The sequence below is a fragment of the Flexivirga sp. G2 genome, assembly GCF_055397625.1.
Genome location: NZ_AP039675.1, coordinates 2487883 through 2545384 on the forward strand (window position 1 = coordinate 2487883; position 57502 = coordinate 2545384).

A 57502-nucleotide genomic window follows, 5' to 3' on the forward strand; every position below is an offset into this window, starting at 1 on the left:
GGGTGTCGGGGGCAACCCACTGGACCGCGCACTGTGGACTGCGCAGCCGGCGAGCCCGATCATCCCGTCGCTCGCGGGGTACCGGACACTGAGCGTGCTGCCGTTCGATCACGAGCGGACGATGTCCTCGGTGGTGGTCCGCGACGACGCGGGCCTGCTGACCCAGGTGACCAAGGGAGCCCCGGAGCGCGTGCTCGACCGCTGTGTGCGAGTGCCGCCGGAAGCGTCGGAGCAACTCGCCCGGGAGTTCGAGGCCGGCAACCGGGTGGTCGCGGTCGCCACTCGTGACGCCGATCCCTCCGGCGAGGTCCGCGCCCGCGATGAGCACGACCTGCGACTTGCCGGATTCCTGGTCTTCCTCGACCCACCGAAGCCCGGCTCGGACGCCGCCCTGCGCCGCCTGGCCGAGCTCGGCGTCGCGGTGAAGGTTGTGACCGGCGACAACGCGGCAGTGGCTCTGCGCGTGTGCGAGGAACTCGGCCTGCCGGGGCGCGGTGCGCTCACCGGCCGTCAGGTGGCCTCGATGGACGACGCCGCCCTGACGGCGGCGATCGAGCGCACCACGGTGTTCGCGCGCGTCAGCCCCGAGCAGAAGGCGCGCATCGTCCGGCTGCACCGGCACAGCGGGCATGGCGTGGGCTTCCTCGGCGACGGGGTCAACGACGCGCTCGCCCTGCACAGCGCCGACGTCGGCATATCGGTCGACTCCGCCACGGACGTCGCCAAGGACGCCGCCGACGTGATCCTGCTGGAGAAGGATCTGGACGTGCTGGCCGACGGAGTCACCGCCGGACGGCGGATCTTCGCCAACACGATCAAGTACGTCCTGATGGGCACCTCGAGCAATTTCGGCAACATGTTCTCCGCGGCCGGCGCCTCGACGTTCCTGCCGTTCCTGCCGATGCTGCCCTCCCAGATCCTGCTGAACAACCTGTTGTATGACGCGAGCCAGCTCGCCATACCCACCGATCACGTGGATGACGAGCAAGTGCGACGGCCTGCCCACTGGGACCTGCGGCTGATCCGCCGATCCATGCTGGTCTTCGGACCGATCAGCTCGCTGTTCGACTTCCTCACCTTCGGTGTCATGCTGTGGGTCTTCCACGCGCACGCCACCGAGTTCCGATCGGGCTGGTTCGTGGAGTCACTCGCGACACAGACCCTCGTCATCTTCGCGATCCGCACCCGGCGAGTGCCGTTCCTGCGCAGCCGGCCCAGTGTGCCGCTCGCGACGGCAGCCCTCACGGTCGTCGCGGTAGGAGCGATTCTCCCGCTCAGCCCGCTCGCGGCACCGCTCGGACTGTCGCCTTTGCCACCGCTGTTCTATGCGGCACTTGCAGTGATGGTCGTGGTCTACCTCGTACTGATCGAGCTGGGCAAGCGCTTCTTCTACCGGAGCACCGCCGTGCCGGCGAGCGTGTCTCGCCGATTCACTGCTCGTCGCCGGATCCGCCGGCGTTCCGCTCGATTCGTCAGCGAACATGCGCCACATCGCCCGGAACGTTCGACCCATCGCGTTGGCAACTCGGCTGGCACATGATGAAGTTCGGCCATCAGCGCACCCCGCCACTGCATCTCACGCATGCCGATGCAGATCGCCCAGCTGAGCGCGTCACGCACCGATGGTCCTCTGCCTACGTTGCCGATGGGGTGGAACGGGCGGGTGGAACTTTACCGGCGCAGGGACCAAAGGCCCTGTGTCCCAGGGCGTTACGAGCTGCACGCTCGGTCACATGGGGCAAGCGATCCGTGCAGAGACCGTCGCGGTCCATGCCCGCAACCTCGAGGTGTCGCTGCACAGCCGGCCGGTGCTGCACGACGTCACCTTCGACGTGCCGGTCGGCGCCGTCGTCGGTCTCATGGGTCCATCCGGTTGTGGCAAGACGACCTTGATGCGCTCGATCGTCGGGGTGCAGCGGACTCGAGCAGGCGAACTCACCGTCCTGGGAGACATGCCCGGCACAGCGCGCCTGCGTCACCGGATCGGCTACGTCACCCAGACCCTGAGCATCTACCAGGACCTGACGATCGCGCAGAACGCGACGTATTTCGCTGCGCTTCAAGGCTATTCGCGTGAGAACGCGGATCAAGCCGTAGCCGCCGTGGGACTTGCCGACCTCGCCGGCCGCCGGGTCGACCGGTTGTCCGGCGGACAGGCCAGCCGCGCGTCGCTCGCCTGCGCGCTCGTCGGGTCTCCGACACTGCTGGTGCTGGACGAGCCGACGGTCGGGCTCGATCCCGTCACGCGGGAGGGGCTGTGGTCGCACCTGCAGGGTCTTGCGGCCGCGGGCACGACGCTGCTGGTGTCCAGCCACGTGATGGACGAGGCGGCACGCTGCGACGGTCTCCTGCTGATGCGTGACGGGCGGTTGCTGGCACAGCTGACGCCCGCGGAGTTGTTGCGCAGGAGCGGCGCCTCGTCATACGACGACGCCTTTCTGCGATTGATCCGCGAGGGACAGTCGACGTGAACGCGCGGATCCTGGGCGCCACGACCCGGCGCATCCTGCAGCAACTGCGCGCCGACCCGCGCACGGTGTCGCTGATCCTGGTCGTCCCGTCACTGCTGCTCACGCTGCTCTATTTCGTGTATGACGGTAGTCTCCTGTTCGACCGGATCGCCCTGACAATGCTGGGAATTCTGCCCATGCTGGTGATGTTCCTCATCACCTCGGTCGCGATGCTGCGGGAGCGGACCTCCGGCACGCTCGAGCGGCTGTTGACCACCCCGATGCACCGCGCCGACCTGCTGGCCGGTTACGGCATCTCATTCGCCCTCGCCGCCACCGTCCAGTCACTCGTGCTCGTGGGCGTCAGTGTCTGGGGTCTCGGCGTCAGCACGGCCGGCCCGATCCTGTGGGTGCTGCTCGTGGCCGCGATCTCGGCCACCGTGGGTGTCGCCACCGGACTGCTTGCCAGCGCGTTCGCGCGCACCGAGTTCCAGGCCGTCCAGTTCATGCCGCTGGTCATCGGCCCGCAGATCTACCTGTGCGGCCTGCTCGTCCCGCACAGCGCGATGCCCCGGCCCCTGCAACTGCTCGCCGACTGCCTACCGATGACGTATGCCGTCCGCACCCTCGGCGCCATCCGCGACCAGCCGTCACCCACCGGAGACGTCCTGCGCAATGTCGCGGTGCTCACGGCATTCGCACTCGGCGCCCTACTGCTCGGTGCACTGTCGATGCCACGCCGCACGCGCTGAGCACACCCGATCGGTTCCGTCCGCGACATCAGTCACACAGGGGCGAAGGTCCCTGGGCAGCAGCACCGGCGCGGTGAACCCTCGGAACATGACTCTTGCTGCGGAAGAAGTCCGCGCCCTCGACTCGTGGTTCCGAGCGGCGAACTACCTCGCCGTCGGACAGATCTACCTGATGGACAACCCGCTCCTCGAGCGGGATCTCGAGCCGGGCGACATCAAGCCACGACTGCTCGGCCACTGGGGCACCACGCCCGGGCTGAACCTGATCTACACCCACCTCAACCGGTTGATCCGGCAGCGCGACGTGAACGCGATCTTCCTGGCCGGCCCGGGGCACGGCGGACCGGCGGCGGTCGCGTCGGCATACCTCGACGGCACCTACAGCGAGGTCTACCCGCGGATCGGCAGGGACCGCGACGGACTGCGGGCGCTCTTCCGGCAGTTCTCGTTCCCCGGCGGCATCCCCAGTCACGTGGCGCCCGAGACACCCGGCTCGATCCACGAGGGCGGTGAGCTGGGCTACGTCCTGTCGCACGCCTACGGCGCGGCGATGGACAACCCGGACCTGCTCGTCGCCGCTGTCGTGGGCGACGGCGAATTCGAGACCGGGCCGCTCGCCACGTCGTGGCACGCCAACAAGTTCGTCGACCCGGTCCACGACGGCGCCGTGCTGCCGATCCTCCACCTCAACGGCTACAAGATCGCCAATCCCACTGTCGCAGCGCGCATCTCACGCTCCGAGCTCACCAAGCTGTTGGAAGGCTACGGACACGAGGTCCTCTCCGTCGAGGGCGACGAGCCGGACGACGTGCACCAGCAACTGGCCGCCGCGATGGACACCGCCCACGACCGGATCACCGCCATCCAACGGGCTGCGCGCGAGGAGCGTGTGGTCGGTCGGCACCCCTGGCCGATGATCGTCCTGATCACGCCGAAGGGCTGGACCGGACCACGCGAGGTTGACGGCGTGCCCGTCGAAGGCACCTGGAGAGCACATCAGGTGCCACTCCCGGGCACCCGGGAGAACGCCGCACATCGCCGGCAGTTGCAGGAGTGGATGCAGTCCTACCGGCCGCACGAGCTGTTCGACGAGGACGGGCGGGTGCGCGACGAGATCGCTGCACTCGCGCCGGCCGGCACCCGCCGGATGAGCGCGAACCCGCACGCGAACGGTGGCACCCTGCGGAAACCGTTGCGTATCAACGACTTCCGATCGTATGCCGTTGAAGTTTCTTCACCGGGAGGAGCAACGCATGAGGCGACACGGGTGTTCGGGACGATGCTGGCGGACGTCATACAGGACAACCCGTCGACGTTTCGGCTCTTCGGCCCCGACGAGACCGCGTCCAATCGGCTGGACGCCGTCTACCGGGTGACCGACAAAGTGTTCGCCGGCGACATCCGGCCCACGGACGAGCATCTTGCGCACACGGGCCGGGTGGTCGAGATGCTGTCCGAGCACACCTGCCAGGGCTGGCTCGAGGGCTACCTCCTCACCGGACGGCACGGGCTGTTCTCCTGCTACGAAGCGTTCGTCCACATCGTCGACTCGATGGTCAACCAGCATGCCAAGTGGCTGCACACGACGCGGGAGATCGACTGGCGGCCACCGGTGCCGTCGCTGAACTACCTGCTCACCTCGCACGTCTGGAGGCAGGACCACAACGGGTTCTCCCACCAGGACCCGGGCTTCATCGACCATGTGGTGAACAAGCGGTCCGACATCGTGCGCGTCTACCTTCCGCCGGACACCAACACGTTGCTGTCCACCATGGAGCACTGCCTGGCGAGCCGGCACTACATCAATGTGGTGGTGGCCGGGAAGCAACCGCAGTTCGACTGGCTCACAGGGGACGAAGCCGCCGAACACTGCGCCCGCGGTCTGGGGATCTGGGACTGGGCGTCCAACGACGACGGTGACCCGCAGGTGGTCCTCGCGTCCGCCGGGGACGTGCCCACGATGGAGACCCTGGCGGCTGTGTCGATCCTGCGAAAACACCTGCCAGACCTGCGGATCCGGATGATCAATGTCGTCGACCTGATGCGCCTGGAGGACGACACGCAGCACCCGCACGGACTCAGCGGCCGAGACTTCGACGCGCTCTTCACCACCGACCGGCCGGTGATCTTCGCCTATCACGGCTACCCATGGCTCATTCACCGGTTGACCTACCGTCGCACCAACCATCAGAACCTGCACGTGCGCGGATACCGCGAGGAAGGCACCACGACCACGCCATTCGACCTGGTGATGATGAACGACCTGGACCGGTTCCGCCTGGTGATGGACGTCATCGACAGGGTGCCGTCCCTCGGCAGCCGGGCCGCCATGCTGCGACAGCGGATGGCCGACACACGGCGCCGGGCCAAGGACTGGACCCGTGACCACGGCGAGGACCTGCCCGAAGTGCAGGACTGGTCCTGGACCGGAATCGGCAAATAGCCCGGGCAGAGAGGAAACATCATGTCCGAACAACAGCGTGTCGTCGTCGGAGTCGACGGGTCGGCGGATTCAACGGCCGCCCTGGAATGGGCCGAGCACTTCGCGGGGCAGACCGGTGCTCCCCTGCTGCTCGTCACCACCTGGGAACAACCGGTCGAGTATGGCGTTCCGGCACCCTGGCCCGCGGGCTACCGGCCCGACAAGACGGCGCGTGCCGTCGTGGAGAAGGCACGGGCGCACCTCGGGAACACGCCGGTGCCGGTTGAGATCACCGTCCGCGAGGGCAGGGCCGGAAGGGTGCTGGTCGATATTGCGGATCACTCGGCAGCGCTCGTCGTCGGCAGCCAGGGTCATGGTGCACTGGCCGAAGCCGTACTGGGTTCGGTGAGCGCCTATTGCGTGCGTCACGCGCACTGCCCGGTGGTGGTGGTGCGATGAATACGCGTCATGCGCCCGACGGGCCGAAGTGTGCGTGCGGCGTGCCACCACGCACAACGGGACCGAATGCGGTCTCCGGCACTAAGTCACGGGTTGACGCTGCGCACGCGGAGTCGACTGGAGGAACCCATCAGTTACCTCCATCCGGGAGCCACTCATGAGCCGACAGGTCATCGGCGGCGGCACGGCGGGCACGATGTTCGTCAATCAACTGCGCCGGACGCTCGCCTCCGCCGACTGGTCCATCACCCTCATCGACAGAGAACTGCTGTTCATCTGACATCGGGTGCCTTGCGCACCAACGGCTCGTAGCACAGCACCGCCGGCACGAGCATCACGAGCGCCAGCGCGGAGAGCACCGCGATGTCCGGCAACGAAGCGGTGGGCTGCCCGTCGGCATACATGAAGATCGCCATCGTGACCACCGCGGGAGGCACCAGCGCCGACCAGCCGACGACGGCTACGCGGGCGCGCGCCGCCCAGCGGTCGCGTCGCCAGGTGCCGATGCCCGCGACGAACATGGTGGGTATGACGATGCCGAGATCCTCCAGCGCGATCGTCCAGAAGATGGTCGGACTCGCCAGGTATGCCGCACTCGCCGGGTGATCGCTCATCACGTCCGACAGCGCCGGCACGTACCGCCCCACCATCAACAGCACGGCCGCGACGACCAGGACGCCACCGGTGACCCGGGCGCGCCGGACCGACAGAGCCGGGAGGGCCGACGGTTCGGTCATCGTCCAGGCCGCGACGGCGACCGCACCCGCCCCGGCGAAGAGCCCGATCAGCAGCGGGAAGAACCGCTCGACGTTGCCCGGTATGCCGGCGTAGTCCGGTCCGATGATGACCTCGGCGGCCATGTACACCGTGTATGCCGCAGGGCCGAGCGCGAGCGGCGCCGCCATCCGATGGCCGCGCAGCGCCGCGATCCCGAGGGCGATGCAACCGGGTGCGACGACGAACAGGGAGACCGCATCGGCACCTTTCAGCTGGCTGACCATCAGATCGGTCACGCGATATTTGATCACCCCAGTGACCAGTGGACCGAGCACCGACGTCGCCGCCAGTCCGGCGCCCAGGGCGAGCAGCCCCCCGCCCAGCCACCGCAACCTGCGTCCGTCTCGACGGCCACCACGACCGGTGCAGGTGCCGAAGGCCCTACGAAGGGCGTCCCGACGAACCGTCACAGGACGAAGGTGCGCAACAGGTCCACCGCGGTGAATCGCCGGCCGGTGATCGACTCCGGGTGGATCGTGAGCAGATGCGGTTTGGCGCCCGGCTCCCACGGGAACACCGGCAGGCGCAGCAGATCCAGCACCTTGTGCAGTTCGGCGATCTCGGCCGCGACTCCTGCCACCAGCACGCTCCACGCCGTCTTCGTGTCCGCGTCGAGTCCGTCGACCTCGAACGAGACGTGCTGGTCGACGGCCGCATCCAGCTTGGTGCCGGAGCCGGTACGGAAGAGGATGTTCCCGTCGAAGACGGTGTGGTTGACCGGATAGATCTCCGGCCGGCCGGCGACGATCACGCCCAAGCGACCGATGGGTGAGCTGCCGAGCAACTCCATGCATTGCGCGGTCGTGAGGATCTGTGTGCGGGGGTGAGTTGATGCCTGCATGGCCCTACTCTGGCTCCCCGATCTCGCTGACGGCAGGGCCCTTGGTCCCTGCCGGGGCAGTCCTCGCCGGCACGGTGAGCGCGGTGCGCCGGACGACGGTGACGGTCAGCCCGACCGTCACGATGGCGCTGATCGCCAACAGCAACATCCCGATGCTGTAGGACCGCGTCTGACTGTAGATGTAGGCCATCACCAGGGGTGGCACGAAACCACCCAGGCCGCCGGCGGCACCAACCAGGCCGGTGACGCCGCCGACGCGGGCAGGATCGGTCACTTGCGCGATCAGCGCAAAGGTCGCACCGGACGCGGCGCCCAGCGCGGCGGCCATGATCAGGAAGACCGGCGTGCCGTAACCGCGCAGCGGTGGTTCTGCCGAAGCGATCGCAGCACCGGCCGCGACCAGGGTGAAACACGTTGCCAACACGGAGATCGAGCCCATCCGGTCCGCGAGAGCGCCACCGACCGGGCGCATGATCACAGCGATGACGACGAAGCCGGCCATCTTGCTGGCGGCGTCCGCAGCCGACAGTGCGTAGGAGTTCTTCAGGTAGAGCGGCAGGAAGACCGAGAACGCGACATACCCGCCGAACCCGACGGCGTAGAGCGCACCGGCCTGCCAGGTGATCGGCAGTTTCGCGGTCGCCACGAGGCGCGGGCCGAGCGGTGCGGCGGGTATGACGCGCCCGGGCGCGTCGCGCAGCACGAGCCAGGCGACCGCCGCGTAGGCAGCCAGCACGAGAGCGACGATGACGAACGGCGCCGACTGACCATGCGTCTTGAAGAGGTTGACCGTGGTCAGAGCGCTGATCGCGGTGCCGCCCATCCCCGCGCCGAAGATGCCGATCGCCATACCTCGCTTCTCCGGGGGGGAACCAGGCGTTGACGAACGGCACACCCACTGCGAATGCGGTACCGCCGATACCGAGGAAGACTCCCGTGACGAGCAGGGCACCGAACGAGCGCTGCGCCCACAGGCCGATCACCAGCACCGGAACGATCGTGGCCGCCGAGACCAGCGGGAACATGATCCGTCCTCCCCACTTGTCGGTCAGCGCACCGACCGGGATCCGTCCGATCGAGCCGACGACCACCGGCACGGCCACGAGCAGGGTGGCCTGACTCGCCGTCAACGGCTGATGTTCGCTGAACGGCAACCAGCCGAGCGCCTTCTGGTACCCGGCCGGCGGCAGTTTCGCCCGGTCCGGGCTGAACAGCGGGCCCAGCGGGCTGATCAATGCCCAGGCCCAGAAGTTGACCGCGAATCCCACTGTCACCATTGCCAATTGAACCCATGGTTGCGGATTCGGCTCCGGTCGTGGCGAACCTACCGGTCTTGCTGAGGGCGAAGAATCGATCATGTCGTACTACTCCTTCGGTGTGCCAGGCGTCCACGTCACTCGACGTCGCGACGCAGGTATGCGGTGATGCCCCCGGCGAGGGCGAGCGCGGCCATCACAGTGAGTGCGGCGAGGCTCGTGCGGGGCAGGTTGTCCGCCGGGAAGGCGGCCAGGTGATCGAACGGGGACCAGGTTCGTAGCCACGCAGGCAGCGACAACAGGTCACCGAACTGAGCGACGGCCGCTGCGAGTACGAGGACGGCCCAGCTGATCGGCGTCCAGCGGTGCCCGACGCCGAACAGCAGGATGCTGACGGCCACGGTCGCCCACATGGCCGGGAAGGTCGCGGCGCCCGACCGGAGCAATGGGCCGATGCTCGCGTGAGCCCCGGAGCCGGTGAGACGGTCGGTCAGCCCGATGACTGCGGTGAACACGACCATCGATCCGGCCGGCAGCGCAAACGCCCAGCACACATACGGCGTGAGCATCCTGGATCGGCTGACCGGGCTCGCGAGCACGGAGTCCAGCCGGCGGGCACGCTCTTCGGTGGCGAGATGGCTGATGACCGTGATGCCAGCGGCGGTCGCGATCAAGGCACCGACCGAGATCTCGGTCGCGAGGTACAGATCGATCAGCGAGCCGTGACCGGCACCGAGGGAGCGCAACATCCGCTCCACGGCAGCGCCTGAGGAGCCGGAGAGGCTACCGGTCAAGCTACCCACCACGATGCCGAGTAATGCGAAGCAGGCCATCCATCCGGCGACGGTACTGCGCAGCAGTCGCCATACGAGGCCGGCATTTCCGGTGATGCGGCCGTGCGCGGCCCCGCGGCGTTGCGGTAGCAGGCCGGCTCCGAGGTCTCGCCGGTCGAGCAAGGTGTATGACGCCAGCGTCAACACTGCGAAGAGCAGCAGACCCGGCACGATGACCCAGTAGTGGTTCGCGCCGAACGGCTCCGACCGGCTCGCCCAGCCAAGGGGACTGAGCCAGCTCACCGGCGCCGCGGTGGTGTCACCGATCATCCGGACGAGGTAGAGGACGGCCAGCGCGATGAGTCCGAATTGACCGGCCCCACGGCCACTGCCGGCGACCTGAGCGCCGACGGCAGCCAGTCCGGCGCCGGTCAGTCCGATGACCACCCAGCACAGGCCGAAGTCGAGCGCTCCCCCGACGGGCGCGCCGACCACGACCAGCGCAGCAGCCCCGGCAACCGAACAGGCGACGGCGCTTCCCGCGGCGAGCAAGAGTGCAGCGGTCAAAGGTGCATGACGGCCGACCGTCTGCGCCGCGATGAGCTCGGCCAGCCCCGACTCCTCCTCCGCTCGCGTATGACGCCGGACGATCATCTGGGCCAGGATCGCCACACCGAGACCCCCGGTCAGCAGCACCTTCGAGACCCCGATCGCGTCGATCGAGGTGGGCTGGGGCAGTGGGCCGTACATCGCGACGAACGCGGCATTGCGCATGGTGCCCAGGAGACCGGCCGGTATGTGCGATCCGGCCGGGTAGAGCCCGCGGGTCGCCCGGTCCGATCCCGCGGCCAGAATCGCCAGCAATCCCAGGGTGCAGGCGATCATCACCCGGTCGCGACGCACCGCCGCCGCCAGCAGCGGCGTCGTGCCGGCGGTCCTTCTCGGGCGGACCCCTCGCCGCGTCTCGACCCAGAGCACTGACGGCCAACTTCGTGTCGTGCTCACGCGGCGTCGTCCTCGAACTCCTGGAGGAACAGGTCCTCCAACGACGGCGGGGTGCACACGACCGCCGTGATGCCGTGCGTGCTCAGCGTGGCGATGAGCGCTCCGACCTGATCCGGCGCCGCGGTGAAAGTCAGCCTGCTCCGCACCGGCCCCGGCCCTGGCAGGTCACCCACCGAGACGTTGTGCATCTCGGGCAGGGCAGCCAGCTCACGGCGGGTGACACCGCTCTGGAGGTCCAAGCGGACGCCGGTCTGTGCGATCCGGCGCAGTTGCCGCAGCGTCCCGCTCGTGATGGCCCTACCGCCGCGCAGCATCGTCACCGAGTCGGCGATCTCCTCCACGTCGCTCAGAATGTGACTCGACAGCAGCGCTGTCTGGCCCTCCCGCTTGCGTTCCAGCAGGATCTCGTGGAACACCCGGGTCATCAGCGGATCCAGACCACGCGTGGGCTCGTCGAGCAGGAGCAGCCCGACGTCGGCGGCGAGCGCCGCGACGAGGGCGACCTTCTGCCGGTTACCGGTCGAGTAGGTGTGCCCCTTGCGGCTCGGGTCCAGTTGGAACCGCTCGATCAGCTCGTTCTGACGCCCTCGCGCGACTCCACCGCGCAGTCTGGCGAGTACGTCGATCGCTTCCCCTCCGGTGAGGTTCGGCCACAGTGCGACGTCGCTGGGGACGTAGGCCAACTTCCGGTGCAGCGGAGCGGCCTGCGACCACGGGTCGAGACCGAGCACCCTGACCCGCCCCGATGTCGGGCGGAACAGGCCGAGCAGGATCCGGATGGTGGTGGACTTGCCGGCACCGTTCGGGCCGAGGAAGCCATGCACCTCGCCATCGGCCACCTGCAGGTCGAGGCCGTCGAGCGCGACGGTGGCGCCGAACCTCTTGTGCAGGTCGGTGATGCTGATGGCACTCATCGCGGCTCGGTCCTTGGTCGGGACCCGCGGCTTGCGGTCATGACGGCACCTGCTCGCGCAGGTGGGTGTCCGACCGACGTATGGCGTCCTGGACCGGGACCGTCACCATGACGATCCCGTCGCGCAACTCGCGCGCGGCGCCCGGAAGTTCGTCGGTGACGACCTCCAGCATGTGGTGATTGACCGCCTCGACATAGGCGACGAGCGTCGTCAGCTGCATCCTGGCTGCGTTGCCCAACAGCGCTGCCAGCAGTCTGGTGCCCACGCCGTGACCCTGCTCTTCGTCGTCGACGGCCAGCCCAAACTCCCCCGTGTCGGCCGACTCCCGATGTGTGGATCCGACGCCGACGACCTTGCCTGCGGGACTGACTGCGACGACGGCGAACAAGGTCCGCCCGGGGTCTAGCAGGGCGTCGACGTAGTCGTCGGCAATGCGTGGCGACATACAGAAGAAGCGTTCGTACCTTGACTGGTCGCTCCATCGGTGGAACAGCGCACGCAACGCGGGAATGTCCCCGGGGCGCAACGGTCGTACGTCGACCTGAAGAGGGTGCATGAGATACCTCCCGTGAATGGTGATGGTCGTCTGTTCAGCGGGTGAGCACGACCTTGAGGGCATTGGTTTCACCGGCACGGGCGAAGACGTCATACGCTTCGGCGAACTGGTCCATGGCGAAGTGGTGCGTCACGAACTGTTCGGTGCCCAGCAGCCGGCGCTGCAGGAGTCGCATCAACGTCGGTGTCGATGCGGTGTCGACCAGACCGGTGGTGATCGTGACGTCACGCGGCCACAGCTGCTCCAGGTGCAAGGTCGCTGGGCTGCCGTGCACTCCGACGTTGGCGATCCGGCCCGCGGGCCGCACCAACCGAGTACACATCTCGAACGTGGCCGCGGTGCCGACCGCTTCGATGGCGACATCGGCGCCGAGTCCGTTGGTGAAGTCCCCGACCAGTGGGCCGGGGTCGTCCTCGGAGCTGTCAACCACAACGTCGGCGCCGAAGCGCCGGGCAGCCTCCAACCGCGACGGAGCTCGGTCGACGGCGATGATCCATGACGGGCTGAACAGTCGGGCACTTTGGATGACCGACAGCCCGATCGGTCCGGCGCCGACCACTACAACCGTGTCGCCGGGCTGCACCTTGCCGTTGAGGACACCGACCTCATACCCCGTCGGGCCGATGTCGGCGAGCATCAGGGCCTCCTCGTCGGAGACACCCGACGGGATCGGGTGGGTCGATCGATCGGCGAACGGGATACGGACGTATTCGGCCTGCGTGCCGTCGATCGTGTGGCCGAGTATCCAGCCGCCACCGCCGCGGCACAAGCCGTAGCGACCGACGCGGCAGTAGTCGCAGTTGCCACACGCCGTGATGCAGGACAACAGCACTCGGTCCCCGACGCCGCGACTGGTCACCCCGGAGCCGGCCGCAATGATCGTTCCGACTGCCTCATGGCCGAGTATTCGGCCCGGTGTGACTTCGGGTACGTCCCCGCTCAGGATGTGCAGGTCGGTGCCGCAGATCGTCACCGCGTCGACCCGGACAATGACGTCCGTATCGGCTTCGAGCACCGGCCTCGGCACCTGGTCCCAGGACACGTGTCCGGCACCGTCATACACGACCGCCCGCATCGACTGCGTCGTGGAACCGGGGGCGGACTGCTCCGGTGCGGCCGCGGATTCACTGTGGATCGTCATCGCGAACCTCCTTCGCTCGGTGTTCTGCCAATGACCAGTGCACGCCTCGGCGATCACGGTGGACAGGGACCAACGGCCCGCCTCCTGTGGCGAATAGACGCGGGACGTTCGTCCCTGGCCCGACGCCCCGGGACGGGCCGACCGTGGAGGCGAACGACAGCAACGGAAGGAGACTCTGATGGACACCGATGTCCCGGTCGGAGCGGTCCTGGTCGGATTGGATGGATCTGCCGAGAGCGCGCGTGCGCTCAGCTGGGCCGCCACGGAAGCGCAGCGACGGCAGTGGCCCCTGCACCTGATGCATGTCGTGGACGACATGGCCTGGGTGCGGCTGGTCGCGGGTCCGCAGGAGGCATACCCGAAGCAACCGGTCGTCCGGGATGCACTGGCGATGCTTCATGACTGGGATCCCGGCTTGGTCGTGACCTGGTCCGAGCATGCCGGTGACCCGGCGTCCTGGCTGGCGAAAGGTGCCGACGCAGCACGACTGACCGTGGTCGGATCCCAGGGTCGAGGGGCCGTGGCCGAAGCGGTCTTCGGATCGGTGACTACTCAGTTGATCGCTCGCACTCACTGCCCGGTCGCCGTGCTCCGCTCCGGCACACCCCTGCCCCGACCCGATGCCCCGGTCGTCGCCGGGATCGGATACGACAAGGACGAGGAAGCGGTCCTGGAGACTGCCTTCGAACAGGCCGCCAGCAGAGGGGTCGACGTGGTCGTCGTGCACGCCTGGCAAGTGGACGCCTCGACCGTTGTGGACCACATCGAGCTGCAGGGTCGGCCGGAGAAGGATGCCCAGCAGCACGAGGACGCACTGTTGAGCCGCACGGTCGCGGCAGCATCGCGCCGCCATCCAACGGTGGAGGTCACCACGTACGCGGCGCACGAGGGTGCCGCGCAGACGCTTGAGCGGCACTGCGCCAACGCTGCCCTCCTGGTGGTCGGCGCGCGTGGCCGTGGCGAGATCGGCGGTGCGGTCCTGGGATCGGTCAGCCAGCAAGTGGTCCGTGGTGCGACGTGCCCGGTGCTGGTGGTCCGTGGTGGCCGGACTGCCCTGGCTGCGCCCGAGCCAGAGTCGACCGCAAGGGCATCGTCGTGACTGCGCCATCCCTGCCCCAGGTGACCGACGACGGCCCGCCCGGCGGCGCCCCGATCCCGGCTCACGCGATCGTGGTCGGCCTGGAGAAGTCGCCCGACAGCATGGCAGCGCTGGCCTGGGCGGCCGCGGAAGCCGACGCCTCCTGCCGTCCGCTGCATCTGCTGCACGCCGTGCAGCCGGCCCTGTGGCCGGACTTGCCAGCGCCGACGGGATTCGAACCAACTCCCGCAGCGTGCGTCACCGATGCACACCGTGCCCTGGCCGACAGCTTCCCGCGCCTCCGCGTCTCGTGGAGCCAGCCCTACGGGGCGGCGCTGCCGGCGCTCGATTGGGCGTCGCGTTTCGCCACGGTCGTCGTCGTCGGCACGCGCGGGCGCGGCGCCATCCGCCAGGTCCTCACTGGCTCGACCGCCGTGCAACTGATCGCCGACGGGCACTGCCCGATCGCGATCGTGCACGGACCGACGCGGCCAGCTGACCGGCCCGGACCCGTGGTGCTCGGACTGGAAGGTCACCCCACTGACAGCGACGCGCTACGGGCTGCGTTCCGCGCCGCCGCCCAGCACCATCGTGCGCTCATCGCCGTCCACGCAACGGACTATGGGTTCGTGGAACGCGTTCGTATCGAGGAGATGGTGGCGACCGTGCAACGCAGCTACCCCGAGATCAGCGTGAGGGTCCAGGTCACGGGTGGTGACCCGGCCGAGTTGCTGATCACGCATGGTCACCGCGCATTCCTCCTTGTGCTGGGCGCCCGCGGTCGCCACGAGACGGCAGGTGCCGTCCTGGGCTCGGTCAGTCAGCGAGTCCTGCGGCGCACCGACTGCCCGGTCCTGGTCGTGCGAGCAGGCACACTGCGACGCTTCAGCGACCTGCGGGCGGCGGACGATGCGAGCGGTGAGCGTCTTGCCCGCTAACACCGTCCCGGTCACCTTGTCCTTCCACGGCGGCGTGGGCACGGTCACCGGTAGCGCCTTCCTGCTGCGCCGTGGCGGCCGAGAGCTCCTCGTCGACTGCGGCATGTATCAGGGCGAGCGGCGCTGGCGCGAGCGCAACTGGCAACCGTTGGGATTCGCCGCATCGGATCTCGACGGGGTCGTGCTGACACACGCGCATCTCGACCACTGCGGCCGGCTGCCGTTACTGACCCGCGCGGGTTACCGACAACCGGTCTGGTGTACGCCGGGGACCCAGCGCCTTGCGCCGCTCGTGCTTCGAGACAGCGCGCATCTGCAGGAGCACTACGCGCGGGCTGCGTTCACCGGCCACTTCAGCCGCCACCGGCAGCCCGCCCCGTTGTATCGGGCGTCGGAGGTGGAGGCCGCGATCAAGCTGCTCACGCCGGTCGATTACGGAGTTGCCCGAACGATCGCGGACGACATCACGGTCACCTTCAGTCGAGCCGGTCACATCCTCGGTGCCGCCTCCGCGCTGGTCGACCTGGGTGGCGAAACCGTACTGTTCTCAGGCGATCTCGGACGCACTGACCATCCCATCCTGCTGCCACGGCAACCACCGCCCGCCGCCCGCACCGTTGTCCTGGAATCGACCTACGGCGACCGGGCCCATCCACCGGCAACAGCGTCGCACGACGTGACGGCCCGTTCGGTGCGCGACACGATCCGGCGTGGCGGCTCGGTCCTCATCCCGGCCTTCGCACTGGACCGAACCGAGATCGTGCTCCGTACGCTCAGTGAGCTGACGCACGCCGGTGCCATCCCACGGGTGCCGGTGTATGTCGACAGCCCGATGGCGCTGGCGGCGTGGGAGATCTACCGCGACCCCCATCTGCGATCCGAGTTGCGCGCCGACCTGCCACGGCAGATCGCCGGTGACCTCGACCTGCGGCTGGCACCCACCGCAGAGGAGTCGATGGCACTGAACATGCCACCCGAGCCTTCGATCGTGGTGTCCGCATCCGGCATGGCGAGCGGCGGTCGCGTGGTCCACCACCTGATGAGCATGCTGCCGCACCCCCGCCATACGGTGCTGCTCACCGGCTACCAGGCCACCGGGACACCCGGGCGCCTGCTCGCCGAGGGTGCGACCGAACTCAAGCTCTACGGTCGATACCTCCCGGTCCGGGCCACCATCGTCACCGACGAGGGATTCTCCGTACACGCCGACGCCGACGAGCTGCTCGCGTGGCTGCAGCAGTTGCCTTCACCGCCCGAAGTGGTCTACCTGGTGCACGGCGAGGAGCAGTCACGGCAGACGCTCGCCCGGACGATCCGTCAGGCGACCGGTTGGTGCGTGGTCACGCCCGCACTCGGCGAGACGGTCAGCCTCGGTGGCTGAGCGAACGGGTCACTCCTCGTGCTGCCGCACGTTCACCTGGCCACCACGGACCTGGATCCGGCGACCGGTGACCGTGTCCGGCTCGATGCGCAGGAAACTGGGTTTTGGTCCGTCCTGCCACGGGAAGATCGGCAGTTGCAATGCGTCGACCACGTCGTGCAGCCGCTCGACGGACCTGGCGACGCCCTTGATCACCACACTCCATGCCTGCGCGCGACCGACGTCATACCCATCGACCTCGAACGCGACGCGCTGATGATCGGCCGCGGTCAGTTTGGTGCCGCGGCCGGTCCGCAGCACGATCGATCCCTGGTCGACCAGGTGGTTCACCGGGAAGATGTCCGGGTGACCGTCGAGGGTCACCGCAAGACGTCCGACAGGCACCGAGCGCACCAGCGCCCAGCACTCCGAGACCGACAGTTCCTGAGTGTCTGCAAAGCTGCTCGTGGTGTTCATGAGACCGAGGGTGCAGCGCGGGTCAGGGCTCGCACAGGGTCATTGGTCCCGGTCTCGACGATCATCGGTGTGGGTGGCTGCGAAGACTGCGGCCTGGGTCCGCCGTTCCATACCGAGCTTGGCCAGCAAGGACGTGACGTAGTTCTTCACGGTCTTCTCCGCCAGGTGGAGCGCGTCGGCGATCTGCCTGTTGGTCATGCCTGCCGCGATGTGGTCCAGGATGCGGCGCTCCTGAGGGGTGAGCTCGGTCAGTCTTGGATCGGCGGGGTCGGGCTGCTGCCAGGACGCACGCAACCGGTCGACCTCGTCCTCGCGCAACAGATTCTCACCGGCTGCGACCGAGCGCACCGCGTCGGCCAGGCTCGGCCCCTTGATGTCCTTGAGCAGATAACCGGCGGCGCCGGCGAGCACCGCGGCTTGCAGGGCGCGCGCGTCGTTGTATGACGTGAACATGATTGCCCTCATGCTGGGCAACGCGGACCGGGCATCCCGGCAGACGTCGATGCCCGAACCATCCGGCAGCCGGACATCGAGCAGTGCCACATCGGGCCGGCTGAGAACGATCTCGCGCAGCGCGTCGGTGGCGGATCCTGCCTCGCCGACGACGTCGAAATCAGGCTCGATCGTCAACAGGTCCCGGATACCCCGCCGCACCACCTCGTGGTCATCCAGCAGGAAGATCTTGGTCGTCATCGGCTGAGCGCCTCCTTGACCGGTTCGGTGAGTGGGATCTGCCAGCGCAGTTCGGTGCCGGTCGGGGTCACCGGGTGGATGTTCAAGGAACCTCCGCGGACCTGTGCCCGGTCGGCGAGGTTGTCCAACCCGCTGCGACGACTGCCGGCCGCGATCCCGTGTCCGTCGTCCCTCACGGTGACGGTGAGTTCGGGCCCGCATTGGATCGACACCGACGCATGGTCGGCGGCAGCATGGCGAGCGATGTTCGACAATCCCTCACGGACCACCGCAAGGACGTCGGCGGCGATCTCCGGCGGCAACTGATCGATCGGGCCGTGCATCGCGATGTCGGGGCGGAAGCCGAGCGCCTCCGACAGGTCGATGACCACGCCTTCCACAGCCTGCGATGCCGTCGCCGCGGCGACGTCGTGCAACTCGAAGATCGCGTGCCGGATGTCCTTGATGGCCAGGTCCAGGTCGTCGACGGCGTCGTTGACGCGCGCACGGACCGTCGGATGAGTCGCCAGATGACTCGCCGCTTGCAGCGACAGCCCGGTGGCGAACAGTCGCTGGATGACGTGGTCGTGCATGTCGCGGGCGATGCGGTCCCGATCCTCGAGCAGGGTCAGCCTTGACCGGTCGTGTTGTGCTCGGGATGCAGTGAGTGCGAGGCCGGTCTGGGTGGCGAGGGCCGAAAGCAACTCCAGCATCTCGGTTGCCGTGGAGGAACTGTCCTTGTTCCACACCATGACGAGCACGCCGACATCGTTGGTGCCCACAACCACCGGAAGCACGGCCACCTCGCCGTGCCCGTCGCCCAGCACGGAGGTGAGCTCGGTCAAGAGCTCGTCGTCGGAAGCGGCCTCGACGTCACGCAGCAGCACGGGCTCCCCCGACTGTACGAGGCTGCGCCAGCCGGGCGCGGTCAGCAGGATGTCGCTCGCGTCGCCGTCGTGTCCCGGATCGCCGGTGACGACGTGCAATCTACCTATCTCGTCGTGCAATGCCACGAAGCCGTTCCGGGCATACGAGTGCTCCACCGCGGCTCCCACGAGGAAGCGCATCGTGTCCGACTCGGCGGAGCCTTCCAGGAGTCGCTGGCTCAGTTCGCTGCTGGTCTCCACCCAGGCACGCTGGCGGCGGGTTCGTTCGTACAGCCGCGCGTTGTCGATCGCTATCCCGGCGGCGGCCGCGAGGGCGACCAGGATCGACTGGTCGTCGGCGGTGAACTCCTCGTGGTTGGCCTTCTCGGTGAGGTAGATGTTGCCGAAGACCTCGTCGCGGATCCGGACGGGAGCGCCGAGGAAGGTGTGCATGGGTGGGTGGTGCGGCGGAAAGCCGTAGCTCGCCGGGTGCGTCGACAGGTCGGCCAGCCGCAGCGGGTGCGGCTCGCGGATCAGCAGGCCGAGCACGCCCTTGCCGTGCGGCAGGTCGCCGATCGCGGCGTGCTCCTCCGGTGTGAGTCCGCGCGTCACGAACTCGACGAGATGCTCTCGATCCCGATCCAGCACCCCGAGCGCGCCGAAGTGCGCATCCACCAATTCACAGGCTGCTCTCACGATGCGGGAGAGGACGTCCTCGAGGTCGAGGTCCGCGGTGACCGCCACGACTGCGTCCAGCAGGTGGGCGAGTCGTTCGTTCGACTTCGTAGAGGCCTCGGCTCGCGCGCGCAGCTCGCCGATCAGGTCGTCGAGGTCGAGTGCAGCGGACGTCACCAAGGGGCGGGTCCCGCTGGAGCTGTCGTGCGGGCTTGGCATACGACACACCGTAGAACGAGATTGCCGGTCCCCGCACCGGTGTCGGGACCTTTGGCCCTCGATCACTCGGTCTGTCGTCGCGGACAGTGGTGTTGTCAGCACCGACTGTGGTCGCCCAGGGCGACTGTGGCATGCAAAGGAGTTCACCATGACCAGCCAAGTCCCCACGAATGCGATCGTCGTCGGCGTCGACGGATCCGCGCAGGGCTGGAACGCCTTGCGGTGGGCTGCCGATCGCGCGGACCGATCCGGCCGACCGCTGCACATCATGCACGCGGTGGGTGCGCACATGTCGATCTACGACCTGGCACCGAATCGTGAGCCGATGGACAACGTCACCGACGAAGCCGTCGGCGTCGTGGCCCGGCACCATCCGAACCTTCCGGTGACCTGGTCTCAGCCGGGTGATGCGCCGGCCGCCGCCCTCGTCGAGGTCTCGTCGGTCGCCGCGGAGATTGTCCTGGGCACCAAGGGTATGGGCGCCGTGCGTGGAGCGGTGCTGGGCTCGGTGACCACCCAGGTGTCCGCCGCGGCGCACTGTCCTGTACTGGTTGTTCGGGACGTTGCCAAGGAACGCGCGGCCAGGGGGCCGGTCGTCGTCGGAGTCGATCCGCGACCGGACGGGGTGGCCGCGCTCGACTTCGCGTTCGCCGAAGCAGCCCGCATGAAGGTGCCGCTCGTCGCAATCCTGTGCTGGCAACTGGACCGGTGGGACTTCGCCAGTGGCATCCCGATGCCGGGCGGCGACCTGAAAGCTACGCGGCAGTATCACCGGGAGCAGCTGCAGCAGGTTCTCACCGGACCCGCCGAACAACACCCGGGTGTCAAGGTGGTCATGCGCGTCGAGTGCGCACCTACCGCCGCAACTCTCGTCGAGGCCAGTCATAACGCCTCGCTGCTCGTCGTCGGCACCCGAGGACACCACGAGCTTGTAGGGCTGGTGCTGGGTTCGGTCAGTCAGAGCGTCATACGGCACGCGACCTGTCCAGTGGCGGTCGTGACGCACGCGGTCATCGACCACGCGGCGACCAGCGCCAAGTCCCACACCCCCGTGTGAACCCTGGGAGACGCACGCCATGACGACCTACCTGGTGGTCGCGGGCGTCGTCCTCGGCGTGAATCTGCTTCCCGCCTTCGGACCGCCCACGTGGGCGGTCCTCGTGCTCTTCTACCTACGCAACGATCTGAACGAGGTCGCACTCGTCCTCACGGGCGCAGGGGCAGCCGCCGCCGGACGGCTCACTCTGGCGCACACCGTGCGCCGCCTCCGCCAGTACCTTCCTGCCAGGCAGCGCGACAACCTCAATGCGGCAGGGTCGGTCCTGCTGCGCCGGCGATCCGGCTCCATCGTGGCGCTGGTCCTGTTCGTCCTCTCCCCCATTCCGTCGGCGCAACTCTTCGAGGCAGCCGGACTGATGCGAGTACCACTCGGCAGGCTGACCGCCGCCTTCTTCGCCGGACGACTGATCAGTTACAGCCTCTATCTCGGCGGAGCACACGCCTTCCGGCGTACCAGCGCTGCGGACGTGATGATGTCGTCCCTGACCTCGCCATACGGCGTGCTGCTCGAGGTCGCACTCATCGCGTGTCTCGTCGCACTCGCCCAGATCGACTGGGGCCACCTGCGAATCCCCCACGGAACTCGGGACTTTCGTCTCTGCCACCGACAATTCGGCGGAGCGACGCTGAAGGTGTCAGCAAGACCCGTCACGACGGGCGAACCGGAGGAGAACCTCATGAAACTTTCCGTGCACACTCACAATCGCCAGACCGCTGCGCCCCGTGTCCGCGTCCACAACGAGTCGGCACCCACCGCGCCCCCGGCATCCCGGGCCCGCAACTATCTCTTCGCGGGACTACGGCTCTGCCTTGGCTGGGTCTTCCTGTGGGCCTTCCTGGACAAGGCGTTCGGGCTCGGCCACGACACCACCAGCAAGCAGGCATGGGTCAACGGTGGCAGCCCGACGTACGGGTTCCTGCACTTTTCGGCAGCCGGGCCATTCGCGGGGTTCTACCGGGACATCGCCGGGCAGGGCTGGGCGGATTGGCTCTTCATGCTGGGCTTGCTCGGGATCGGGATCGGCCTGTGCGCCGGCATCGCCATGCGCCTTTCCGCCGTGGCTGCGGCGATCATGCTCGTGCTGATGTGGTCCGTCGTCCTGCCCCCGGCCAACAACCCCTTCATGGACGACCACCTGATCTATGCGATCGCTGTGCTGGCACTTCCCCTCCTGCAGGCGGACCGCACGCTGGGGCTGGGCCGCTGGTGGACGCAAACGTCCGTCGTCCGCCGCTTTCCCATTCTCTCCTGACCGGACTCGCGTACCCTCAGAGCTCGAAACTGCCGGAAATCTGGGGAATTGCAGGCATCGAGCTGGTCGAGTAAACGGACAAATCTCCCTCCAGACACTCGCGTTGCTATCCCCCTGTGTCTCGCAGTTTACGGTGAGACACAGCGGGTTTTGCATGTTGCCGGCCGCCGATGGTGGCTTGGTTGCGGGTCTTCCAGTGCGTGGGTGCTAGAGGTTCCTGTGGGTTGTGATCGGTGCCAGGGTGGTTGCTTCGCTGCCGTTCAGTCCGGTGATTCGTGCTGTGTCGACTGTGACGTCGACCGCCGGGTCCGGGGTGTGGTGGTAGATCAGGCGGAGGCCGACGTCGTGGTAGAGATTCCAGCGGTGGGGGCGTTGATTCGGCGAGGGCATCCACGGTCGCCTTGAGCTTGCTTGCCAGCGCCACGGGGTCCATTTTGAGGCGTGGTCTGGCTCGTAGGACTTCCAGCTGGTGAGCGACGTTCTCGCGTTCGGCACGGCAGTTTCTGATGGCGGTGGCGAGTTCGGGGAGGTCGGTCCCCGGCTGGGCCGCGAGGCCGACGAGGCAAGCCATCTGCCCGTCGAGCGCTCTCAGCTCTCGGCGGAACGCATCGGCTTGCGCGGCCACGACCGCACCTCCGTCTGGCAGGTCGGCGAAGGTTGCCGGCACGGCGAGGGCGGTGAGCCATTGGTCGGTCAGTGGCAGCAGCGCCGCCTGCCGGACGGTCAGGACGTTCGAGTGGTCCGGAAAGGCATCCGGCGGCAGGGATCGTTGTTTCCGCAGCTTACAGCGTTAGATGTAGCGTTCCGCGGCGCCCGCGCTGCGGGGTGGTGTAGATCCGGTGCATCCGGTGCCCGCAGGCGCCGCATTCGATCAGTCCGCGCAGCGGCTAGATCCGGCCGGAGCAGTCGGGCGTAGCACCTGGTTGTTGGACTTGCCGTCGCGCAATCGGGCCTGGGCCTTCGCCAGGATCTGAGTGTCGACGAGTGCGGGATGGGTCTGATGGTCAAAGCGGATCCATGTGTCTTCGTCGTTCCAGCGCATCCTGGCCTGATGGCCAGCGGCGACGTCCCCAAGGCCGATCAGAACGTCTTGCAGGTGTTGCTTGCCCCAGCCGATCGTGTCGCGGTGCCGATTGCGCTCTGGGTCGTACGCTGCCGGGCTCGGGATCCCTTCACGGGCAAGGGAGTCGGCGATCGTGCGCAGTCCGTGGCCGGCTGCGTACATCGCGAAGATCCGCTCCACGACCGGCGCAGTGAACGGGTCGGCCTCCAAGCGGTGCAGTCGCTTGCCATCCACGGCTGTGGCCGGATGGGGGTGGGGGCCGGCATCGACCAGCGATACCCCGTACGGTGGCGGGCCGCCCAGAAACCGGTCCGTCTGTGTTGCTACGCCCGATCCAGTTGCCAGCCGCGTGACACTTCCGGGTCCCGGTTGTCCTCGGTGCTGACCTGTCCGAGGAACGCGAAAGGGGTCACCACTCCCCCATCCTCACGTGACTTCGAGGCTGGCGTCGTGACATCTCCTGCATCCTCACTGATGCGCATGCCCTTATGGTGCGCATGCCCTTATGGTGCGACGCCACACCCGACGCCGAATCGGTCACGGGTGTGCTAAGGCGCTCCTTCTGCATGGCCCAGAACTTCGATGTCTTCGACTTCGAGCTCACCTATCAAGAGTTGCACCCATCGACGCTCTCGACATCGGCGTGCCCGGTGGTCCGAAAGGAAGGACATCACGCTTCGGGCGCTACGTCCCCGACGCCTGATCTCTGCTGCTGGCGCGCCTCCGTCAGCCCGCGGGCAATTCCTTCTCCGACAGGCGCAGGACACGCCACGCGATGACGGCGAGCAGCCAGGTCGCGAGGAAGACGCCGACGATGACGAATCCGACGCCGTCCAGGTCGATCGAGCCGATCGCGGCCACCGGACCGTTGGTCCACGAGAAGCGGTCGGAGAGCACCGAGCACAACTCGATGGTGCCGATCACGAGGGCCACGAAGACCGACAGCCAGGTCACGGTCGCGTTGTAGTAGAGCCGACGCAGCGGCTTGGCGAACGCCCATCGGTACGCCTTCGCCATGAAGACCCCGTCGGCGGCGTCCAGCAGGCTCATCCCCGCCGCGAACAGCACCGGCAGGGTCAGGATGGCGTACCACGGCAGGGAGAACGCCGCGGCGCCGCCGGCCAGCACCAGCAGGCTGACCTCGGTGGCGGTGTCGAAACCGAGCCCGAAGAGGAAGCCGATGGGGTACATGTTCCACGGCTTGGTCACCGACTTGGTCAGGCCGCCGAGGATCCGGTTGACGAACCCCCGGGAGTTGAGGTGCTGCTCGAGCGCCGCCTCGTCGAAATCGCCCTCACGGGCACGGCGCCATACGCGGATGATGCCGATGAACGCGATCAGGTTGAGGACACCGATGATCCACAGGAAGGTGCCGGAGACCGTCACCCCGATCACGCCGGTCACGTCGTGCAGCGTCGAGTTGTCGTTCTCGACCGACCCCGCGAGGGTCTTCAGCCCGACCGCCAGCAGGAAACACAGTCCGAAGACGACGCTGGAGTGTCCGAGGGAGAACCAGAAACCGACCGACATCGGCCGTTTGCCGTCCGAGAGCAGCTTGCGGGTGGTGTTGTCGATCGCCGCGATGTGATCGGCGTCGAACGCATGCCGCATGCCGAGTGTGTATGCCGTGACCCCCAGCCCGACACCGAAGACCTGCGCATGGCCGGCGTCCGTGCCGAGCGCGAAGTGCTGCGGCGCCACCAAGAAGATCAGCGAGCCCCAACCGAAGACGTGCAACGCGAGCACCGCCAGCGACATACCGAGGACCGAACGGCGTTCCGCCGGACTGAAATCGGCGACGAACTCGCGGACACGGTCAAGCTTCGACGCCGAGGCTGTGGTGATCGTTGCCATGATCCGCCGAGCATATCCGCCGAGCGCGACAAAGTCGCATCTCGCGAACGAATCCCGTCCGAAAGGCTAGGCCTCGCCTGCCCGATCAGCCCGGACCAGTACGAACTTCGCGTCCCTGCCGATTGTGCCGGGTCCGTTTGCTCGCTCGAATCCCGTTGCGAATCAGCGGGATCAGCGCACGCGGCGATGCGTTCATGAATGCTCCAGACCACACCCCGAGCCCATAGGCGAGGTCGTCGAGTGTGCGAAGGCCGACGAAGCGCACCGGGTCGAGTGCCGGTCGCTTCTGGCGGTATTCGGCCAGGCCGGACAGGACTACCGAGGCCACATACGCACGACGAGCACGCTTGGAGAACGGCAGCAGCGCCAGGGTCACGGGGATGTAGTGGCGCGTGACGGTCGCGGCGGTCTGCTGCAGCGTGGCGCGCATCGCGACCTTCGTCAGGGCGGTTGCAGAGCCCGAAGGGTCGTCGGCGAACGCGAATCGCTTCCTCAGCCCGAACCACAGCGCCGCGCTCGCGCCGGCGATCACCAGTGGACTCCAACGGCGTTGCGCAAGGAGACCCACAGTCACGATCGCCGTCCACGGCGTCAGCACCACCGGTGCGACCGCCGATCCGTGTCGTATGGCGAGCGGCGCCGCGCCGGTGCCGTAGAGCAGCTTCCGCCCGAACCACTCGCCGAACCTCGTGCGGTGTTCGTGCCGCACCTGCACGGCCGGGTCGTACCGGACCGCCCACTCGGGGGCGAGCCGCCAGACCAGATCGACATCCTCGGCGACCTGCATGGACTCGTCAAAACCGTTCCCCAGTGCGGACTTCCGCGCCAGCAACATCGCACTCGGGACGTAGGAAACCCGTGCGTGCGGCCGCACCAGCGCCGGCTGGTCGCCCAGATCGAGCGATGAGCACGCGGCCTCGTAGCGGTGCAGCGGTCCGCCGTCCTCCACCAGTCCGAGGATCCGCGGGGCGACCACCGCGACGTGCGGGTCCATGAAGTGACGCCGCAACTGTGCGAGCGTGCCCACGTCGAGCACGACATCGGAGTCGACGAACGCCACGAGCTCGGTCTCGACCCGAGCCAGCCCGTCGTTACGGGCGGCGGCAGGCCCGCGGGACCGCTCGTGCCGGCACAATCGCGCCGCGTGCCGCTCACAGACCGCACGCAGCGCGGCCGGGTCGAGCGAGCCGTCGTCGACGACGACGGCGCGGACACCGACGCAGTTCGCCAGCAACCGATCCACCGCAGCCGCCCGGTCACGCACCGGTATGACGAGCGTGATGTCGTCCGTGCGGAAGGGCGGCACCGAGTCGGGCCATCGCGGCTCGGCCATCCCGCGGTCCAGGAGGAGTCTTGCCAGCGTGCGGGACGTCGGGTCCTCGACACGCAAAACACCGTTGGCATCGATGCGCTCGACCGCCGCCGGGCGTAGCCGGAGGAGGGTACCGGCGTCGCCGTACAACGTGCGGCCGTCGGTGCACCGATGGGTCCATGCACCGAGCTTGACCTCGAAACCATCTGGCAATCGGTCGGATTCAGACACGACCGAGTCCTGCATCGGCCGGCAGGATCGCCCCGTGCAGCACCGGCCCGGCACCGAGCGCGAACACCACGACGTGCGCCAGTTCCTCGGGTCGGAGCGGCCGCTTTCCGTGCTGGTGCTGCACCAGATCGTGCACGTCGGTCAGCCCGTATGCCGCCGCGGTCTGCCGCAGCATCGTCGTGTCGGTGGAGCCCGGTGCGACACCACACGCGGTCACGGACGTTCCGACCAGGTCCGAGGCGAGCGCTCGGACGATCCCGGCCGTCGCGTGCTTCGCGACGACGTATGGCGCCAACCCGTAGAGGCCCTTCTCGCCGGCAACGCTGGTCAGCGCCACGAAGGTGGGCAAGGCCTCTGCCGGTCGGGACAAGAGGTGTGGCACGACCGCTCGCGCCAGGTGCCAGGTCGTGAGGGTGTTGAACGCGATCGACTTCTCCAGCGTCTCCTCGTCCGTCTCCCACAACGGTCGACCTCCGGTCACGGCCCCGGCGAACGCGACCGCCGCATCGACGTGACCATGACGCTGGATCACCGACCTGACCGCGGCGATCGTCGCTGCGCCGTCACGCAGGTCCACCGACATCGTCTCGATACCGGAAATACTTTGCAGCGCAACACGATCCGCCTCATCGGCCAACGGATAGAAATCGTCCACCGTGTCGAAGGCGTCCAACACGACGACCCGGTCGCCACGCTCGGCGAGCAACCGTGCAGTCGCCGCGCCCATGCCCCGGCCGCCACCGCCGAGGAGCACCACCCGCGTCATCGGACGGCCGTCGACGCGCGCAGGAACGAGCCGCCTTCGGCGACCGCGCCGTCCTGGATCTGGTCGGCGATGCGAGCGGCGAGTGCGCCGAGCATGCGCTCACCGTCCATCGCCGTCGCGTTGCGCGGATCGCCCAGGACACCATTGGGCGAAACTGCCTCAATCCCAGAGGATTTCATCCTCGGCCACAGTTCGGCCGCAGGAGTGGTGTTGCCGACTGCGGCTCGCTCCAGCTGAACGGACTCTGGCTCGATGGCCAACATCATCGAGGTCTCGGCGTGGCCGGCGTGTGCGTCGAAGTCCTGCTCGGCACACGTCGTCCACGCGACCGTTGGCGCCTCGAACCGCAGCAACCGGACGGCTTCGACCAGCGCACCGACGTTGCCGCCGTGGCCGGACACCAGCACGATCCGGTCGGCCCATCGCCGGGCAGAGCGCACCAGCTCGACGAGGACGTGACGCAACGCGTCCCCGCCGATCGATATCGTCCCCGCGAAGCCTTCGTGCTCGCCGCTCGATCCGTACTCCAGGCACGGCGCCACCGTCGCCGAAACACCTTGCTCGACAAGCTGTTCCGCCACCCGGTGGCACACCTCTCGGGCAATGTGGGAGTCCGTCGACAGCGGCAGGTGTGGCCCGTGCTGCTCCACGCTGCCGAGCGGCACCAGCACCACGCAGGCCTGCGCGGCACCGGCACTCGTCGCATCACCGAGATCGGTCATCCCACCACGAAGTCCCCTGGGTTCACCGGGCTCTCGTCGCACATCGTCGTGGGCGGGCGTCGCCCGATCTTCACGGGCACGGGCGCGTTACGGACCGGGCCCTTGTGTGAGTGATCCTGCGAGGGTGCCGGTCGATCCCCGACGGTCACGAACTCGGCGTTGCCCTTGACACACTCCGGGTCCGGCCCGTCGAGTGGCATACCGGTGAAGAACTTTGCCGCCATACAACCACCGCGGCAGGAGTCGTATGCCGAGCAGGACGAGCACGCACCGCCGGTCTGCGGCTCGCGCAACGACTTGAAGAGTTCGGCTTCGCGCCATACGTGTTGGAAGCCTTCATCGCGGATCGAGCCCGCCAGGAAGTTCTCGTGTATGGCGAACGGGCAGGCATAGACGTCACCCACCGGGTCGACCAGGCAGACGACACGACCGGCACCGCACAGATTGAGGCCCGGCAGTGCGTCGCCGAAGGCGGACAGGTGGAAGAAGGAGTCGCCGGTCAACACCTTCTCGCCATTGGCGACCAGCCAGTCGTAGAGCTCACGCTGCTGGTGCGGCAACGGGTGCAGGTCCTGCCAGACATCCGCGCCACGGCCGGCCGGGCGCAGGCGGGTCAGACGAAGCTGCGCGCCGTGGTCATCGGCGATCTTCTTGAATTCGTCCAGCTGCGAGATGTTTTCGCGCGTGCAGACCACAGACAGCTTGAAGTCCTTCATGCCGGCGTCACGCAGATTGTCCATCGCGCGGATCGCCGCGTCATACGTGCCGGCGCCGCGAATCGGGTCGTTGACCTCCGGTGTCGCGCCGTCCAGCGAGACCTGCACGTCGACATAGTCGGTCGCTGCCAGGCGTTCGGCTCGCTCCTTGGTGATACGAAAACCGTTGGTGGAGAACTTGACTCCGACATGATGCTCAACTGCGTAGTCGAGCAGCTCCCAGAAGTCCGGCCGCACGGTCGGTTCGCCGCCGCCGATGTTGACATAGAAGATCTGCATCCGCTCGAACTCGTCGATCAACGCTTTGCACTCGTCGGTCGACAGCTCCCGCGGATCACGCCGGCCGGACGACGAAAGACAGTGCACGCACGCGAGATTGCAGGCGTAGGTCAGCTCCCAGGTCAAGCAGATCGGCGCATCGAGGCCGTATTCGAAGTGGTCCACCAGCCGGGTCGGTGCGCGGCGCTCAGCCACTGCGGTCATTGTGTGTTCCTCCGAACGATGAGGTGCTGGTCGGCGAGCCGCTCGAGCGCCGCTCGGAAACGAGGACGCTCGCCGTCCGAAATACCCACGGCATCAAGCGTTTCGGCGATATTCGGGTGGTTGCGCAGTTGCCGGACGACGTCAACCAGGGCGGGATCCTTCAGGAAAGACAGGCGTCGTGTCGTGAAGTCGTAGGCGAGGGCGCCGAACGTCTCGGGGCGCAGCGCCACCGAACCGTTCAGCGTCCATGCCTCCTCGAGCATCAGTAGACGCCGCACATTCCGTCGATCGACACGTCCTCGACCAAGTCGTCGGCGACAACCTGGTCCACGTTCGACTCTGCTGGATCCACGGTCTCGCGCTCGATTTCTTCGGTGGCCACGGTGGCTCCTCTCGTCGTGGGTATGACGCAACCCGGCAACGCCGGGACCGCCCGCGCCGGTTCGGGCGCTGGCTCCACGCTATGAAGTCGGCGTCGCACCCCGCACTCACCGCCCGGGCGGCGTACACCTACCCGCTCGGGTAGGCATACGCACCCCACGAAGTTCTCCCGCCCGTTCCTCGCTCCGATACTTCGCGAGGACCCCGCCTACCTGAGCGGGTAGGGCCGCTCCTCCCCGGGAGGCCAGCGAGTGCGGACCGAAAGGGCGGTGACGAGAGGTGCGTCACATTCCTAACGTCGAAAGGTGTCGGCATTCCCCCGATTGCGCACCTGCGCCAATCCCTCACCCAGGAGGACCCATGCAAGTTGATGAGTTGCTGAAGCCGTTCCCGATCAAGGAATTTCACCCGTTCCCGCGCGGGCTGCTCGGCCCGGGCGGCGCCGAGATGATCGGACCGGAAGCCCTCAAGCTCGGCTTCAAGAAGACACTGGTGATGACGACCGGGCTCCGCGGCTCCGACGTGGTGCACAACATCGTCGAGTCTATGAAGTACCACGGGCTGGAGGTTGTGCTCTTCGACAAGGTCGAGTCCAACCCCAAGGACTACAACGTCATGGACGCGGTGTCGCTCTATCAGGACACCAAGTGTGACTCGTTCGTGTCCATCGGTGGTGGCTCGTCGCACGACGCTTGTAAGGGCGCGCGCATCTCCGTCGCGCACGACGGTCGCAACATCAACGAGTTCGAGGGCTTCAACAAGAGTGAGAACCCCAAGAACCCGCCGCACATCGCCGTGTCCACCACGGCCGGCACCGGCTCCGAGACTTCCTGGGCCTACGTCATCACCGACACGACGACGGACCCGAAGAAGCCGCACAAATACGTCGCGTTCGATGACGCAGCGATCACCTCGCTGGCCATCGATGACCCGGTGATGTACTACTCGACGCCGATCGACTTCACCGCTCAGTGCGGATTCGACGTGCTGGCGCACGCTTCCGAGCCGTACACCTCACGGCTGAACTTCCCGCCGTCGTTGGGCAGCGCGTTGCAGGCGATCAAGCTGACCGCGCAGAACCTGCGCGAAGCCACCTGGAACCCACAGGATCTCCCGGGCCGCGAGGGGATGATGTACGCGCAGTACATCGCCGCTCAGGCGTTCAACTCCGGTGGGCTGGGCATCATCCACTCCATCAGCCACGCGGTGTCGGCCTTCTACGACCTGCACCACGGCCTGAACAACGCGATCGCGCTACCGCGCGTCTGGGCGTTCAACATGCCCGTCATGTACAAGCGCTTCGCGGACATCGCCGAGGCGATGGGCGTGGACACGCACGGTATGACGGACGTCCAGGCCGCCGATGCAGCGCTGGCAGCGTCGATCAGGCTGCTCCGCGACGTCGGAATCCCCGAGAAGTTCACCGACGTCACCCAGGACAGCTACGTCAAGAACCGGCTCGGGCAAGGGCCGACGAAGTACTACGAGAACAAGAAGGTCGTCAAGGGCGACAAGGCGGACGTCGACAACATCACCAATCACGTGCTCGGCGACACCTGCACGCCCGGTAACCCGAAGGAGTGCACCTTCGACACGGTTCGCCCGGTGGTCGAGCACTGCTTCAACGGTGACCTGGACGACCTGCTCGGCTGAGCGGTCCATCCCCTGCACACGCTGCCCGCACCGAGGAGAACTCGCGTGCGGGCAGCGCCCTCAATCACCCCCCGTCGAAGGAGAGCACCGTGACGACGCCTGTGAGCCAGAGCACCGAGACCCAGCCGGACGGGATCGATCCCGACTTCGCGAGCGTGGACGATGCCCGCGAGCGATTGCACGGCGTCGGCTATCTCACCGACGACCGACTCGCAACCACCGCCTACCTGCAGACCGCGCTCGGCAAGCCACTCCTGCTCGAGGGACCGGCCGGTGTCGGCAAGACCCAACTCGCCCAGAGCGTCGCGGCGGCAACAGGCCGAAAGCTGTTGCGGCTGCAGTGTTATGAAGGTCAGGACGAGACCAAGGCGCTCTACGAGTGGGACTACGGCAAGCAACTGCTCTACACGCAGATGCTGCGCGAGAAGATCGGCGAGATCATCGCCGACACGACCGACCTGAACGCCGCCGTGGACCGGATCGCGGCTCAGGACAACATCTTCTTCTCCGAGCGTTTCCTCGCGCCACGCCCGTTGCTCGAAGCGGTGCAGTCGACCGAGCCGGTGGTGCTGCTGATCGACGAGGTCGACCGTGCTGACGAAGCACTGGAGGCGGTGCTGCTGGAGTTGCTCGCCGAATTCCAGGTGTCGGTCCCGGAGATCGGCACTTTCATCGCCCAGTCGACCCCGCTGGTGTTGCTGACGTCGAACAACACGCGCGACCTGTCGGCTGCGCTCAAGCGCCGCTGCCTGCACCTCTTCCTCGACTACCCGGACGCGGAGCGCGAGCTGGAGATCATCCGCTCCAAGAACACCGGCCTCGCCGACTCGATCGCCGAGCAACTCGTCGAGGTCGTGCGCACGCTGCGGACACTCGATCTGCGGAAGTCACCGAGTATCTCCGAAACCATCGACTGGGCAAGGACACTCGCCGTTCTCGGGGTGCATGACCTGTCGCCTTCGGTGCTGGCCGACACGTTGAACGTCGTGTTGAAGTACGAACGCGACCTGGCGCTCGCAGCAAGGAACATTCCTCGCCTGCTCGACCCGAACGCGGAAGTTCCGGAGTCGCTCGGTCATGGGCACGGACACGGCCATGGACACAGCCACGGGCACGGCGACACCCACGGTCACGACGACCCGACACCGGACGCGGACGGCGTGCAGGCCCGCGAGGACAAGGACAAACCCGGCCGGCACGACGAGCGCTATTACGGGTCACCGACCGCGAAGGCCGCCGCCCCGCGCAAGGTCCCATCCGGTCAGGGTGAGCGCTCCTTCAATCGTGGAGCGGCCCGCAAGCGGCCGGTCTGAGGCGCGACCGTGGAAAGCACACTGCATCGGTTCATCCGCTTCCTGCGGCTGCACGGGATGCGGCTCAGCGTCGCCGAGGCACTCGACGCCGTGCACGCGGCGGCCCGGCCCGGGATCGCCCTGGACCGGGAGCGGCTGCGTTCCGCGCTGGCCGTCTCGCTGGTCAAGGACCGGCGTGACCTGGAGGTCTTCGACGGCGTGTTCGATCGGTTCTTCCGGCTGCAAGCGGTGGTCCGGGAGGCGACCGAGCACGGGCACGCGCACGACGACCTGAACGACGACGGCGACCTGCAGGAATTCACGCTGTCGGACGACCTGTCGGACACCCCGCAGGACGGTCACTCACACGACGCACCCAAGGACATCAAGGACTACTTCAAGCAGGAGGACCTGGCGCAGCAGTACAACCTGCATCAGGAGGCGAACAAGCTGGACATGGCCTCGATGACCGACGAGATCGTCGTGTCCAAGGACGGCAAAGTGTCAGCGGGAGAGGCGGCGCGGGTGCAGATCACCGCGAACCGGCTCCACAACCCCGGCACCCCCGGTCGGCTGACGAAGAGCGACGGGCTGAAGATCGACGCCGAGTTGTCCGTGGCCGAGGAGATGGCGTTGCTCAGCTGGCTCGGTGAGCCGGACGAGGAGGGCGACGATGAACCCGCGGTCGATCCCGATCTCGCTGCGTTGCGCGAGCGACTGGCGCCCCTGCTCGCCGCCCTGCCCGAGCAATTGCGGCAGCACCTGGAGAGCCTGCTGAACGAACAACCGGACGTCGAGTCGCGCGAGGTGGAGGCCGCCCGCGCCGACGTGATCGAGGAGTCGGAGCGCATCGCGTTCGAGGACTCACTGCGGCGGCTGCTGCACAGCCTGCGTGGCGCACCCCGGCCCCGCCGACACGTGTCGGGCAACGGTGTCATCGACAGCCGGCGCACGATGCGCACCAACATGCGCTATGACGGCATACCGTTCCGTCCGGTGCTCGTCAGCCGCCGCGAGGATCGTCCCCGGCTCGTCATACTCTGCGACGTCTCGCTGTCGGTCCGGGCGACCTCGGCGTTCGCGCTGCACCTCGTGCACAGCCTGCAGTCGATCGCCTCGCAGGTGAGGTCGTTCGTCTTCGTCGATGAATGCGTCGAGATCAGTGCGCTATTCGCCGATCACCATGTGCAACAGGCTCTTTCGCGGATCATGGCGGGCAAGGCAGACGGGGGAAAGATCGACATCGACGCTGATTCGGACTATGGCACCTCCCTGCGGCAGTTCCTCGACGAATACGGCTCGGCCATCAATCACCGCACGACGGTGATCGTCATCGGTGATGGCCGCGGCAACGGCAACGACCCCGCACTCGACACGTTCGCCGAGATCGCCCGACGGGCGCGTTCCGTGGTCTGGCTGACGCCTGAGCCGCGCTATTCGTGGGCGCTCGGGCGATGCGACCTGCCCTTGTATGCCGAGCACTGCGACAAGGTCGAAGTCGTGCGCAATCTGCATCAGCTGCGCGACTTCTCCCATGCGATGACCGAGGGGGCGTTGTGAGCGCCGCACGAAATTTCTCCCCCGCGGAGGACACGCTGTGAGTGGGGTGGACGAGATGGAGCTGGATGCCTATCTGGCGTGCCCCGGCGGGGTCTACCGGAGCGACACCGTCACCGTGCGCCGACGCCCGATTGCCGACCGCCGACGGCTCGGCATCGCCCGCACGGAGCACTTCGACGTGGGTCGCGTGGGCGTCGGCCTGTTGTTGGAGCATGATCTCGGGCCGGAAGAGGTCAGCGACGACATCTCCGGACAGTTGAGCTCGGAGCTCTTCGACGCCGGGTGGATCCGCGGCCCGCGGCTCTTCGAGGAACTGCTCGTCGGCATCGTGCTCACCTGCGCGGACGCACCCCAACAGGCATGGCTGAACTTCTACCGCAACACTATTCGGCAGATCGACGACGAGATCGGCACGCCGAGCGGACGGGGATCGATTGCGGCATACGCACCGGTCCACGCGCACGTCCAACAGGTCGTGCGCGGCTCGTCGGTGCACGAGCTCGGCACCTGCTTCGGCTTCCAGGCCCTGCGCCTCGCCCGGTCCGGACTCGACGTCACCGCCAGCGACCTGTCCGAAGGATCCGTGCACCTGCTGCGGGACATGAGCCACCTGCTCGACCTACCGGTGCACACGCTCGTCGCCGATGCGGCGCGGGTCACCACACCCGGCGACAGTTGTGACACCGTGCTCGCCATACATCTGCTGGAGCACGTGCCGGACGACACGGCGACAGAGATCATCCAGGAGGCCTGCCGGGTCGCCCGCAAGCGGGTCGTCATCGCGGTGCCGTTCGAGGACGAGCCGGCACAGCAATTCGGGCACCTGCGCAGTCTCACCCTCGACGACCTGCGCGGGTGGGCGCGCGTTGCCGCCCCGGACTGGAACTGGCAGGTCTACGAACACCACGGTGGCTGGCTCATCCTGGATAGGACTGAATAACGCGCATTCACAGCAGCTTTCGCTTGCTGGCCTCGTAGACGGCTTCTGCCCGGCTGGACACCTCGAGCTTGCGCAGGATGTTGCCGACGTGGAACTTTGCGGTGGTCTCGCCGACATACAGCCGCTTGCCGATCTCCTTGTTGGACAGTCCTCTTGCCAGATGTCGCAGGACCTCCAGCTCACGCGGCGACAGGCCGGGCGTGGTCTCGGGTGCCGGCGCCTGCATGCTGCGGACCATCGCGGCGGCGCTGCGTGCGTCGAACGCCGACTCGCCCCTGCTCACGTCGTGGATGGCGCGCATCAGCGCATCGGTGTCCACGTCCTTGACGACATACCCCTTCGCGCCGGCCTGAACAGCCTGCTTCACCAGGTCCTCGTTGAGGAATGTCGTCAGCACCAGGATGGCTACCTTCGGGTGCCGATCGGCGATCTCGCGCGCCAGATCCAGACCCTCGGTGTCACTCGAGGTCGACAGCTTGAGATCGAGCAGGAGCACGTCAGGGGTCGCGCGGTCCATCAGCGCGAGGCATTCGCCACTGGACGCCGCCTCGGCGATCACCTTGATCTGGGTGTCCCGCTCGAGGATGGAGCGCAGCCCCTGCCGCACGATCGCATGATCGTCGACGAGCATGACATGGATCTGCGAGTCTGCTGCGGTCATGGCATCTCCTGCGACTGGGTGGGCACCGGCAGCGGCAGGTGAAGCACGATGCGTACGCCGCCCAGGCGTGATCGCCGGAAGGTGAGCGTGCCGCCGAGCGAGTGGATCCGGTCGTCCATGTTCGCCAGCCCACGATGCCGGCCGTCGCCGACCGCACGTTGTTCGAGCCGGAGCATGCGGCGCAACGCCTTCGGGTCGCCGCACCCGTCATCGGAGACTGAAACGGTCAAAGACGTTGGGCGGTAACGCAATCGGACGACCACTCGGGTGGCACGAGCGTGCGCTGCGATGTTGAAGAGAGCCTCGGCGACAGACCGCGCAAGATCCAGACCGGCCGCTGCCGAAATGTCCGTCACCCGGCCTTCCGCAATGACCCGGACGTCCAGCGTCGGTCGGTGGTGCGCGACAACCTGTCCGATCAGTTCCTCCAACGAGGCAGCCGCCTCGCCGATGGGCTGGTCGAGTGCGTAGATCGCGGTCCGCAGCTGCTGCACCGCCGTCTGGGTGAAGGCCTTGGCGCGCGACAGCCGCTCGACCATCTCACCCAGTTGGCGATCCTCCGCCTCCCCGCGGGCGACCTCGACCGCCATACCCGCGGACAGGACGTATTGGGTCACGCTGTCGTGGAGTTCGCGTGCGATGCGGTGGCGTTCGCCGCCGACGATCTCGCGCTGGGTGGCGACCGCCAGCTGCTTCTCAGCCTCCTGCAGTTGGGCCGTGCGCGCGGCCAGATCGCGTGCCTGGAGCTCGGCCGCCCGGTTGAGTCGCTGCGCGCGCCGGTGCAGGGTCACGCCGGCCTGGTACTGCTCGGACGTGTGCAGCGAAACGGCCGCCTGATTCGCCAGGATGCGCAGGACGGCAAGGTCCTCGGGCTCGCGCTCCTCGCCGAGCCCCGGTCGCACCGACAGCGCACCGATTTGGCGACCCTCGAGATTCATCGGCGCGCGCAGCCAGCCGTTTTGCAGGGCGCCCATCGACCGCTCGCCGGAACGGATGACGAGCAGTTCCGCGGCAACGTCTGCCGGTAGGTCGGCGGACTTGTCATGGCTCCTCCCGCCAGGCCCGATCGCCACGAACCGCGGTCGGGCGCCGCGCAGGTGCTCGTCGCTCAGTGCGAGCAAGGCCCAGCGCGCCTCCAGGTGACCGGCCGCGGCGCGGCCCACCTCCTCGAGCACGCCACGAGGCCCCTCGACCGTACGGACCACCACGCTGGATATCCGGTCCATCGCCCGGACCGTGCGTTGCATTCGGCGGCTGGATCGCACGAACGCCGGGTAGTACGAGTTCTTCCCGGTGCGAACGCCGGTCAGCCGGGAGAAGTCGTCGGTCGGGTCGGTGCTCACGGTTTCTGACCAGCGCAAACTCTGGGGCGTGCGGACGAGGAACGAGTCAGCTGGCTCACAAGGCCTCGCGGAAGATGCGGGCGATGTCGGCTGCTTCCGAATGCCTCGGATTGGTGGTGATGCAGGCGTCGTCGAGCGAGTTGCGGGACAGCAGGTCGACGTCGCTCTCAGTCATCCCGATCGCACTGAGCGACCGCGGCACACCGACCGCGTCTGCTAGTTCGCGGACCCGCTCGGCAAGTCGGTCGGCCACTTGATCGCCCGGCTCGCCGACGGCGGCTTCGATGCCGAATCGTGCTGCTATCTCGATGAATCGGTCGGGCGAGCTCTTCGCGTTGTAGCGGATCACGTGCGGCAGGAGGATGCCGTTGATGACACCGTGCGGGGCGTCGAGGAGACCGCCGACCTGGTGACTCATCGCATGTGTCGCGCCGAGGATGGCGTTGCTGAAGGCAAGGCCGGCGTTGAGACTCGCCTGCGCCATACCGACCCGGGACGCGTCGTCGGCCGGATCGTGCACGGTGTGGGTCAGGTGCTGGTTTACCAGTCCGACCGCGCTGAGGGCGTGGACGTCGGCCAGCGGATTGTGGGCGCGAGACACGAACGCTTCGATCCCGTGCGTGAGCGCATCCAAACCCGTTGCGGCGTTGAGCCATTCGGGCATCGTCACAAGGAGTCGCGGGTCGGTGATCGAGATGTCCGGCACCAGCGCGCGGCCCATGATCGTCACCTTCACGTGCCGGGTCGTGTCCGTCACGATGCAGAACTGGCTGACGTCGGCCCCGGTGCCCGATGTCGTGGGGACCATCAGCATCGGCGGAATGCGCTCCTGCACCTGATCGACGCCGCCGTAATCGAGAATCCGGCCGCCGTTGCCGGCCAGGATCGCCACGCCTTTCGCGGCGTCCATGGCCGAGCCTCCACCGATCGCGACGACGACATCGCAGGCCTCTTCGACATACCGGGTGTATGCCGCGGCGATCTCGTGTTCCTTCGGGTTGGGCGTCACGCCGGACACCACGATCGGCGTCAGGCCGGCTTCGTGCAGATGGGTCTCGAGGGCGGACGCCCAGCCGACCTCGATGATGCCTTCGTCGGTGACAACCATCGGGCGACGTGCGCCGAGTCGTAGCGCGCAGTAGCCCGCTTCCGCGAGCGCTCCGGGACCGAAGACGATCTCGGGCGCTTGGAATTTGACCAGGCCGGCGGCGGTCCCGGACACCGGCGCGTCGGCGAAGCTAGCGGTTGTCATGCCCGGCCTCCGTCCTGCGTTGCCGACGATGGCGCCCGTGCCATCCGGAACAGTCAACTCTAGTGCGGTGCGGTGCATTGTTGCTGGACGGCCGCTGGGCGCCGGGGTCGTCACACGGAGGCAAGGGATGCAGCGACTGCACGGTCGAATCCGTCCGGGATCAGCAGGTGCTCCGGCCGCAGTTCGTCGATCGACGCGAGACCCAGGCCGAGCAACGCCGAGTCGATGCCACTGCGAAGCACGTCCAGCACGTTCTCGACACCCGCCTGACCATTGGCCGCCAAGCCCCACAGGTAGGCGCGGCCGATGAGGACCGCGTCGGCGCCGAGGGCGAGAGCCTTCACCACGTCGGAGCCCCGCCGGATGCCGCCGTCCAGCAGCACCGTGATCTGGCCACCCACCGCGTCGCTGACCGGTCGGACCGCCCGGATCGTCGCCGGAGTGCCGTCCAGGTTGTTGCCGCCGTGATTGGACACCGAGATGCCGTCGACACCGGCATCGACGGCACGGCGGGCGTCGTCGACTCGGTAGACGCCCTTGAGAATGAACGGTTTTCCGCTGAGTTGCTTCCACTGAGCAGCCATCCAGGCGACGTCCTCCCACGTCGGGGGCGGCGTCGTCATCCATTCGTAGTAGGCGCCGAAGAAGGTCGGCGCCTCGCCACCGGGAGCCTGCAGATTCGGCGTCGTGAGATCGGGGATCGTGCCGGTCCTGCCGAATTCCCAGAGCCAGTGCGGCTTGGTGGCGACCTTCGGCGCGAAGCGGACGATGGTCTTCAGATCCACCTTCTCCGGGATCTCCGGGCTGCCCCAGTCACGGCCCATCGAGAAGGACCAGTCGAGGGTGGCGATGAGGCCCTGTGCACCTGCGGCGTGGGCACGCTGCATCCGCTGGATCATCACGTCGCGCTGGCCGGTCCAGTACATCTGGAAGAAGGTCGGTGCGCCGGTCGCCGTCACTTCTTCCACCGACTTGCTCGCGAAGTTGGACAGCCCCATGACCGTGCCGCGGCTGGCCGCCGCCTTCGCCACCGCCACCTCACCCTCCGGGTGGACGGCCTGCACTCCGGTGGGGCTGATCAGGACCGGGAGCGTCACTTCTTGGCCGAGCACTGTGCGGCCCATCGAGCGCTCCGGCCGGTGACCGGCGACATGCGGCGCGAGCCCCAGCTCGGTGAAAGCCCGTTGATTGTCCTCGACGGTCTGGCCGCGCTCGGACCCGGCGATCAGGGCGCCATACACGGGAGCGGGCAGTCGTTTACGAGCGCGTTCCTGTGCCACGGCGACCGATTCGAACCAGGGGTTCTGCTTCCAGGGGTTCGCTAGTTTCATCGGTTCATCCTTCGTCGGCGTGCCATGTCGTTTATCGAATGTGATCGGGACCACAATAATGGCACTCAGGGTCAAAATGGAAGAGATGCGGTAATTTGGCAGCCATGACCACGACGTCACCGCGCCCTGGAGTTGGGCGACCCGTCGTGACTTCACATGCCGAGATCGAGCGCGTCGCCTTCCGTCTTTTTGCCGAAAAGGGTTTCGTCGGAACGACTTTGGACGACATAGCGCAGGCGGCCGGCATTGGTCGACGCACACTGCTGCGCTACTACCGATCGAAGAACGACATCCCCTGGGGACAGTTCGACGACACGCTCGACGAGTTCCGCAACACCCTGCACACGTTCGACGACCGCCCGTTGCACGAGGCCGTCCACCTCGCCGTCATCGAGTTCAACAGGTTTCCGGCCGAGGCGATGGCCGAGCACCGCGTCCGGATGCGGCTCATCCTGACGACGCCGGAGCTGCAGGCGCACTCAGTGCTGCGCTACGCCGATTGGCGGCAAGTGATCGCCGAGTATGTCGCGGAGAGAACGGGTTCCGACCCGTCCGCACTGCTGCCGCAGACGGCCAGCCAGGTGGCACTGTCGCTCTCGATGGCTGGGTATGGCGAATGGCTCTCGAACGACGACACGGAACTCTCCACCGTGCTCGAGCAGGCACTGCGGACTCTGCACGGATACCTGGAGGTCTGACTCGCGAGCCAGGAGTCGGTCCCGCCGTCTATCTGCCCGATCAGCCAGGTGTGTCGACTTCGAGTAGGCGATGTACTGGTGCCATGAGCCCACGGCCGGCGGTCAGCATGCGTGCCCGGGTGGCCGAGTCGTGGCATCGCTCCGCCGCCGCAGGAGTCGATCCGGACTCGGCCGACGTACTCATCACGCTGCCGTCGGACATGCTGCGGGAGTACCGCGAGGCGCACCCACTGGCTCGGGTCCTTCCGATTCTCGATGACCTGCTGGGCCAAACCGCGGTCGAGTGCGAGTCGTTGATGGCGGTGGCAGACGCACAGGGGCAACTGCTGTGGGTACGCGGCCACTCCGCAGTCCTGCGTCAGGCCGAGTCGATCGGCTTCGTCGAGGGCAGCAACTGGGAAGAAAGACTCGCCGGGACGAATGCGCCGGGACTGGTCCTTGCTCTCAACGAGCCGGTACACGTTGCCGGTGCCGAGCACTTCCGTCATACGGTGCGGCCGTGGAGCTGCGCGGCCGCACCTATCCACGACCCGCAGAGTGGCAGCATCCTGGGCGTGCTGGACGTCACCGGTGCCGCACGTGCGATCGGATCGCAGGCCTTGGCGATGGTGCGTGCTACCGCGCGGATGGTCGAGGCTGAGATGGCGCGAGATCTCCAGTCGCGCAACGGAATTGCGATGCCGCACGCGAGCATCGGATTCCCCCGTGCGCGGCTGGACTTCCTGGGGCGCACGGACGCTCTGCTGACGATGAGCCCTGGTGGCCACTCACGCTCTCGCACCGTGCGGCTGAGCCCACGGCACAGTGAGATCCTGTTGCTGCTGACCGGGACCCCCGCCGGTCTGTCCGGCCCGGAGCTGGGGATACAGCTTTACGAGGAGGACATGATCTCCTCCACGCTACGGGCGGAGATGACCCGACTGCGTTCCCTGCTCGGCGAGGACCTGCTGCCGTCGCGGCCCTATCGGCTGGCGGCCGAGGTCACCTCGGACTGGCTCGCCGTGCAGGCGCAGCTCGCTGCGGGTGATGTTGCCGGCGCCGTGCGCAGCTACCGCGGACCGATCCTTCCTCGATCGGTTGCTCCAGGCGTATGCCGGATACGCGACAGCGTCCAGTTCGACTTGCGCGAAGCGGTGCTGCGCAGCGGTCGACCCGAGCTCATGTCGTGGTGGACCACCTCGGGTTGGGGGACCGACGACTACGAGATGTGGCTCATGCAATCGCAAGCTCTCGACCCGCGATCGCCGTTGCTGCCGATCGTCCGAGGTCAGCTGCACCGTCTCGACATCAGCCTGGGCGCCGCTGCGGACCTGACCTGCACCCGCGGGCGCTGAAGCGCGCGGTCCGGATCACCGAAGCACGGCCCGTCCCATCGGCAGCCCCCGCCCGCCGGTCGCGGCCGACAGCGCGTTGCAGAAGAGGTACGCGCCGACCAGGACGAAGGCGAACACTGCGTATCCACCAGCCTTGGTCAGGCCGGCGCTCGATTGCGTGGTGCCGAGGAGAACCAGTGCGAGCGCCACGTCGACCAGCACGAACAGCACGGTGAATATCAGGGGCAGGCGCAGCGTGAAGAAGGTGAGCATCACGATGACGCACAGCCAGGTCGCCAGGAAGAGCTCTTGGGTTCGCACGGCATCCTGCGCAGCGACTCCGAACCAACCGTGGGTGAGGCCGAGCACGAGCGCGGCGTAGCTGAGCCAGAATCCGGCGAATGTGCCGAAGACGCTTGCGACCGCGTTCTGGGCGAGTGAGGCGGCCCAGATGGCGGCGACCACCTGGCCGATGCCCGTCGCGGTCATGATGATCGGGATCGACGCGCCGACAGAAGCTGCCGGGACGAATCCGATGAGTACGAGGCCGAGTGCGATCGAACCGGCGACGAACGTCGGTACACCGATGACCGCCGGGTCACCCACGACGGTTGCGCTGACTTGCTCACTGGCATCCGGAGTTTCGCGGACTGCCGTCCGGGTTGCTGTTTCGGTCACGGTTTTCGCTCCTGTGGCGTAGGTGTGGCGGGGAATTCTTGTCGGCGAGCGGAAAGCGCGGCTGCGACAGACGCCCGACGGTGGCCAAGAGCGTGAGGGGCGCAGGGCTGCAATGACGCTGCATGACGCTCCGCCGATGGTCGCAACGTTGTCGCAACGTGGGTCCGTTTACCGTGTGCGCTGCATCACATCGACCACCCTGGAGAAGATCAATGTCCCAGACCACCTTGTCCAACCTGCTGCACGAGACTCGGCGCTTCGATCCGCCGGCCGACCTGGCCGCCTCGGCGAACCTCAAAGCCGACGCGTATGCCGCGGCTGACGCCGACCGACTGGGTTTCTGGGCAGAGCAGGCAGAGCGGATCACCTGGGACACGCCGTTCACCGAGGTGCTGGACTGGTCCAACCCGCCGTTCGCCAAGTGGTTCGTCGGCGGCAAGCTGAACGCGGCATACAACTGTCTCGATCGGCATGTCGAAGCCGGCAACGGCGACCGGGTCGCCTACTACTTCGAGGGTGAGCCCGGCGACACTCGCACGATCACGTACTCGCAGCTGAAGGACGAGGTTTGTCAGGCCGCGAACGCGCTGATCGAGCTCGGCGTCAAGGCCGGTGACCGCATCGCGATCTACCTGCCGATGATTCCCGAGACCGTCGTGGCCATGCTGGCCTGCGCGCGGCTCGGCGCGCCGCACACCGTCGTCTTCGGCGGCTTCTCCGCATCGGCGCTGCGCGACCGGATCATCGACTGCCAGGCGGAGATCGTCATCACCGCGGACGGTGGCAACCGCAAGGGCAAGCCGTCGGCGCTGAAACCCGCCGTCGACGAGGCCGTCAAGGAGTGCCCCGACGTCCGAAACGTGTTGGTGGTCAAGCGAACCGGCCAGGACGTCGACTGGACCGATGGCCGCGACCTGTGGTGGGACGACATGGTCGGCAAGCAGTCGACTGAGCACACGCCGGAGGCCTTCGACGCCGAGCACCCGCTCTACGTCATGTACACCTCGGGCACGACCGGTAAGCCGAAGGGCATCCTGCACACGACCGGCGGTTACCTGGTCGGCACGTCATACACCCACTGGTCGGTCTTCGACATCAAGCCGGAGACCGACGTCTACTGGACCGCGGCCGACATCGGTTGGGTGACCGGACACTCCTACATCGTCTACGGGCCGCTCGCCAACGGCACGACGTCGATCATGTACGAAGGCACGCCGGACACCCCGCACCCGGGCCGTTGGTGGGAGATCGTCGAGAAGTACAAGGCGACGATCCTCTACTGCGCCCCGACGGCGATCCGCACCTTCATGAAGGTCGGTGCCGAGATTCCGGCGAAGAGTGACCTGACCTCGCTGCGGCTGATCGGGTCGGTCGGCGAGCCGATCAACCCGGAGGCGTACGTCTGGTACCGCGACACGATCGGCGGCGGCAAGACCCCGGTGGTCGACACCTGGTGGCAGACGGAGACCGGGATGATCATGATCAGCCCGCTGCCGGGCGTGACCAGTGGTAAGCCCGGCTCGGCGATGAACGCGCTACCGGGCGTGGTCGCCGACGTCGTCGATGATGCGGGGGAGTCCGTCCCCAACGGCTCCGGTGGCTACCTCGTGCTGAAGGAGCCGTGGCCGGCGATGTTGCGGAGCATCTGGGGTGATGACGAGCGCTATGTCGACACCTACTGGTCCCGGTTCAAGGGCGTCTACTTCGCCGGTGACGGCGCCAAGAAGGATGAGGACGGTGACCTCTGGGTGCTCGGCCGCGTCGACGACGTCATGAACGTCTCCGGTCACCGCCTCTCGACGACCGAGATCGAGTCCGCGCTGGTCTCACATCCGAAGGTTGCCGAGGCCGCCGTCGTCGGTGCTTCTGACGTCACGACCGGGCAGGCAGTGGTGGCGTTCGTCATCCTGCGTACGAGCGCCGACGGTGGCGGCGGCGATGTCGTGGACGAACTGCGTAAGCACGTCTCGGCGCAGATCGGTGCCATCGCGCGGCCGCGCAGCATCCTGGTCGTGTCCGAGCTGCCCAAGACGCGTTCCGGCAAGATCATGCGGCGACTGCTGCGCGACGTCGCCGAAGACCGTGAGGTCGGTGACGTCTCGACCCTTGCCGACGACTCGGTGATGGGTGCGATCACTGAGGGAATGCAGCCTGCCCGGCTACCGTAGGGCGATGGGGCTTTCGCGATCTCGCTCACCGCAGGACGACCGACGTGGTGCGGAGCAGGCGCGCGAGGCCTTTCTGGAGCAGCGCACCGCCGAGCGGGTCCGGCCCGAGGTTTACCAGTCCTGGCTGCGGTCCCTCTCGGACGGGCTCGACCCCGAGGCGGAGTTACGGCAGGAGCCACTGGCCGACGACGCCCTTCGGGCCTTGCGGGAGCAACATCCGCTCGCCGCGTCGATGCCGCTGATCCGTTCGCTGCTCACGCAGAGCGCCGCCGAGGCAGGGCTGCTGGTCGCGGTCAGCGATGCTGCCGGGCGGCTGCTGTGGGTCGAAGGTGACAGCGCGTTGCGCCGCCGTGCCGAAGGCATGCTCTTCCTCCCCGGAGCGGACTGGACCGAGCAGGCGGTCGGCACGAATGCGCCGGGCACTGCACTCGCGGTCGATCGTGCGGTCCGTATCCACCGTGCCGAGCATCTCGCACGTCAGGTCACGCCGTGGAGTTGTTCGGCGGCGCCGATCCACGACCCGGACACCGGCGCGATGCTCGGCGCGCTCGATCTCACCGGTGCCGACGACGCGTCGACGCCACAGAGTTTCGCTCTCGTCGGCGCCACCGTCGCCGCGGTCGAAGCGCAGCTGCGCATCGGCCGTCTCACCTCAGGTATGGCGCGCCACGACCCCGCGGGCGTCGCCGCGGGACACCGGCTGACGGTGCTGGGCGGTGGCGGTGCCACGCTGTCCAGTGGGGACAGCGTCCGCAAGTTCGGGCTGCGCCACAGCGAACTGCTCCTGCTGCTGTCCGAGTCAGCGGACGGTATGACGGCCGACCAGCTCGCGGTCGCTCTCAGCGACGAGGACCGGCCGTCGGTGACGTTGCGGGCCGAGATCTCCCGGTTGCGCGCGCTGTTGCCTTCGCGGCTGCTGTTGTCGCGGCCCTATCGCTTCGCGGGCGACGTTCGCAGCGACATCGCGGTCGTTCGCGACCATCTGGACCGCGGACGGGTGGGTCGGGCCGTCGGCGCCTACACCGGCCCGGTGCTGCCCGATTCGGAAGCGCCGGCCGTCATACAGATCCGAGAGCAGCTGCACGCGCGGATGCGCAATTCGATTCTGAAGCATGGTGATTCAGACCTTCTGCTGCGGTTCGCCGACACGACGTTCGGGCGTGACGACCTGCAGCTCTGGGAGGCTGCTGAAGCGTTGATGGGCCCACGCTCCCCGCGCAGCGACACCGTCGCCGCGCGCGTCAACCGGTTGCGCGGGTCCTGAGCTGCGCGCAACGTTCGCGCAACGTTGCGAAACGTAATCTGCGTCACATGCCGGGCGACGACGCTCGGAAAAGAATCCCAGGAGGACACGCAGAATGACGATTTACGCGCGGCCGGGCGAAGAGGGCAGCCTCGCCTCCTACAAGTCCCGCTACGACAATTTCATCGGCGGCGAATGGGTGCCGCCCGTGACCGGCAAGTACTTCGAGAACGTATCGCCGGTCAACGGCAAGGTTTTCACCGAGGTCGCCCAGTCGACCGCGGCCGACATCGACAAGGCGCTTGATGCCGCTTGGGCAGCCGCGCCGGCTTGGGGCAAGACCTCGGTCACCGAACGGTCCAACATCCTGTTGCGGATCGCCGACCGCATCGAGCAGAACCTCGAGATGCTGGCGGTCGGAGAGACCTGGGACAACGGCAAGCCGGTCCGCGAGACCCTCGCCGCCGACCTACCCCTCGCGGTCGACCACTTCCGCTACTTCGCCGGCGCGATCCGTGCCCAGGAAGGTCACCTCAGCCAGATCGACGACGACACGGTCGCCTATCACTTCCACGAGCCGCTGGGCGTCGTCGGCCAGATCATTCCGTGGAACTTCCCGTTGCTGATGGCGACCTGGAAGCTGGCGCCCGCGCTGGCGGCCGGCAACTGCGTCGTGCTGAAGCCGGCCGAGCAGACGCCCGCGTCGATCCTGCTGCTGATGGAACTGATCGGCGACCTGCTGCCACCGGGGGTTCTCAATGTTGTCAACGGTTTCGGGGTGGAGGCCGGCAAGCCGCTCGCATCCTCGCCGCGCATCCGCAAGATCGCGTTCACCGGTGAGACCACCACCGGGCGGCTGATCTCCCAGTACGCCAGTGAAAACCTGATACCGGTCACTCTGGAGCTCGGCGGCAAGAGCCCGAACATCTTCTTCGAGGATGTCGCGGCACACGACGACGCGTTCTACGACAAGGCACTCGAGGGTTTCGCGATGTTCGCGCTCAACCAGGGTGAGGTCTGCACCTGCCCGAGCCGCGCACTGATCCAGAAGCCGATCTTCGACTCGTTCCTCGCCGACGGCACCGAACGGGTCAAGGCGATCAAGCAGGGCAACCCCCTGGACACCGAAACCATGATCGGTGCGCAGGCCAGCAACGACCAGCTGGAGAAGATCCTGTCCTACATCGACATCGGCACCAAGGAGGGCGCACGCGTCATCACCGGTGGCGAGCGAGTCGATCTCGGCGGCGACCTGTCCGGCGGATACTACGTCGCACCAACGATTTTCGTCGGGAACAACAAGATGCGCGTCTTCCAGGAGGAGATCTTCGGTCCGGTGGTCTCGGTCACCGAGTTCGACGGCTTCGACGATGCCATGGGCATCGCCAACGACACCCTCTACGGACTCGGCGCTGGAGTGTGGTCGCGTGACACGAACACGACCTTTCGGGCCGGGCGCGGCATACAGGCCGGGCGGGTGTGGACCAACTGCTACCACGCCTACCCCGCCCACGCTGCGTTCGGTGGCTACAAGTCGTCCGGCATCGGGCGCGAGAACCACGCGATGATGCTGGACCACTACCAGCAGACCAAGAACCTGCTGGTGTCCTACAGCCAGAGCAAGCTCGGTTTCTTCTGAGCCATGACCGAACAGACCAGTGCCCCCGGCAGAACCGCTGTCGGGCGCGTGGCCGTCACCGGTGAGGCGGTGCAGATGCTGCGCCGCCTCACCGGTGAGCACGGTCCGCTGATGTTCCACCAGTCCGGCGGCTGCTGCGACGGGTCTTCGCCGATGTGCTATCCGCAGGGCGAATACCGGCTGGGACAGCGCGATGTGCACCTGGGTGACCTCGAGCTCGGTGACGGTTTCGAGCCGGTGCCGGTCTACATCTCCGGCGAGCAATACGAGGTATGGCGCCACACGGAACTCACCATCGATCTGGTACCCGGGCGCGGTGCCGGCTTCTCACTGGAAGGACCGACCGGCTACCGCTTCCTCACTCGTTCGGACGTCTGTGCCACTGACTGACCGGCACGAATTCTCACGGAGGGCATTCGGCGCCGCGCAAATTCGGAACGACCCCTTTCACCCAGGAGACAACCATGATCGAGAACCGCTATTACACACCCGAGTTCCACGGCGAGTACGAGCTCATCAGCGTCGGCGAGTTCGCCCTCGAGGAGGGAGGCACCATCCCCGACCTGGAGCTTGCGGTGACGACCTGGGGAACGCTGAACGAGGCACGAGACAACGCCATTCTGATCACGACGTGGTATTCGGGGACCCATCAGATCTGGCGGGATGCCTATGTGGGCACCGATCACGCTCTCAACCCGGACAAGTACTTCATCATCGCGGTCAACCAGATCGGCAACGGCCTGTCGACTTCCCCGCACAACGCGACCGGGGCGAACGAATCGATCTCGATGTCCAAGTTCCCCAAAGTCCGGATCGGCGATGACGTGCGCGCCCAGGAGCAGCTCTTGCGGGAGCATTTCGGCATCGACAAGCTCCAACTCGTCATCGGCGGATCCATGGGTGCCCAGCAGACCTGGGAGTGGCTCGTCCGCTTCCCGGACAAGGTTTTGCGCGGAGCGCCAATTGCGGGAACGGCCCAGAACACGCCGCATGACTTCCTCATCGCCGAATACTGCAGAGAGGCGATCATGTCCGACCCGGGTTGGAACGGTGGCGATTACACCTCCAACGAACAGGTCGTTGCCGGCCTGAAGCGTCAGGCGCACGTGTGGGCACTGGTGGGCTTCTCCTCGGAGTTCTGGAAGCAGGAGATCTGGCGCGGTCTGGGATTCGAATCCAAGGAAGCATTCATCGAAGGCTTTCTCGAGCCGTACTTCACGGTGATGGACCCCAACGACTTGCTGTGTATGGCGTGGAAGTGGCAGCGCGGCGATGTGGCCCGCAACACCGACGGGGACCTCACGGCAGCTTTGGGCCGGGTCACCGCCAAGCTGCTCGCACTGCCGATCGATGAGGACTGCCTCTTCCCTCCCCGGGACGTACGCCCCCAACAGGAGTTGGTGACGACACACAGTGACTGCCGCGTCGTCGAAGAGATCGCCGGTCACCTCGGACTCTTCTCGGTGACCGAGACCTATCTGCCGCAGATTGACGAGCACCTAGCAAAGTTCTTGGAAAGCTGAGGGGTGCTCCGCCTGGCGACCGCTTCGAGACCCTGTCGCGCGCTATTCCCGACGGGTCAGGTGACAGCGGTGCGGCCTCCGGGCCTGGCACCCATAGCCAGAGCGCGCAATGTGGCTACACCACCATCTCGCCGACAGGTCGGTCAGCTACCGCCGAACTTGCAGTGAACACAGAACCCTCCAGTCACGCGTCGCCTTCCGCGGTCAGTTACCCACGCAAGGTTGAAACCACCGAAGATCCGTGGAATCCCGGTCTCTAAAGTGGTCGGGATAACGGACATCTCCCCCTCCGGACACATGTTCGAATAGCCTTGTGAGTCCGGATTTGCCGGAGTTACAAGGTTATTCGCATCTCATCGCCTGTGTTGCTCTGGATGCGTGCAATTCTCGTTGTCACCTCACAAACCCGCCGAAGCTGCCCGGCGCTCAATGTGGCCGTTCGCGATGGAATTCTCGTAATCCCGGCCGGCGTGGTACACGCAATGGACTTGGCAGTGCTCCAGATGCACGGCGAACAGAAACCACGCGCCGCTCCTTCAGCACCTCCGCCATGTTCGTGGGCAACGCGATGACGTTGCGGAAATCCGGACCATCGTTGGTGAGCAGGCCAAGCTCGTTCACCCCAGACGGCGTGTGAGGCACCAGAGGGTCGACGCGATCCGCAACAAGCTCGGGTGGACGAACGGCGCATCCTCGAAATCTGTCGCTGCCGTACGTGGTTTCCGGCAGGCGACAACTGGCGACGAATCTCCACGATCGCTCGCGGATCGTGGGGTTCCCTCTTGGTCTTGCCCCAGGCAAGCTATTGGACTCGAACAGGAGCAGTCTTCTTCGCTGCCGCTTTCTTCTTTGCTGTCGCCTTTTTGGCCGGAACGGATTTCTTGACGACGGTCATCACCGGCTTGACGACAGCCGCGTGCGCCAGCCGGTCGGACGCTATCCGATTGAGCGACACGCCTTGTTCGGCTGCGGCGATGGCGAGTTCACGGTGGAGTGACTCCGGGACCCGCACGTTGAACTTGCCCGAGTAGCGCCGGTCTACCAACGGCTCCGGTACGGGTTCGCCCTCCTTCCGGAGGTCGGCGACGACGTCGTCGACCACCTTCGTGAGGCCGTGAATGGCCGTCGCCGGGTCGCCCGCCAGCCACGAGAGTGACGGGAACTCGGCCACGGTGGCGAGGAATTCCTCGTCCTCCGCTGACCACGTCACGCGGTAGGTGTAGTGGTTCACTTCTGGCCCTCCTCGGTCAGTCGGTCTACGGCCTTGAGCACTTGCCGTACCTGGTACGGCTTCGCTTTCCCGCCCTTGGCCCTCTGGATATTCACTCGCGGGTCGCCCTGCCAGGGCGTCTTGAACACGGCGTGTGATGTGCCGTCCTGGCGCGGCTCCCCGAACATCTCGACGCACACCTTCCGGAGATCGGCGTAGGCCACATTCTGCGGAGCGTTCCGCATGGCCTGCCTGATCTTCTGGATGCTCGTCACGCATTAATGGTACTAATAATGACTCCATGAAGCTAATCGGGCTCATCCCAATCGGGGGTGTAGGAGTTGGGGTCTGAAGCCGCCGGTCTCGAGCAGGCTTCGGGCGATGTAGTTGGTCAGGTTGCGGAACCCGAGTGCGGGGCCGCGCAGGTGTTCGAGCCGTCCGTTGAGCGCCTCGGTCGGCCCGTTGCTGGTGCCGGGTCGTTCGAAGTAGGCGAGCACGTCAGCGGCTCGCTTCTTCAGGGTCCGGCCCAGGGTGGTGAGCTCGGTGAGCACCTTGGGGACGCCGGCGCTGAGGTCGGTGATCAGCTTCTCCATGAGCTCGCGGCCACGTTGCCGGTCCTCGTGGCGATAGGCGGCGATCATGCGCTGGTAGACACCCCAGGTCGCCTCGACCTCGACGTGAGCGTCATCAACGAACAGCGCGCGTAGCCTGTCGCTCTGCTTGTCGGTGAGCAGGTCCGCGCCGGTGTGCAGCGTGCGCCGCGACTTGTAGAGCGGGTCGTCCCTGAACCCACGGTGCCCGTGGATCTCGAGTTGGACCCGGCGCCGGCACCTGTCGAGGGCGTCACCGGCCAGGCGCACGACGTGGAAGGGATCCATCACCGTGACCGCGTCCGGGATCTCCTCTGCAGCGGCGGTCTTGAACCCGGTGAAGCCGTCCATCGCGACCACCTCGACCGCGTCACGGAAGGCGTCGTCGCGGTCGGCGAGCCAGGTCTTGAACGCCGCCTTCGACCGGCCCTCGACCATGTCCAGCAGCCTTGCTGGGCCGGCGCCATCGCGGACCGGGGTGAGGTCGATGATCACGGTGACGTACTTGTCGCCACGCCTGGTGTGGCGCCAGACGTGCTCATCGACGCCAATGACCTTCACGCCCTCAAACCGCGTGGGGTCGTTGATCAGCAGCCGCTTGCCTTCAGCCAGGACCGCGTTGTTGGCGGTGTCCCACGCGACCCCGAGTCCCTCGGCGACACGGGCGACGGTGAGGTGTGCGACCACGATCCCTTCCAGCGCCCACCGCAGCCCGGTGCGCGAGAGCTTCGCGCGTGGCTCCGCCGCGGCGCTGGTGTCTTGGCGCCACACGTGTCCGCAGTCGGCACAGCGGTAGCGGCGCACTACAACTTCCAGCACGGTCGGTCGCCAGCCCAGCGGCTCGTGGGCCAACCGCCGGATCACGGTGTCACGAGCAGCGCCTTCGCTGCCGCACCGTCGGCACCACTGATCTGGTTCCACCACGCGGCACGCGAGGACCGCACGATCCGGTTCAAGTCGTTGTCCGGTCACGCTCAGACCGAGGCCGTCGAGTCGAGCAAAGGCGGTCAGGTCAGGGCGGCCGAAGCCGGCCGGCGGGGTAGCGTCGGACACGTCGAGGTCTTTCGGATGGATGGCGTAGGAACCTCCGTCGTCGGGAGACCTCGACGTCTATCTGCGGACCGACGCGCCCGGCCGACCTACACCCTCATCTGAGAAGCCCCCTGAAACGTCTTCGACGACGACGGGACCGGCGAGGAGGAGGGCGCGGTGAGCTAAAGGAATGGAGCTTGCTCGGCTTCGACGCCGCCGCAAGCTCCGGTGAAACGGTCGGTACTGGTCGGTCGTCGTCGGTCACCACCGGATGGCGGCGTCCCCCACGCTCGGCGTTTGCGCAGGTCAGCGGCTCGTTCGCCCAGTGGGCGCATCAAGCGGTAGACGCAAAGCCGACGTGATTAGGTCGTCGGTTCGATTCCGACAGGCGGCTCCGGCGAACAGCCCCTGACCTGCGGAAACGCAGGGCAGGGGCGGTTCGCTTCTGGTGGTCGCGCGATGCGCTGGCCTCACGGCTCTGCCCGACACCGACGTCGCTCTCCTCTGCGACGGACCCCTCGCCGGCTGAGCGCTCGCGGCCGGCATCCTGTCCGTGTGCCGATAGGCCTCGCACCGCTCGGCAACGCAGCGTGGCGTTGCGTCGCGACCTGGCGACCGCTCGGCGGGGCGCGATCGTCTCGTGCGTTGGCGGACTACGGGAGCTTGGACGCGAGGACGTCGGCCGCCAGGATCTCGGGTGCTGCGCCGAGGAGGTGCTGGTTGGCCATCAGGGCTGCGACGATGGCGCCGTTGGCGTGGGCGTCGCGAGCGGCCTCGTCGGGGAATGCATCGAAGATCCAGAAGGTGTCGGCGTGGGTCCTAGCCGCGAACCAGACAATCGTTCCTACCTCTTCGTTGGCGAGTGCGACAGCGCCGGCGAGCAGATCGGCGAGCGCGTCGTGCTGTCCATCGGCCGCGACGATCTTGGCGACGAAGGCATACGGAAGTGATGCGGGTGTGGACATGAGGGGTTCTCCTAGGTGTCGAGGTTTCTTGGTGAAGCGAGTTCAGCGTATGACGAGCAAGGGCATGTGAGAAGTGGCGTATACGGCAGTATTGCTATTGTTCGCGCCATGCGTATCGGACTGATCGCGATCGACGGCTGCTTCGGTTCGGCTGTCGCGTCGGTCATCGACATCGTGCGGGTGGCCGACGGAGCCCGCGGCGATGTCGACCCGCGGATCGACCCGATCGAACTCGCCATCCTCGGACCGAAACGGAGAGTGACCACGACGGCATCGATGACCCTGTCGGTGGACCACCCGCTGTCGGAGTCCGCAGAGTTCGACGTGGTCGTCGTCCCTGCGCTTGGAACCCTCACGGCCGCCGCTACCAACGACGCCCTCCAGAGCCGAGATGCTCGTTCGGTCATCGCCTCGCTCGGGCGCCTCGACGACGCGACCACCCGGATCGCCGCGGCGTGCACCGGCGTGTTCGCTGTCGCCGAGACCGGACGGATGCATCATCGGCGGGCGACGACCAGCTGGTTCCTGGGGCCGGAGTTCCTGAAGCGCTATCCGACCGTCGCCCTCGATCTCGACACCATGGTCGTGGTCGACGGGAACCTCGTCACCGCCGGCGCCGCGTTCGCCCACATCGACCTCGCGCTCTCACTCGTGCGATCGATCAGCCCCGACCTGGCCCAACATGTCGCCAAGCTCCTCATCATCGACGAGCGTCCGTCGCAGGCGGCCTTCGTCGCCTACGAACATCTCCGGCACGAGGACCCGATCGTCGTCGAGTTCGAACGCTTCGTGCGCGCCCGCCTGGACGAACCGTTCAACGTCGCCTTCGTCGCGCAGTCGCTCGGCACCAGCCGGCGCACCCTCGAACGACGAGTCCGTGCGGCGCTCAACCTCACTCCGCTCGGCTTCGTCCAACGGCTTCGCATCGAACGAGCTCGGCACCTCTCAGCAACCACGGACCTTACCTCCGCCGAGATCGCGCTACGGGTCGGCTACGCGAACGCCGAGACTCTGCGCTCCCTCCTGCGTAGGGAGCGACGCCGTTCCTGACCTATCGCCATGCCTGTAGCCGGTGTCCTAGTGCTCGACTGGAACCACCTCTCAGCACGTCGCGTCGACGCTCCTGCGTCGCCCCTGGACGACCCACTCGACACGCCCGCAGCACAGGCCGGGACTATCGCAATTTCGGTGTTTCTGGTCCGTGACACGCCCCATGGTTGGGGCGGGACCGGAGTAGTAACGCATGACACTGCAGGACGTGAACAACAGCAACGAGGAGCCGGCAGGGACGCGACCTGCTCGGCGTGAGCCCGCGGACCGCCGACCGAAGAAGACCGACGTGGAACGTCGCCGCATGGAAGCGCTCACCGAGCTGGTGCGCGATGCGCGCGCTAACGGTGACTCGTTGACTGGCCCGTCGGGTCTGTTGAAGGATCTGACCAAGATGGTGCTGGAGATCTCCTTGGAGGAGGAGATGACTGAGCACCTCGGACACGGCAAGCATCAGCCATCGTCAGCATCAGCGGACGACACCGACACTGCCTCGGAAGCTACGAGTGAGGGTCGTATCCGCAACGTTCGCAACGGCTCCCGGACTAAGACGGTGCTGACCGACAACGTCGGCAAAGTCGACATCACGGTGCCGCGGGACCGGACCGGCACGTTCGAGCCGGTGATCGTGCCCAAGCACCACCGCAAGCTCGGCTCGGTCGAGCAGGTTGTGCTCTCACTGACTGCGAAGGGCCTGACCACTGGGGAGATCAGCGCCCACCTGGAAGAGATCTACGGCGCGTCGGTATCCAAGGACACGATCAGTCGGATCACCGATCGGATCAGCGAGGAGATGAACGAATGGCTGGCTCGCCCGCTGGATCCGGTGTACGCGGCGATCTTCATCGACGCGATCGTGGTCAAGGTCCGCGACGGGCAGGTCGCTAACCGGCCCTTCTACGCCGCGATCGGTGTCACCGTTGACGGGCGGAAGGACGTGCTCGGGTTGTGGGCCGGCACTCCAGGCGATGGTGAGGGCGCCAAGTACTGGCTCGCGGTGTTGACCGAGCTGAAGAACCGCGGCGTGGCCGACACCATGTTCGTCGTCTGTGACGGCCTCAAGGGGCTACCTGCCGTGGTGGAGAGCGTGTGGCCGGACGCGACCGTACAAACATGCGTCATTCACCTGCTGCGCAACTCCTTCCGGTTGACGTCGCGAAAGTACTGGGACCAGATCGCCAGGGAACTGAAGCTGGTGTACACCGCGCCGAAGGCTGAGGCGGCACGAGCGGAGTTTGCGAAGTTCACCGACACCTGGGGCCAGCAGTATCCCGCGCTGATCCGGTTATGGGACAACGCGTGGGAGGAATTCACCCCGTTCCTGGCCTACGACGTCGAAATCAGGAGAATCCTGTTCAGTACCAACGCGATCGAGTCGCTCAACGCACGTTACCGGAGGGCAGTCCGTGCCCGTGGGCACTTCCCGAACGAGCAAGCAGCACTCAAATGCCTCTACCTCGTCACCAGGTCACTGGACCCGACCGGGCGTGGACAGGCACGATGGACCATGCGATGGAAGCCAGCACTCAACGTGTTCGCGACCGTCTTCGAGGGCCGCTGGCCCACCGCAGAGAAGTACTAATCAATCAGGGCCAGAAACACCGAATTTCGGACACTCCCCACAGGCCATGTGACGTGTCCCGGCTTCCCGGACGGTCGGGGTTGGGTTGCTGTGATGTCGCTGCGTTCTCGTCGAGGGGGTCAGCAGACTCGATCAGGGTCGATTGAGATGAGACGCGAAGGCGGTCAGGTCAGGGCGGCCGAAGCCGGCCGGCGGGGTAGCGTCGGACACGTCGAGGTCTTTCGGATGGATGGCGTAGGAACCTCCGTCGTCGGGAGACCTCGACGTCTATCTGCGGACCGACGCGCCCGGCCGACCTACACCCTCATCTGGGAAGAGCCGCTAATCGCGTCGGAGCGTCCGGGGCCCGTGGTGGAGCATTGGGGCGGGCGGCAGCAGAGCTCGACCCACGGCGCTACCGCCTTGATCAGTCAGCAGTTCGACGTGCGACGATGACCAAAGTGTCGACGAATCAGCTGCAGGAGGAGGTCGCCCAGCTCATCCGGGAGCGGGACAGCCTGCGCTCGGAGAACCGTCGTCTGTCCCGGCTGCTGGAGCTGCGCGGTCAGGACGTGACGCCCGATCCGGAACAGCTGGCGACGCCAGTGGATCCGCCGGGCCTGATCACGATGTCCTCCACCGCTGCGGACAAATTGCGCCTGTTCGCGGGCCTCTTCGCGGCACGAACCGATGTGTATGCCGTGCGGTGGGAGAACAATCGAACGGGAGCAGCCGGCTGGATGCCTGCGGTTCGCGGCGGCTGGCGCAAGGGTATGCGGCGCAGCGACGCGCAGCACCTGCCGCTGACCAGCCAGGTCCTCGCCTCCCACCTCGTAGGAGAGCAGTTCCTCGGCGTGTACCCGCTGCGCGACGACAATTCATGCACCTTCCTGGTCGCGGACTTCGATGGCTCGGCCGCGATGCTCGACGCCCTGGCGTATGTCAAAGCCGCCCGAGCCAGGCAGGTTCCCGCCGCTTTGGAGATCTCCCAGTCCGGGCAGGGCGCGCATGTATGGGTCTTCTTCGCCCTGCCGATCCCTGCCGCCACCGCACGATCGGTGGGAACCACGCTGATCCACGAAGCCATAACGCTGCGCGGGACGATGGACTTGGGCTCCTATGACCGCTTGTTCCCGAGCCAGGACGTGTTGCCTGCCGGAGGATTCGGCAACCTCATCGCCCTCCCGTTGCAGGGACGGCGCCGACGGGACGGCCTGACCACCTTCCTCGACTTGTCCACTCTCGAACCGCACGAGGATCAGTGGGACTTCCTGTCCACCCTCGACCGGCTCAGCCGTTCCGCCGCGACCAAGATTGCCAACCAGGCCAGCACCACCACGGTCGGCAACAACGTCCGTGGCCTGAGCCGCGCGTCCGCAAGCAAAGTCCAGCCACGCCTGCCCGCCGTCCTACACGCCGAACTGGGGGCCGGTCTGACGCTCGGGGCCGCGGAGCTCACCCCTGCCGCGATGGCCACCTTCAAGCACGCGGCATCGATGGCGAACCCGAAGTTCTACGAATTGCAGCGGCTGCGGAAGTCGACCTGGAACACGCCACGGTTCGTGCGCGGGTACGACCTGACAGTTGACGGCGACCTCGTTCTTCCGCGTGGGCTGCGGCACCTGGCCACAGAGATAACGCGCGACGCCGACGCACGCCTTGACATGACCGACCTGCGCAGCAGCGGAACCGAGATCGACGTCGCATTCTCCGGTCAGCTCGATCCTCGGCAGACCGCCGCCGTTGACGCGCTACTCGGTCACGATGACGGCGTGCTGATCGCACCGCCCGGATCAGGTAAGACCGTGATGGCGTGCGCCGTGATCGCCGAGCGCGCCGCCTCCACGGTCATCCTCCTCGATCGCAAGGCACTTGCCGAGCAGTGGCGCGACCGGATCGAGAAGTTCCTGGGTTTCCGGCCCGGCCAGCTGGGCGGCGGCCGACGCAAGCTCACCGGCATCGTCGACATCATCATGCTGCCATCCCTGGCTCGGCGCGACGACGTGACGGAACTGACCGACGGATACGGACACGTCGTCATCGACGAATGCCATCACCTGGCCGCCGCTGCATACGACCACTCCGTCAAGCGGATCCGTGGGCGGTACTGGCTCGGGCTGACCGCAACACCCGAACGCCGCGACGGGCTCGGCGATCTGGTCACCTGGCAACTCGGACCGATCCGCCACACCGTGAACGACGACGCACCGACACCCCTTACCGACGCATTCACCCAGGAGCCGGGCCAGCAACGGATTCTGCACGTGCACCAAATAGCGTTTCGCTGCGACGGGGTCGATCTCACCGACCCGAGTGCGCTGGCAGAGGT

At 66.9% G+C, this 57502-nt stretch carries 53 protein-coding genes and 1 pseudogene (2 of these 54 running past the window's edge); 25 read left to right on the forward strand and 29 right to left on the reverse strand.

All coding sequences use genetic code 11. The annotated features are described in order from the left end of the window. The 6 genes from mgtA to ACZ50J_RS12130 all read left to right on the forward strand — a co-directional run. Positions 1–1540 carry the 3' portion of a magnesium-translocating P-type ATPase gene (gene mgtA, locus ACZ50J_RS12105; RefSeq protein ID WP_464297415.1) on the forward strand. Its footprint begins 1139 nt before the window's first position, so 1540 of the gene's 2679 nt are visible here — the last part of the coding sequence; its start codon lies beyond the left edge, outside the window; its stop codon occupies positions 1538–1540. Positions 1541–1733: 193 nt separating this feature from the next. Then, positions 1734–2471 (forward strand): ABC transporter ATP-binding protein, encoded by a 738-nt coding sequence (locus ACZ50J_RS12110; protein ID WP_464297416.1) that lies wholly within the window; start codon positions 1734–1736, stop codon positions 2469–2471. Continuing rightward, positions 2468–3202: an ABC transporter permease gene (locus ACZ50J_RS12115; RefSeq protein ID WP_464297417.1), complete on the forward strand. Its 735-nt coding sequence runs from the start codon at positions 2468–2470 to the stop codon at positions 3200–3202. The genes ACZ50J_RS12110 and ACZ50J_RS12115 overlap by 4 nt, the downstream gene beginning before the upstream one ends. An 88-nt stretch (positions 3203–3290) precedes the next feature. Further along, positions 3291–5645 carry a phosphoketolase family protein gene (locus ACZ50J_RS12120; RefSeq protein ID WP_464297418.1) on the forward strand — a complete coding sequence of 785 codons (2355 nt, stop codon included), beginning with the start codon at positions 3291–3293 and terminating at the stop codon, positions 5643–5645. Positions 5646–5666: 21 nt separating this feature from the next. Then, on the forward strand, positions 5667–6083 hold the full coding sequence (locus ACZ50J_RS12125; protein WP_464297419.1) for a universal stress protein: 417 nt from the start codon (positions 5667–5669) through the stop codon (positions 6081–6083). Positions 6084–6240: 157 nt separating this feature from the next. Then, the gene (locus ACZ50J_RS12130) at positions 6241–6363 is read left to right on the forward strand and encodes a hypothetical protein (protein ID WP_464297420.1); all 123 of its coding nucleotides are present in this window, start codon (positions 6241–6243) and stop codon (positions 6361–6363) included. Here the strand turns inward: ACZ50J_RS12130 and ACZ50J_RS12135 are convergent. From ACZ50J_RS12135 to ACZ50J_RS12170, 8 genes and pseudogenes are all read right to left on the reverse strand, one after another. Further along, positions 6356–7270: a hypothetical protein gene (locus ACZ50J_RS12135; protein WP_464297421.1), complete on the reverse strand. Its 915-nt coding sequence runs from the start codon at positions 7268–7270 to the stop codon at positions 6356–6358. The two genes, ACZ50J_RS12130 and ACZ50J_RS12135, sit on opposite strands and share 8 nt — an antisense overlap. Further along, the gene (locus tag ACZ50J_RS12140) at positions 7267–7701 is read right to left on the reverse strand and encodes a pyridoxamine 5'-phosphate oxidase family protein (protein WP_464297422.1); all 435 of its coding nucleotides are present in this window, start codon (positions 7699–7701) and stop codon (positions 7267–7269) included. Before ACZ50J_RS12140 ends, ACZ50J_RS12135 begins: the two co-directional genes overlap by 4 nt. A gap of 4 nt (positions 7702–7705) precedes the next feature. Continuing rightward, positions 7706–8551, reverse strand: coding sequence for an MFS transporter (locus ACZ50J_RS12145; protein ID WP_464297423.1), 846 nt, complete (start codon positions 8549–8551; stop codon positions 7706–7708). Positions 8552–8618: 67 nt separating this feature from the next. Then, positions 8619–9059, reverse strand: a pseudogene (locus ACZ50J_RS12150) (MFS transporter); the annotation flags it as partial. A gap of 35 nt (positions 9060–9094) precedes the next feature. Next, complete coding sequence (locus ACZ50J_RS12155; RefSeq protein ID WP_464297424.1) at positions 9095–10735, reverse strand: ABC transporter permease; 1641 nt, start codon at positions 10733–10735, stop codon at positions 9095–9097. Next, on the reverse strand, positions 10732–11649 hold the full coding sequence (locus tag ACZ50J_RS12160; RefSeq protein WP_464297425.1) for an ABC transporter ATP-binding protein: 918 nt from the start codon (positions 11647–11649) through the stop codon (positions 10732–10734). Before ACZ50J_RS12160 ends, ACZ50J_RS12155 begins: the two co-directional genes overlap by 4 nt. Before the next feature lie 37 nt (positions 11650–11686). Next, positions 11687–12205 (reverse strand): N-acetyltransferase family protein, encoded by a 519-nt coding sequence (locus ACZ50J_RS12165; RefSeq protein WP_464297426.1) that lies wholly within the window; start codon positions 12203–12205, stop codon positions 11687–11689. Positions 12206–12239: 34 nt separating this feature from the next. Beyond that, the gene (locus ACZ50J_RS12170) at positions 12240–13346 is read right to left on the reverse strand and encodes an alcohol dehydrogenase catalytic domain-containing protein (RefSeq protein WP_464297427.1); all 1107 of its coding nucleotides are present in this window, start codon (positions 13344–13346) and stop codon (positions 12240–12242) included. A gap of 178 nt (positions 13347–13524) precedes the next feature. On the opposite strand from ACZ50J_RS12170, the gene ACZ50J_RS12175 reads away from it, so the two are divergent. Genes ACZ50J_RS12175 through ACZ50J_RS12185 form a run of 3 tightly spaced genes read left to right on the forward strand, consistent with a single transcriptional unit; the run spans position 13525 to position 16743 of the window. Further along, on the forward strand, positions 13525–14445 hold the full coding sequence (locus ACZ50J_RS12175) for a universal stress protein (RefSeq protein ID WP_464297428.1): 921 nt from the start codon (positions 13525–13527) through the stop codon (positions 14443–14445). Continuing rightward, positions 14442–15362 carry a universal stress protein gene (locus tag ACZ50J_RS12180; RefSeq protein ID WP_464297429.1) on the forward strand — a complete coding sequence of 307 codons (921 nt, stop codon included), beginning with the start codon at positions 14442–14444 and terminating at the stop codon, positions 15360–15362. Before ACZ50J_RS12175 ends, ACZ50J_RS12180 begins: the two co-directional genes overlap by 4 nt. Further along, positions 15343–16743: an MBL fold metallo-hydrolase gene (locus tag ACZ50J_RS12185; protein WP_464297430.1), complete on the forward strand. Its 1401-nt coding sequence runs from the start codon at positions 15343–15345 to the stop codon at positions 16741–16743. Before ACZ50J_RS12180 ends, ACZ50J_RS12185 begins: the two co-directional genes overlap by 20 nt. Positions 16744–16752: 9 nt before the next feature. On the opposite strand, the gene ACZ50J_RS12190 is transcribed toward ACZ50J_RS12185, so the two are convergent. Genes ACZ50J_RS12190 through ACZ50J_RS12200 form a run of 3 tightly spaced genes read right to left on the reverse strand, consistent with a single transcriptional unit; the run spans position 16753 to position 19631 of the window. Beyond that, the gene (locus tag ACZ50J_RS12190) at positions 16753–17199 is read right to left on the reverse strand and encodes a pyridoxamine 5'-phosphate oxidase family protein (protein ID WP_464297431.1); all 447 of its coding nucleotides are present in this window, start codon (positions 17197–17199) and stop codon (positions 16753–16755) included. Positions 17200–17238: 39 nt separating this feature from the next. After that, the gene (locus ACZ50J_RS12195) at positions 17239–17892 is read right to left on the reverse strand and encodes a response regulator (protein WP_464297432.1); all 654 of its coding nucleotides are present in this window, start codon (positions 17890–17892) and stop codon (positions 17239–17241) included. Then, positions 17889–19631: a sensor histidine kinase gene (locus ACZ50J_RS12200; protein ID WP_464297433.1), complete on the reverse strand. Its 1743-nt coding sequence runs from the start codon at positions 19629–19631 to the stop codon at positions 17889–17891. The genes ACZ50J_RS12195 and ACZ50J_RS12200 overlap by 4 nt, the downstream gene beginning before the upstream one ends. A 148-nt stretch (positions 19632–19779) precedes the next feature. Here ACZ50J_RS12200 and ACZ50J_RS12205 point away from each other — a divergent pair, with 148 nt between their 5' ends. Together ACZ50J_RS12205 and ACZ50J_RS12210 are read left to right on the forward strand one after the other, a co-directional pair. Continuing rightward, positions 19780–20688, forward strand: coding sequence for a universal stress protein (locus ACZ50J_RS12205; protein WP_464297434.1), 909 nt, complete (start codon positions 19780–19782; stop codon positions 20686–20688). Between the two features lie 19 nt (positions 20689–20707). Then, positions 20708–21943 carry a hypothetical protein gene (locus ACZ50J_RS12210; protein ID WP_464297435.1) on the forward strand — a complete coding sequence of 412 codons (1236 nt, stop codon included), beginning with the start codon at positions 20708–20710 and terminating at the stop codon, positions 21941–21943. Positions 21944–22725: 782 nt separating this feature from the next. Here ACZ50J_RS12210 and ACZ50J_RS12215 read toward each other — a convergent pair. From ACZ50J_RS12215 to mftA, 9 genes are all read right to left on the reverse strand, one after another. Continuing rightward, positions 22726–22827, reverse strand: coding sequence for a hypothetical protein (locus tag ACZ50J_RS12215; protein ID WP_464301348.1), 102 nt, complete (start codon positions 22825–22827; stop codon positions 22726–22728). Continuing rightward, positions 22815–23216, reverse strand: coding sequence for a recombinase family protein (locus ACZ50J_RS12220; protein ID WP_464297436.1), 402 nt, complete (start codon positions 23214–23216; stop codon positions 22815–22817). Before ACZ50J_RS12220 ends, ACZ50J_RS12215 begins: the two co-directional genes overlap by 13 nt. A gap of 516 nt (positions 23217–23732) precedes the next feature. Next, positions 23733–24860, reverse strand: coding sequence for a Nickel transporter NicT (gene nicT / locus ACZ50J_RS12225; protein ID WP_464297437.1), 1128 nt, complete (start codon positions 24858–24860; stop codon positions 23733–23735). An 85-nt stretch (positions 24861–24945) separates the two neighbouring features. Next, entirely contained in the window at positions 24946–26403 is a 1458-nt protein-coding gene (gene mftF, locus ACZ50J_RS12230) for a mycofactocin biosynthesis glycosyltransferase MftF (protein WP_464297438.1), read from the reverse strand. Beyond that, a complete protein-coding gene (locus tag ACZ50J_RS12235; protein ID WP_188838756.1) occupies positions 26396–27169 on the reverse strand; it encodes a mycofactocin-coupled SDR family oxidoreductase in 774 nt (257 codons plus the stop codon). The genes mftF and ACZ50J_RS12235 overlap by 8 nt, the downstream gene beginning before the upstream one ends. After that, complete coding sequence (gene mftE / locus ACZ50J_RS12240; RefSeq protein ID WP_464297439.1) at positions 27166–27891, reverse strand: mycofactocin biosynthesis peptidyl-dipeptidase MftE; 726 nt, start codon at positions 27889–27891, stop codon at positions 27166–27168. Before mftE ends, ACZ50J_RS12235 begins: the two co-directional genes overlap by 4 nt. After that, positions 27888–29090, reverse strand: a complete 1203-nt coding sequence (gene mftC / locus ACZ50J_RS12245; RefSeq protein ID WP_464297440.1) for a mycofactocin radical SAM maturase — start codon at positions 29088–29090, stop codon at positions 27888–27890. Before mftC ends, mftE begins: the two co-directional genes overlap by 4 nt. Continuing rightward, complete coding sequence (gene mftB, locus ACZ50J_RS12250) at positions 29087–29353, reverse strand: mycofactocin biosynthesis chaperone MftB (RefSeq protein WP_188838759.1); 267 nt, start codon at positions 29351–29353, stop codon at positions 29087–29089. Before mftB ends, mftC begins: the two co-directional genes overlap by 4 nt. Next, the gene (gene mftA, locus ACZ50J_RS12255) at positions 29353–29472 is read right to left on the reverse strand and encodes a mycofactocin precursor MftA (protein WP_229749885.1); all 120 of its coding nucleotides are present in this window, start codon (positions 29470–29472) and stop codon (positions 29353–29355) included. The genes mftB and mftA overlap by 1 nt, the downstream gene beginning before the upstream one ends. A gap of 359 nt (positions 29473–29831) precedes the next feature. Between mftA and mdo the strand changes: the two genes are divergently transcribed. The 4 genes from mdo to mftM all read left to right on the forward strand — a co-directional run bounded on the left by mdo (position 29832) and on the right by mftM (position 34916). Then, the gene (mdo, locus tag ACZ50J_RS12260; RefSeq protein ID WP_188838760.1) at positions 29832–31124 is read left to right on the forward strand and encodes an NDMA-dependent methanol dehydrogenase; all 1293 of its coding nucleotides are present in this window, start codon (positions 29832–29834) and stop codon (positions 31122–31124) included. A gap of 89 nt (positions 31125–31213) precedes the next feature. Further along, entirely contained in the window at positions 31214–32437 is a 1224-nt protein-coding gene (locus ACZ50J_RS12265) for an AAA family ATPase (RefSeq protein WP_188838761.1), read from the forward strand. A gap of 9 nt (positions 32438–32446) precedes the next feature. Beyond that, positions 32447–33976 (forward strand): VWA domain-containing protein, encoded by a 1530-nt coding sequence (locus ACZ50J_RS12270; protein ID WP_188838762.1) that lies wholly within the window; start codon positions 32447–32449, stop codon positions 33974–33976. Between the two features lie 37 nt (positions 33977–34013). Further along, complete coding sequence (gene mftM, locus ACZ50J_RS12275) at positions 34014–34916, forward strand: mycofactocin oligosaccharide methyltransferase MftM (RefSeq protein WP_188838763.1); 903 nt, start codon at positions 34014–34016, stop codon at positions 34914–34916. A 7-nt stretch (positions 34917–34923) separates the two neighbouring features. On the opposite strand, the gene ACZ50J_RS12280 is transcribed toward mftM, so the two are convergent. The 4 genes from ACZ50J_RS12280 to mftD form a co-directional block, all read right to left on the reverse strand. Next, positions 34924–35577, reverse strand: a complete 654-nt coding sequence (locus ACZ50J_RS12280; protein ID WP_188838764.1) for a MadR family response regulator transcription factor — start codon at positions 35575–35577, stop codon at positions 34924–34926. Continuing rightward, complete coding sequence (locus tag ACZ50J_RS12285; RefSeq protein WP_464297441.1) at positions 35574–36920, reverse strand: sensor histidine kinase; 1347 nt, start codon at positions 36918–36920, stop codon at positions 35574–35576. The genes ACZ50J_RS12280 and ACZ50J_RS12285 overlap by 4 nt, the downstream gene beginning before the upstream one ends. Positions 36921–36975: 55 nt before the next feature. Then, complete coding sequence (locus tag ACZ50J_RS12290) at positions 36976–38172, reverse strand: iron-containing alcohol dehydrogenase (RefSeq protein ID WP_229749886.1); 1197 nt, start codon at positions 38170–38172, stop codon at positions 36976–36978. A gap of 110 nt (positions 38173–38282) precedes the next feature. Then, complete coding sequence (gene mftD / locus ACZ50J_RS12295) at positions 38283–39503, reverse strand: pre-mycofactocin synthase MftD (RefSeq protein WP_188838767.1); 1221 nt, start codon at positions 39501–39503, stop codon at positions 38283–38285. A 104-nt stretch (positions 39504–39607) separates the two neighbouring features. On the opposite strand from mftD, the gene mftR reads away from it, so the two are divergent. Both mftR and ACZ50J_RS12305 read left to right on the forward strand, forming a co-directional pair. Further along, positions 39608–40201 carry a mycofactocin system transcriptional regulator gene (gene mftR / locus ACZ50J_RS12300; protein ID WP_188838768.1) on the forward strand — a complete coding sequence of 198 codons (594 nt, stop codon included), beginning with the start codon at positions 39608–39610 and terminating at the stop codon, positions 40199–40201. A gap of 83 nt (positions 40202–40284) precedes the next feature. After that, positions 40285–41535 carry a GAF domain-containing protein gene (locus tag ACZ50J_RS12305; protein WP_188838769.1) on the forward strand — a complete coding sequence of 417 codons (1251 nt, stop codon included), beginning with the start codon at positions 40285–40287 and terminating at the stop codon, positions 41533–41535. A gap of 15 nt (positions 41536–41550) precedes the next feature. On the opposite strand, the gene ACZ50J_RS12310 is transcribed toward ACZ50J_RS12305, so the two are convergent. Next, complete coding sequence (locus ACZ50J_RS12310; RefSeq protein WP_188838770.1) at positions 41551–42192, reverse strand: GPR1/FUN34/YaaH family transporter; 642 nt, start codon at positions 42190–42192, stop codon at positions 41551–41553. A 212-nt stretch (positions 42193–42404) separates the two neighbouring features. Here ACZ50J_RS12310 and acs point away from each other — a divergent pair, with 212 nt between their 5' ends. The 5 genes from acs to ACZ50J_RS12335 all read left to right on the forward strand — a co-directional run bounded on the left by acs (position 42405) and on the right by ACZ50J_RS12335 (position 48765). Then, positions 42405–44360, forward strand: coding sequence for an acetate--CoA ligase (gene acs / locus ACZ50J_RS12315; protein ID WP_464297442.1), 1956 nt, complete (start codon positions 42405–42407; stop codon positions 44358–44360). 4 nt (positions 44361–44364) lie between these two features. Further along, entirely contained in the window at positions 44365–45624 is a 1260-nt protein-coding gene (locus ACZ50J_RS12320; protein WP_464297443.1) for a transcriptional regulator, read from the forward strand. Between the two features lie 94 nt (positions 45625–45718). Next, entirely contained in the window at positions 45719–47242 is a 1524-nt protein-coding gene (gene adh / locus ACZ50J_RS12325) for an aldehyde dehydrogenase (protein WP_464297444.1), read from the forward strand. 3 nt (positions 47243–47245) lie between these two features. After that, entirely contained in the window at positions 47246–47632 is a 387-nt protein-coding gene (locus tag ACZ50J_RS12330; protein ID WP_464297445.1) for a DUF779 domain-containing protein, read from the forward strand. Between the two features lie 74 nt (positions 47633–47706). Continuing rightward, positions 47707–48765, forward strand: coding sequence for an alpha/beta fold hydrolase (locus ACZ50J_RS12335; protein WP_464297446.1), 1059 nt, complete (start codon positions 47707–47709; stop codon positions 48763–48765). Between the two features lie 802 nt (positions 48766–49567). On the opposite strand, the gene ACZ50J_RS12340 is transcribed toward ACZ50J_RS12335, so the two are convergent. The 4 genes from ACZ50J_RS12340 to ACZ50J_RS12355 all read right to left on the reverse strand — a co-directional run bounded on the left by ACZ50J_RS12340 (position 49568) and on the right by ACZ50J_RS12355 (position 52562). Then, positions 49568–49996, reverse strand: coding sequence for a type II toxin-antitoxin system HicB family antitoxin (locus ACZ50J_RS12340; RefSeq protein WP_464297447.1), 429 nt, complete (start codon positions 49994–49996; stop codon positions 49568–49570). Beyond that, positions 49993–50250, reverse strand: coding sequence for a toxin HicA (locus tag ACZ50J_RS12345; RefSeq protein WP_464297448.1), 258 nt, complete (start codon positions 50248–50250; stop codon positions 49993–49995). Before ACZ50J_RS12345 ends, ACZ50J_RS12340 begins: the two co-directional genes overlap by 4 nt. A 42-nt stretch (positions 50251–50292) precedes the next feature. Beyond that, positions 50293–51618, reverse strand: a complete 1326-nt coding sequence (locus ACZ50J_RS12350) for an ISL3-like element ISPfr2 family transposase (RefSeq protein ID WP_464297449.1) — start codon at positions 51616–51618, stop codon at positions 50293–50295. Positions 51619–52250: 632 nt separating this feature from the next. Further along, a complete protein-coding gene (locus ACZ50J_RS12355; RefSeq protein ID WP_006247389.1) occupies positions 52251–52562 on the reverse strand; it encodes a putative quinol monooxygenase in 312 nt (103 codons plus the stop codon). A 108-nt stretch (positions 52563–52670) separates the two neighbouring features. Here ACZ50J_RS12355 and ACZ50J_RS12360 point away from each other — a divergent pair, with 108 nt between their 5' ends. From ACZ50J_RS12360 to ACZ50J_RS12370, 3 genes are all read left to right on the forward strand, one after another. Further along, positions 52671–53612 (forward strand): GlxA family transcriptional regulator, encoded by a 942-nt coding sequence (locus tag ACZ50J_RS12360; protein ID WP_003941078.1) that lies wholly within the window; start codon positions 52671–52673, stop codon positions 53610–53612. Positions 53613–53916: 304 nt separating this feature from the next. Continuing rightward, on the forward strand, positions 53917–55194 hold the full coding sequence (locus tag ACZ50J_RS12365; RefSeq protein WP_464301335.1) for an IS256 family transposase: 1278 nt from the start codon (positions 53917–53919) through the stop codon (positions 55192–55194). A gap of 431 nt (positions 55195–55625) precedes the next feature. Next, positions 55626–57502, forward strand: the 5' portion of a protein-coding gene (locus ACZ50J_RS12370) for a TOTE conflict system archaeo-eukaryotic primase domain-containing protein (protein WP_464297450.1). 511 nt of this gene lie beyond the right edge of the window; only the first 1877 of its 2388 coding nucleotides appear in the window; its start codon is at positions 55626–55628; its stop codon lies off the right edge, out of view.

Excerpts from the sequence above, each read along its gene's own strand:
- ACZ50J_RS12110 (WP_464297416.1), top strand. The coding sequence starts at position 1,734 with ATGGGGCAAGCGATCCGTGCAGAGACCGTCGCGGTCCATGCCCGCAAC.
- ACZ50J_RS12120 (WP_464297418.1), top strand. The coding sequence starts at position 3,291 with ATGACTCTTGCTGCGGAAGAAGTCCGCGCCCTCGACTCGTGGTTCCGA.
- ACZ50J_RS12125 (WP_464297419.1), top strand. The coding sequence starts at position 5,667 with ATGTCCGAACAACAGCGTGTCGTCGTCGGAGTCGACGGGTCGGCGGAT.
- ACZ50J_RS12130 (WP_464297420.1), top strand. The coding sequence starts at position 6,241 with ATGAGCCGACAGGTCATCGGCGGCGGCACGGCGGGCACGATGTTCGTC.
- ACZ50J_RS12140 (WP_464297422.1), bottom strand. The coding sequence starts at position 7,701 with ATGCAGGCATCAACTCACCCCCGCACACAGATCCTCACGACCGCGCAA.
- ACZ50J_RS12145 (WP_464297423.1), bottom strand. The coding sequence starts at position 8,551 with ATGGCGATCGGCATCTTCGGCGCGGGGATGGGCGGCACCGCGATCAGC.
- ACZ50J_RS12160 (WP_464297425.1), bottom strand. The coding sequence starts at position 11,649 with ATGAGTGCCATCAGCATCACCGACCTGCACAAGAGGTTCGGCGCCACC.
- ACZ50J_RS12165 (WP_464297426.1), bottom strand. The coding sequence starts at position 12,205 with ATGCACCCTCTTCAGGTCGACGTACGACCGTTGCGCCCCGGGGACATT.
- ACZ50J_RS12170 (WP_464297427.1), bottom strand. The coding sequence starts at position 13,346 with ATGACGATCCACAGTGAATCCGCGGCCGCACCGGAGCAGTCCGCCCCC.
- ACZ50J_RS12175 (WP_464297428.1), top strand. The coding sequence starts at position 13,525 with ATGGACACCGATGTCCCGGTCGGAGCGGTCCTGGTCGGATTGGATGGA.
- ACZ50J_RS12190 (WP_464297431.1), bottom strand. The coding sequence starts at position 17,199 with ATGAACACCACGAGCAGCTTTGCAGACACTCAGGAACTGTCGGTCTCG.
- ACZ50J_RS12195 (WP_464297432.1), bottom strand. The coding sequence starts at position 17,892 with ATGACGACCAAGATCTTCCTGCTGGATGACCACGAGGTGGTGCGGCGG.
- ACZ50J_RS12200 (WP_464297433.1), bottom strand. The coding sequence starts at position 19,631 with ATGCCAAGCCCGCACGACAGCTCCAGCGGGACCCGCCCCTTGGTGACG.
- ACZ50J_RS12205 (WP_464297434.1), top strand. The coding sequence starts at position 19,780 with ATGACCAGCCAAGTCCCCACGAATGCGATCGTCGTCGGCGTCGACGGA.
- ACZ50J_RS12210 (WP_464297435.1), top strand. The coding sequence starts at position 20,708 with ATGACGACCTACCTGGTGGTCGCGGGCGTCGTCCTCGGCGTGAATCTG.
- nicT (WP_464297437.1), bottom strand. The coding sequence starts at position 24,860 with ATGGCAACGATCACCACAGCCTCGGCGTCGAAGCTTGACCGTGTCCGC.
- ACZ50J_RS12235 (WP_188838756.1), bottom strand. The coding sequence starts at position 27,169 with ATGACGCGGGTGGTGCTCCTCGGCGGTGGCGGCCGGGGCATGGGCGCG.
- mftE (WP_464297439.1), bottom strand. The coding sequence starts at position 27,891 with ATGACCGATCTCGGTGATGCGACGAGTGCCGGTGCCGCGCAGGCCTGC.
- mftC (WP_464297440.1), bottom strand. The coding sequence starts at position 29,090 with ATGACCGCAGTGGCTGAGCGCCGCGCACCGACCCGGCTGGTGGACCAC.
- mftB (WP_188838759.1), bottom strand. The coding sequence starts at position 29,353 with ATGCTCGAGGAGGCATGGACGCTGAACGGTTCGGTGGCGCTGCGCCCC.
- mdo (WP_188838760.1), top strand. The coding sequence starts at position 29,832 with ATGCAAGTTGATGAGTTGCTGAAGCCGTTCCCGATCAAGGAATTTCAC.
- ACZ50J_RS12280 (WP_188838764.1), bottom strand. The coding sequence starts at position 35,577 with ATGACCGCAGCAGACTCGCAGATCCATGTCATGCTCGTCGACGATCAT.
- ACZ50J_RS12290 (WP_229749886.1), bottom strand. The coding sequence starts at position 38,172 with ATGACAACCGCTAGCTTCGCCGACGCGCCGGTGTCCGGGACCGCCGCC.
- mftD (WP_188838767.1), bottom strand. The coding sequence starts at position 39,503 with ATGAAACTAGCGAACCCCTGGAAGCAGAACCCCTGGTTCGAATCGGTC.
- mftR (WP_188838768.1), top strand. The coding sequence starts at position 39,608 with ATGACCACGACGTCACCGCGCCCTGGAGTTGGGCGACCCGTCGTGACT.
- ACZ50J_RS12305 (WP_188838769.1), top strand. The coding sequence starts at position 40,285 with ATGAGCCCACGGCCGGCGGTCAGCATGCGTGCCCGGGTGGCCGAGTCG.
- acs (WP_464297442.1), top strand. The coding sequence starts at position 42,405 with ATGTCCCAGACCACCTTGTCCAACCTGCTGCACGAGACTCGGCGCTTC.
- ACZ50J_RS12320 (WP_464297443.1), top strand. The coding sequence starts at position 44,365 with ATGGGGCTTTCGCGATCTCGCTCACCGCAGGACGACCGACGTGGTGCG.
- adh (WP_464297444.1), top strand. The coding sequence starts at position 45,719 with ATGACGATTTACGCGCGGCCGGGCGAAGAGGGCAGCCTCGCCTCCTAC.
- ACZ50J_RS12330 (WP_464297445.1), top strand. The coding sequence starts at position 47,246 with ATGACCGAACAGACCAGTGCCCCCGGCAGAACCGCTGTCGGGCGCGTG.
- ACZ50J_RS12335 (WP_464297446.1), top strand. The coding sequence starts at position 47,707 with ATGATCGAGAACCGCTATTACACACCCGAGTTCCACGGCGAGTACGAG.
- ACZ50J_RS12355 (WP_006247389.1), bottom strand. The coding sequence starts at position 52,562 with ATGTCCACACCCGCATCACTTCCGTATGCCTTCGTCGCCAAGATCGTC.
- ACZ50J_RS12360 (WP_003941078.1), top strand. The coding sequence starts at position 52,671 with ATGCGTATCGGACTGATCGCGATCGACGGCTGCTTCGGTTCGGCTGTC.
- ACZ50J_RS12365 (WP_464301335.1), top strand. The coding sequence starts at position 53,917 with ATGGAAGCGCTCACCGAGCTGGTGCGCGATGCGCGCGCTAACGGTGAC.